Source organism: Oricola cellulosilytica, assembly GCF_019966575.1.
Taxonomy (GTDB): domain Bacteria; phylum Pseudomonadota; class Alphaproteobacteria; order Rhizobiales; family Rhizobiaceae; genus Oricola; species Oricola cellulosilytica.
In genome coordinates this window covers 201,681-259,351 of sequence record NZ_JAINFK010000004.1, presented here as the reverse complement: position 1 = coordinate 259,351, position 57,671 = coordinate 201,681, and the positions used below count along the sequence as shown (strand labels likewise).

The following is a 57,671-nucleotide window of genomic DNA, read 5'->3' as shown; positions in this document are numbered from 1 at the left end:
TGCCGGCGTCCACGTTGATGATGTTGCCGGTCGATTTCGCCGAGAAGTCCGAGGCAAGGAAATAGGCCGCCTCGGCAATGTCCTCAGGGTATACCGAGCGCTTGAGCATCGAGCGGTTACGGTACATTTCCTCCAACCCTTCCTTATCCGTGCCATAGGTCGAGGCACGTTGGTCGAGCCATTCTCCAGACCAGATCCTCGAGCCGCGCAGGACCGCGTCCGGATTCACGACGTTGACGCGGATACCGTGGGGGGCGCCTTCCAGCGCCAAGCAGCGGGCGAGGTGGATCTCAGACGCCTTGGCGGTGCAGTAGGCCGACGCGTTGGGCGAGGCGGCGAGCGAATTCTTCGATCCGATGAAGATAATCGACCCGCCAATGTCCTGGGTCTTCAGTATCCTGAACGCTTCACGTGCCACGAGGAAGTAGCCGGTCGACAGAATCGACATGTTGCGGTTCCACAGATCGAGGGTCGTCTCCTCCACCGGTGCGGAGGAGGCGATCCCTGCGTTCGAGATGACGATGTCCACACCGCCGAATTCCACGGCCATGTCGGAGTAGGCATCGCTGACCGCCGTTTCGTCGGTGACATTCATCAGGACGGCGCGGACGACATCCTTCGAGTGGCGGGTGGCGAGATTTTCTCGTGTCTTTTCGAGCGCGTTATCGTCGATGTCAGCAAGCACAACGCAGGCGCCTTCTGCCAAGAGGCGCTCGGCCGTGGCAGAGCCAATTCCGCCTGCGCCGCCGGTGACTACGGCGACGCGGCCAGCCAAGCTCTTAGGTTTCGGCATGCGCTGAAGCTTGGCTTCCTCGAGCAGCCAGTATTCGATATCGAACGCTTCCTGTTCCGGCAGACCGACATAGGTCGAGACCGTCGAGGCGCCGCGCATCACGTTGATCGCGTTGGCGTAGAACTCGCCGGAGATACGCGCCGTCGCCTTGTCCTTGGCAAAGGTGATCATGCCCACGCCGGGAACAAGATAGACCACGGCGTTGGGGTCGCGCATCGCGGGGCTGTCGTCGCGCTTGCAACGCTCGTAATAGGCGGCGTAGTCCTCCCGATACCTTTCGACACTGCCGGCAAGGCTGTTCAACGTGGTGCCGATGTCGGGAGTAGCAGGGTCAAAATCGACGACGAGCGGGCGGATCTTGGTGCGCAGGAAGTGATCCGGACAGCTCGTGCCGAGCGCGGCCAGTTTTTCCAAATCGCTGGAACAAACGAACTGCAGCACGGCGTCGGAATCGTCGAAGTGGCCAACCATGCGGACCTGCTTCGACACCATGCCGCGGATGACCGGCATCAGCGCGGCCGCAATTTTGCGGCGGTCGGCGGCCCCGAGGGCGGCATGTTTCTCGCCGCCGAAAACAGTTTTGCCGGCGGTTTCGGTCTCGAACCACTCGATGGCGCGGTTGATAACGTCGATCGTGGTGTCGTAGCACTCTTCGGCGGTATCGGCCCAGGTGAAGAGGCCATGACTTTCGAGCACCACGCCCTTTGCGCCGGGATTTCCGAGGCAGAACTTTTCGAGCCACAGGCCCAGTTCGTAGCCCGGCCGCTTCCAGGGCAGCCAGCCGATATCATCCCCGAAAATCTTCTGCGTCAGTTCCTTCGAGTTCTCAGATGCGGCGATCGCAATGATCGCGTCAGGATGCATGTGGTCGACATGTTTTTTCGGCACATAGGCGTGCAGTGGCGTATCGATGGACGCGGCGCGAGGATTGAGGTTGAACGTGCAGTGCGGCAGGTAGCCGACCATTTCATCCTCGAATTCTACGCCGCGGTAGAGGTCCTTCAGCGCATGGAGCTTGTCCATGTAGAGCGTGGCGAACCCGTCCATCTTGATGCTGGCGACATCGCCGCCGGATCCTTTAACCCAAAGCACTTCAACCATTTCACCGGTGAGCGGGTCCTTTTCCATCACCTTCGCGGACGTGTTGCCACCGCCATAGTTGGTCACGCGCTTGTCGGATCCAAGAAGATTGGAGCGATAAACCAGGAGCTCCGAATCGCGCATCCCCGCAGTCTTGTTCTTGTCCCACAGGTTCTGCAGCCGCGATCCGGTCTGTTTGTTCAGCATCACGCTCCTCCCATACGCATATCGGCGGCGAACTTTTTCAATGGTTGCGCCAGCGCCAAACGAAAGTCAATCATAAACAATCATATTCAATCATATTGCGTTGCAAAATGACATTTTATGATTGAACATGATTGACAGTGCGCGTTTTCAATGGGAGTGTTTTCACTGGAGGACGTCCATGCACGAAAAAGAACGCCATCGCATTATTCTATCCGCGGTTCAGGAGAAGCCTGTCGCAACCGTGCAGGAAATGGTCGAGTTGACCGATTCCTCTGAAGCGACCATCCGGCGGGACATTGCAACGCTGCATGTTCAGAAGAAGCTGCGCCGTGTGCGCGGCGGCGCGGAGTCCGTAAACCCCCCGCAATTCTTCGGACTGGCCGGACGGCCATTCAGCGTCAACGAAACGATCAATATCGCGCAGAAGCGCGCAATCGCGCTCAAGGCTGTGGAATTGTGCTGTGACGGTGACGCGGTCATCATCAATGGCGGCACAACGACGTTCCAGATGGTGCATCCGCTGGCGACAAAGCGCTGCCAGGTGTTCACCAACTCGTTTCCAATCGCCGAACACCTGCTGAAACATTCCAAGAATACGATCATGCTTTCGGGCGGCGCGATCTATCGCGAACAGAACATCATCTTGAGTCCGTTCGACAATGACGTGACGCGCAACTTCTACGCCAAGCGCATGTTCATGGGTGCTCAGGGGCTAGGCCATCTCGGCTTGATGGAAGCCGATCCGCTGTTGATCCAGGCTGAACAGAAACTGATCGACCAAGCCGATGAACTCGTCGTGCTGGTCGACTCATCGAAGTTCAAGAAGCGTTCCAGTCTCATTCTTTGTCCGCTGGAGCGCATCACGACGGTCATTACCGACAACGGAATTCGCGACGAGGACCGGCAGATGCTGGAAACGGCGGGAGTCGGCCTCATTGTCGCGGATAGAGCTGCAAGTGAGCAGTCCTCCTCCGCGGCCTGATGCCGCGCGGGAGATATTGAACGGGAGGAACCCAAAATGAAACTGTTGAAAACACTCGCATTGACCACCGCGGTTGCCGCGGCACTGTTTACGGCTCCGGCGATGTCGCAGGAGCGCATCGCGCTCGTCGTCAAATCGCTCGGTAACGGCTTCTTCGATGCCGCAGCAAAGGGCGCGGAGAAGGCCGCGCAGGAGATCGGCGGCATCGAGGTCATTTATACAGGGCCGACATCAGCAACAGCGGAAGGCCAGATCGAGATTGTCAATTCGCTGATCGCCCAGCAAGTCGAGGCAATTGCCATCTCGGCCAACGATCCGGATGCGCTTGTGCCGGCTCTCAAGAAGGCGATGGACCGCGGCATAAAGGTGTTGTCCTGGGATTCCGGCGTGGCGGAGGATGGCCGAATGCTGCACCTTAACCCGTCCGACACGGATCTCATCGGCGAGACGATCATCAAGCTCGCCGCCGATTACCTGCCGGAAGGCGGTGACGTTGCGATACTCTCTGCGTCCTCGACGGCGACGAACCAGAATGCATGGATCGAGGCCGCGAAGAAGGTGCTGCCCGAGAAGTTCCCGAACATTAATCTGGTCTCGGTGGTCTATGGCGACGACGACTCGGTCAAGAGCACCAACGAGGCCAAGGGCCTAATCTCGAGCTATCCCGACCTCGATGCGATCATCGCGCCGACCACCGTTGGCGTGGTCGCGGCCGCGCAGGTGGTTACCGACGAGAACCTGATCGGCAAGGTCAATGTGACGGGTCTCGCTCTTCCCTCGGAATTCAAGCAGTTTATCGACAATGGCGCATCGCAGGCCGTGGCGCTATGGAACCCGATCGATCTTGGCTACTCGGCGGTTTACCTTGCCCACCAACTGATCGAGGGTACGGAGGCGGCGCCGGGCGCGACCTTCTCTATCGGCGAGGTCGGCGAGATCACTCTCGACGATACGAACTCAGCCGCAATGGCGGCGCCGTTCCAGTTCGACAAGTCGAATATCGAAGAGTTTTCCAAGATCTACTAAACTCACCCAAGCTGGCTGGCCGCGCTTCTCCGCGGCCAGCCATAATCGGATGCGGCGACAAGGCCGCAAGCGCCGCCGGCGCGCCCGCCGTCCGCCGCACCCGGAAACAGACCCAAGCGCCGCTCTGATGACATTGCCCCTGCCAATACCCAAGATCACGCTTTCCGGAATCACGAAGACCTTTCCGGGCGTGCGGGCTCTGCACGAGGTCGGACTCGAGCTCTATCCCGGCGAGGTCACCGCGCTGATCGGTGAAAACGGTGCTGGCAAATCCACGCTGGTCAAGACCATGACGGGGATCTATCAGCCGGACGCGGGCGAAATCCGCATCGATAGCCTGCCGGTGGAACTGCCGTCGCCCCACGCTGCCTTCAGGCTCGGAATCACCGCCATCCATCAGGAGACTGTACTCTTCGACGAACTCAGCGTTGCTGAAAACATTTTTCTGGGTCACGCCCCCAAGACGCGCTTCAAGACCGTCGACTGGCGGGGCATGCGCGAAAGGGCCGGCAAGCTGCTCGGGGAGATCGGGGCAGGGCATATCGCGCCGGACGAGCGGCTGAAGGATTTGAGCATCGCCAACAAGCACCTCGTGGCCGTGGCGCGCGCGTTGTCGGTCGACGCGGACATCGTCATCATGGACGAACCGACTGCGGCGCTCTCATTCAAGGAAATCCAGGACCTGTTCGAACTGATCGAGATCCTGAAGAAAAACGGCAAAGCAATCCTGTTCATCTCGCACAAGTTCGATGAGATCTATCGCATTGCGGACCGCTACACGGTGTTTCGGGACGGCGCGATGGTCGGCAAGGGCCTCATCAAGGATACCAACCAGAACGAGGTCGTGCGCCTGATGGTCGGACGTTCGGTGGACCACGTCTTCCCGAAGAAAAGTGTAGAAATCGGCGAGGAAATCCTGACCGTCGCCGGTTACTGCCATCCGACCGAGTTCGCCGACATCAATTTCACACTTCACAAGGGCGAGATCCTTGGATTTTACGGTCTGGTCGGCGCCGGGCGCAGCGAACTCATGCAGGCTTTGTTCGGCATTACGAAGCCATCCAAGGGCGCGGTGAAGATTGCCGGCGAAATCGCTGTAATCCGCAGCCCGGCTGAAGCCGTCGAGAAGGGCATCGTCTACGTGCCTGAGGAACGCGGCAAGCAGGGCGTCATTGTCGATCTTCCAATCTTCCAGAACATCTCGCTGCCGTCGCTCGACAGGACGTCTCAGAATGGCTTTCTGAAGCTCGTCGAGGAGTTTGCCCTGGCACGGGAATATGCCGCGCGTCTAGATCTGCGCGCGGCCTCGCTCGATCAGAACGCCGGCACCTTGTCGGGCGGCAACCAGCAGAAGGTCGTGATCGCGAAATGGCTCGCAACGCAACCGCGTGTCATCATCCTCGACGAACCGACCAAGGGTATCGACATCGGGTCCAAGGCTGCCGTCCACGCATTCATGGGCGAATTGGCGGCAAACGGTCTAGCGGTGATCATGATCTCGTCAGAGCTTCCCGAAATTATGGGCATGAGCGACCGCATCGTGGTCATGCGCGAGGGGCGCATTGCCGCTGTTCTGGAAAACAATGAGGAATTGAAAGCGGAAGCCCTCGTTCGTGCAGCGGCCGGAATCGGGGAGGAAGCAGCATGAAGACACTGGTGCGATCCCGCGAGTTCTGGCTTGCCGTAATTATCGCAGTCATGATCGTCGCAACGAACTTCCGGTCGCCGGGATTTGCTTCACCCGGCAATCTGGCGAGCATTTTCAATGATACGGCGATCCTACTGATCCTGGCGCTCGGCCAGATGACCGTGATTTTGACCCGATCCATCGATCTTTCCATGGCGTCCAACCTGGCGCTGACGGGAATGATTGTCGCGCTGATCAACGCCGCATACCCGGCTATCCCGGTGCCAGCACTGATGGTGCTGGCGGCGTTCTGTGGCGTCGTGCTTGGTGCCTTCAACGGCGCGCTCGTCTGGCTGCTCGGGATTCCGGCCATCGTCGTCACGCTGGGCACCCTGACGATCTATCGCGGTCTGATCTTTCTGATTGCCGGAGGCCAGTGGGTTAACGCGGACGCGATGAGTTCAAGCTTCGTGCAACTGACGCGGACCGATCTTCTCGGTCTGCCGTTGCTTTCGTGGTATGCGATCGTCGTCGCCGCGGGTTTTTTCCTGCTGATGACCCGCACGTCCGTCGGTCGCTCGATCTATGCCATCGGTGTCAACCCGACCGCGTCGATCTATGCCGGCATCGATGTCGGCCGCACGAAGTTCGTCGCGTTTTGCCTCTCCGGCATGCTGTCGGGCTTTTGCGGCTATCTGTGGGTTTCGCGCTACGTGATAGGCTCCGTCGAAGTCGCCAAGGGCTATGAACTGACGATCGTTGCGGCCTGCGTGATCGGCGGCATCTCGATCGCCGGCGGGGTTGGCACGGTGGTGGGGGCGGTGCTCGGCGCGCTTTTCCTGGGCGTCATCAACAGCGCGCTGCCGGTCATCAACATCTCGCCGTTCTGGCAGATGGCGATCTCCGGCGCGGCCATCATTCTCGCGGTCGTGCTGAATGCTCGTGGCGAAAAGCGCGGCGGCCGGGTTATTCTTCGGCAAGCAGAGAGTGCATCATGACCGATACCACTCACGAAGCACGGCACATACCCGACCGGATCGACACGCCGCTGCGTGCCGCAATCTTCTCCTGGCCTGTGTTGCTGCTTGTGGTCGCCATCGCATTGTTCGTGCTGAACTCCTTCGCGTCCCCCTATTTTCTATCGCCGTGGTCGCTGTCCGATGCCACCTTCAATTTCACCGAGAAGGCGATTATCGCGCTGGCAATGGCGCTACTGATCATCTCCGGCGAAATCGATCTGTCGGTCGCCTCGATCATCGCGCTCGCCTCGACAATGATGGGCCTGGCGCTTCAACTTGGCGTCGGCACTCCGGGTCTTGTCGCCATAGGCATCGTGACCGGATTGTTTTGTGGCGTGTTCAACGGCTTTCTCGTCACGCGGCTCGGATTGCCGTCCATCGTCGTGACCATCGGCACGATGAGCTTCTTCCGCGGCATTTCGTTCATCGTGCTTGGCGACCAGGCCTTCAAGGGGTACCCGGCAAGCTTCGACTTCTTCGGTCAAGGCTATGTATGGTGGGTGGTTTCCTTCGAATTCGTTCTCTTCCTCGTCTGTGCTGTGATCTATTACGTGTTGCTGCATCGGACGAATTTCGGCCGTCACGTTTTCGTTATAGGCAATAATCCGATGGCGGCGCGTTTCTCCGGCGTCCGCGTTGAGCGTGTGAAATTCTTCCTATTCTGCCTGACCGGCCTGATGTCCGGTATCGCCGCGGTGTTGCTTACTTCCCGGCTGGCATCCACGCGACCGTCGATTGCTCTCGGTTGGGAGCTCGAGGTTGTGACGATGGTCGTTCTGGGTGGGGTCTCGATCCTCGGTGGTTCTGGCAGTATTCAGGGTGTTGTCCTGGCAGCCTTTATCATGGGGCTGGTGACCTTCGGCCTTGGCCTGCTGAACGTGCCCGGTATCGTGATGTCGATCTTCATCGGCACGCTGCTGATTTTCGTCATCGCGCTTCCGATCGTCTTCAGGATGCTCAGGGAGCGGCGGTCGTGAGCTCCGAGGGACTTGAAAAACACGCCTTCAGAATGACCCTCAATCCCGGCATGGCGGAGGAATACAAGCGTCGGCACGACGAGATCTGGCCGGAACTGGTGGACCTTCTGCATGATGCCGGCGTCAGCGACTACTCGATCTTTCTCGACGAGCACACAAACACGCTTTTCGGCGTTTTGTGGCGGCGCAAGGGTCACACGATGGCTTCGCTACCGGAGCACCCGGTGATGCAGAAATGGTGGGCCTGCATGGCCGACATCATGGGGACCAACGACAAGAACGAACCGCTTGCAGAAGACCTGCGGCTCGTCTTCCACATGGACTGACCGCATGACGGGCAAGCGGTACGTTGCCGTCATTGATATTGGCAAGACCAATGCGAAGCTGGCGCTGGTCGATCGGCGGGCATGGCGGGAAATCGCCGTGCGCACAATACCGAACCGCGTGCTCCCCGGCCCGCCCTATCCCCATTCGGATATCGAAGGCATCTGGCGGTTCCTTTGCGGCGCGTTGCGCGAACTAAATAGCCAGCATCCAGTCGGTGCTATTTCGATAACGACACATGGCGCGTCCGCTGTCTTGCTAGACGGCGATGGCGAACTGGCTTTGCCCATGCTTGATTACGAGCATGATGGTCCGGACCAACTGGCCAGAGATTACGACGCAGTGCGCCCGCCGTTTTCCGAAACTGGCTCGCCGCGCCTTGCGTCAGGACTCAATCTCGGCGCGCAGATCTTTTGGCAGTCGAGGTCATTTCCGCGGGAATTCGCCAAAGCGCGATCGATCGTCACCTTCCCGCAATACTGGGCGTATCGGCTGACTGGCATCGCGACGACAGAGATGACCTCGCTGGGATGCCACACCGACCTGTGGAATCCGTGGGATGGTTCGTTTTCGTCGATGGTGGAAAAACAAGGTTGGTCGAACCTGATTGCGCCGGTGCGCAAGGCAGGCGATGTTCTCGGAACGATCAAACCGGAGATTGCACGCGCGACCGGGCTGTCGGCGGATGTGTCGGTCCTCTGCGGAATCCACGATTCAAACGCCTCGCTTTATCCGCATTTGCTGACGCGCGCCGCGCCATTCAGCGTGGTTTCCTCCGGTACATGGGTGATCTGCATGGCAATCGGCGGCGAGGCAATCGCTCCGGATCCTGCGCGTGACACGCTCGTCAACGTTAACGCGTTCGGAAATCCCGTTCCTTCGGCGCGGTTTATGGGTGGACGCGAATTCGATCGACTGATGCAGGGCGGCCCGGCAAAGGCGTCGGCGGCGGAGGTTGCGCGTGTGCTGGACGAAGGCATCATGCATTTGCCCGCGATCGAAAACCGCTCTGGCCCGTTCCAGGGCAAAGATGCACGCTGGAATGGGAACGTTGCAGCTTTGAGTCCCGGCGAACGTTGCGCTGCGATTTCCTTTTATCTGGCCATGATGACGGCTGAATGCCTTTCCCTGACAGGCGCCAAGGGCCCGGTGATCGTTGAAGGTCCCTTCGCCAAGAATCGATTTTTTTTCGAGATGCTGTCAGTGGCAACCGGACGAAGCGCGATCGCTTCCGGCGCGAGTGCGACCGGGACGAGTGTGGGTGCTGCGATGCTTGCAGCGCGGGCTGTTTCGAGAGCTACCGATTCAATCCTTGAGGTTGATTGCGGGCCGCACGGAGCTATGGGGCGCTACGCAGATCGGTGGCGGAACCTCGTTTGATATCCCCCACGCGGAAGGGCGCTGGCAAGCAGCCGACCGAATGTTCGAAAGAATGGTGCTGCCGGAGAGATTTGAATTCTGGACGCTTAATGCTATATCCTTGATTTTATTGTAAAAAATACCTTTTGAGCAACCCGTTTTGTAACATTGTAACGTGTTCAAAAAAGTGTCCAGAGCACGCAAGAAAAACGAATGCGGCTTTCCTTAGTCCGGTCAATTAGCCTTGTGTGGGTTTGGAAACGATTCGCCATGCCATGACCGCCGGAGTGTCAACTTAGCGTAAACTTATGGGAAACATATCCGTTAAGTGGCTGTGATCAAAGTTGACGACTTAACGCCTGCGAAGCCGCTTTTTGAGCCGTTTGGGTGACATAAGTTTCCCATTTTTCGGCTGGAAGTTTACGTTTTTCCCGCACCGCAAGCGATCGGGCCGCGATAGAGGTAGTCCGAAACAGGCATCGCTCAGGCCGCAGAATGCATCCGGATGGGTCCACTCTAAGATTTCTAAGACTTCCAGTTGCACCGCTGCCCCTGAACCAATCGCGACTTTGAAGGGCACTCAGGAGGTCATGACTCTGACTGGTCCGCAGCTACCGTCCCAATAGGGCGGGGATCAGTGGTTTGCCCGGAAGTTATGCGACAGCGAAGAGGCGAGCGCTGCCAGGACTGAGTGATGGGGACTAAAATGGGCGACCGACATGGCTCTGCGATTTCGTCGTGATTCCGCCGGCAGAACTTGAGTATTGGGTTTCCCTGGCATGGAATTTTCTAGAGCGCATAATTCAACGGGCCGATTTTGCTCATCTCGTGCGGAGCAAGCGTCGACCGAAATCGTCAAAAATGCGCAATTTCGCCTCCTAGGCCCTTAAACTGAGTTGACGTTGCCTGCGGAAAGCGTTGCTGTTGCAATAAATATGGAGGGAACGATGGCAGAGGTGGAGGTCAGCTCACCCGATCAACTCTTCTGGGATGGATATATTGACTGGCACATTCACCTTCGTGAAGCAGAAAAGCCGGTCCGAAAGGCTAGCAAGCACCACGTTCCTGTGTTTCTGCGTTTGAAACAGGCGGGATATGAGAAATTCCGCGAGAACAATGATAGCGATTCCGTCGATCCGCGCCATTTAATGCGAATCCTTTTTGACACAAACGATGTCTCTCGCGAGAACGACTTTAAAAATCTGTTCCAATTTGAATCGCATGAACTGGTTTTTGGAAGCGTCGAAATATTACCAGAGCCTGATACCGTCGCTTGGCCCCATGAGTATTGCTTCTTTGTCTACATTGATGAAGCGAAATTGCGACACGATACGTTGCTCGGGAAGTTCATAGAGCGATTTTTCCATACGCTGGATGTAGGAATACCTGTTGTCCTCTCAAAAAGGCTTTCGGAACGGTCGGTTGCTCGGCCCAGCTCTCGAAGCTCAGGGCAGCTAATCGGGATCGTGGACGACGGAATTGGGTTTTTGAACGAACGGTTTACCCGAGTTGCCGAGGGGGGCGTCAATGCAGCCACGATACCGGGAAAGCGGCCTCTTCAAACGCGGTTCCATGCTCTCTGGATTCAGGCCCGCGAAAGACCGTCGCCGGGCTTGGTATCGCTCGGGAAGGAACTGAATTTCGAGCGGATCAACGAATATTTGAGCCGGACGGAGAGCGAGCCGGAACTTTATGCCGAAATTAATGCGGACGTGATGGAGCCAGATGTCAGGCGCGCCACCGAGTTCGGCTTCAGTCACGGGACACACGTTCTCGATATTGCTGCCGGGGCCGATCCCTATGCGCGCAATTCCGAGATAGATAAAAAAATGCGGGAGATTCCCATCTTGGGAGTGCAACTGCCATCCGACGCAGTGAGTGACACATCCGGCGCGCGGTTCGAGACGTATCTGGTAATGGGAGTGCGATGGATCTTGGCAATGGCGGAGCGACCGCTATTAGCCGTAGCCAGAACTTCGGGAGTGAATAAAACAGAGTCGATCCTAAGGGGACCTCCCGCGCAGGTTCTTATAAATATTTCTATGGGTGTTCTTGCCGGCCCAAAGAACGGAACGAAATTCGTCGAGCACCAAGTCTGCCGGGAGGTCGCGCGGAGGGTCAACGCTCTCGGCGAGGGCAAAATTCCAGACGTCCGCGTTACTTACGCCTATGGCAACAACTATCGATCCAATCTTGTTGCGGCTTTGAGCGTTTCCCCTGGCGGTTCTCAGAGTGCCGCGGGCAAGGCCGAGATCGAATGGAACGTGCAGCCAGATGACCTCACTTCAAGTCACATCGAAATCCACAGGATGAACGAGGACACCATCCCGAGCGAACTGCAAGTTGGTCTTGAGACGCCAGATGGCTCGGTTATTCCGCCGCGCTCGATACCGCCGGGTTCTTATGTTGCGCTTATTCAGAGCGGAAGAGAAATCGCGCGAATCTACCATGTCCCGTCTCGATTTTTGGACGAAATTGCGGGCCAGATCATTCCAACACGGGGCTATTATCACGTCGCTATCGCGCCAACGGCGTCATGGACACAAAATTCCGTTTTGGCGCCGGCGGGACGGTGGAAGTTTTCTTTTGGCAATGTAGGTAGTGAAGCAATCGAGTTGACCCTGCAGGTTCAGCGCGACGACACTGCGCCGGGCCACGTGCGGCTCGGAAGGCAGTCGCGGTTGGACCACGAACACGCATATGAATGGGACGATGTGACACGTGATTATACTCTCCCTAAAGGGCCAATTTCACGCAAGGGGACAAATTCGGCCCTTACAACGGTTCACCCTCTAGTGCCGGAAGAGATCCGAAAGAAGATCCACTTTGTCGGCGCCGTGTGGCGCAGGGAGGAAGATCGGGAAATCTCACCAGCTCATTATACTGCCCAAGGGGACGCATGGACTGGCTTCACTCCCACTGATAGTGGGGTATCGGAAACGGAAAGCGGGGGGCACGGAATCATCGCCAATGGAACGTATTCCGGTTCAACCCAAGCGCTGTCCGGAACGAGCGCAGCTGCACCGCAAGTAGTTCGAAGAATAGCGCTTTCGTCGATCCTTGGACAACCTCCTATACCCCAACCCACCGATGGACGAATTACCGATCCGTTTTATGATGTGGACGGAGGACGGCGTGTGAGAAAGAACTGATTGTCGCAGCTCAGTTAGTTCATTTCCCTTACGGCCGCTTTCCAAAGTTCGTTCAGTAGCTCAATTTTTCCAACCGGTTTCGGGTTCGGCTGGATTTCGGCTTTCTGAAGGAGGCGCGCAAGCGAGAAGTCGTCCCTCTCGATCTTGCCGTCATAGCGTCTCTTTGCCTTATCTATCGAGCCGCCGGAGAAGTATCCCACAAGCACGTCCCCAATCGATATTCCGAGAAGCGCGCCGGCATAGCTATCGGTCGGGAAATGGACGCCAGCGACAGTTCGGTTATCCGCAATCCGAGCCGCCAGCCTCAAGGCTGGGCTTGACTCCGTCCTTTCCGGTGCCTTGCCCTTGTGCGTAAGTGCGTCGAAAACCGTAGCTACAGCGAATGCTTCAGTGGCATGACCGCTCGGCCAGCTCCCATGGCCGGGTGTTTGGATGACCGGTTGAACCTGGAAAGCGAGGCTAGCGGGTCGCGCCACATCAAGCACATGTTTAAATTGCATGGCGATGTGCCTGGCCATCCGAAGCACCGCACGTAGCATGCCAAGCGCGTGTTCAGTTCGGTCCTCTTCAAGTGTCGCGAGGGCGCCGAAAAAAGAGAGAAAATCTGTTTGCTGAATGATTATCTCGGGCAGGCGATCGGAGCGAAGATCCGCAGCCTTTTTCACGCAGGATAACTGAAAGTCACCGATTTTTGGGTTCCCGGCTTCGAAATCCGGACGGATTAGCTCGAGCTCCAAGATGTCATTTGACGACTCGTGGAGTTTACAAAGGTCTTGTTGAAGGTCGAGTGTAAAGAGTCCGTGCAGATTATGGTCAAGGACGTAGGAACGAGCGTCCACTTCCATGGCTTCATAGGCTGCAAACGGATCCCTTGGCACATTAGAATAATCGGGCCGGGTGATGGTGGCGTCCCAATAGCCAACAAGCCCGTCACGGGTGGAGATCAGCGCGGTGCTAAGGAACTCACTAGACGGGCTTTCCGCGTGATCAAGAGTATATTCAGATTGCGCATCTCCCTTACCGCCCTTGCCACCCTTACCACCCTTACCGCCCTTGCCACCCTTGCCGCCTTTACCTCCCAACAGAGCCATCGCACGGTCCTCCTCGTCTTCGCGTTTCTGACAGGGTGGCCAAGTCGATGGCTACTAGTCAAACCATCAATAACGCAAGTCGCGCAGATTACGTTTTTTTTACGCCCTGTAGTGTGCAAGTGGTGCGGATCACGTTTTTTTTACGATTCAAGCCTCGCCATGTATAATGCTGGCGAAAGTCGGGAATCCGGGTAGGAGTCTCAATGTCTACCTATCGCGCCATGATTCAATTGCTTGGCCCGTTTACCATGACTGCGGATGACGGGACCGATCTGATTCCCAAGAGCGCCAAAGCGCGGGGACTGCTCGCTCTTTTGGCGACTTCACCACAGATGACTCGCCCTCGGCGGTGGCTGGAAGAAAAGCTCTGGAGCGATCGGGCCCAAGAACAGGCCGGAGCCAGCATGCGTCAAACGCTGAGCGAATTACGAAAAGTTTTCGCCGCCCATCCCTCTCTGCTGCGGATTGACCGAGAAAACGTTTCGCTTGCCGCCAGCAATATTACGATCGCGGACCACGACAGCGGTCTCGAAGGTTTTGAGGATCGAGATTTCCTGGAAGGTCTCGACGTGAAGGATCCTGAATTTGAGAACTGGCTTGCAGGGATGCGCGCGCGGCATTCACGCCAGGCAGTTCCATTACCCGAAAGCGGGCGAAGCCGAGCCGAACGTCCCTTGATCGTAGAGTGTCTGACACAAGTGCAGGGCGACCGGCTTGCCGAAGTTATTGCGGACTCTCTTTGTGTTCAGATCGGCGAGTCCATCGCCGGTCAGGTGCAATCGCGGTTGCGCGCACAAAAGCCGGGTCCGGACAGTGAAGCCGATGTGCAAATAAAATGCCAGGTCGTAGAAGTAGAAGGAGAAGCGGTCTATCACATTCGCGCAATGCATGTGCCGACTGGAGACATCCTTTACGCAAAGTCATCGACCATTTCGGAAACTTCTCTCAGCTTGTTCAGGAGTGATGGTCTTGCGCAGACCGCGTTTGAAGCGTCTGAATTGGTGATCGGACGCCTTGCATCAATAATCGATGCCGGTGCTACGCCCTTGTCGGAATCCAAGCTGATTTCCCGCGCCCTGCCGAAACTGTTTTCCTTCGAGCCTGACAAGATCCGGACTGCGGATTATCTGCTTGCGAAGGCCTATGAGGTCAACGGTAATCCCAGTTTCCTGGCTTGGCGGGCTTTAGCTCGAAACATACAGGCCATTGAGCTTCCTGATGATGATCCAGAACCGCTTAAGGCCGAGGCGTCTCAATTGATTGCTCGAGCGATTGCGGACGGACCAGATAATGCGCTCGTGTTGTCGCTCGCGTCACTGGTTCGCATTATGCTTCTCGATGACGCGCTTGGCGCCTTGGACCTCGCACGGCCCGCCGTGGAAGGAAACTCGAATAGCGCTTTTGCTCTCCAAGCTATTGCCATGGCCGACATGCTCACGGGCGACAAAGAGCAAGCCTACCACCTATCAAGACGCAGCCATCAGATTGCCGGAGCCTCGCGCTACGGCCATTGGTGGGATCTATTCCATAGTCTTGCGTGCATATCGAGCGGTCGTTATGAGGAAGCTGTGAGATTGGCTGAATCGGCCGTGCGACGCGCGCCGCAATTTCGACCACCACTTCGAAATTTGATCGCGCTTTATGCACATTTGGGCAAACCCGAAGAAGCACTTCGAGTTCGCAACCGACTGATGAAGATCGAAACCGGATTTTCGATCACGCGTTTTCTTGAAGACGACAAATATCCCAACCGCACGGTGCGCTTGGCGGGACTGCTTGATTTGTCGCGCGGATCAATGCGAACCCTGTCTTCGTGATCCTCCTGCAGATAGGATCCAAGGCCCTTTAATCACATACACTCATCTCGTGCTTGGTGCCCGTTTCGCCGACGTTCAGACTTCCGTAGTCGCTTACGATATGCGGACGTGCCTTGGGTGCAGGGTCAGCCACGAAAGAATTCACAAGCATATTTGCTTCTTTTTTACGTTTTTCCCGGCTCAGCGTGTGTGTGAATTCACGATGGACTGACGCTTGTCTGTGAACATGTGCTCATCAAGCGGGCGTCAGGTTCCCTGCCCACACCAGACGACGCCTCACTTGATTTCATGTCGCTGGTCTTGCCAGCGACAAACCAACACGAGGAGCACTACAATGAAACAGGCATTTGCATTTGCAACGATCATCACCGTGGCGGCGGCAGGTCAGGCCGCAGCAGATTCGTCGGCCTTGGACGTCTATCATCCCGTAAAGGATTCAGTCGCTATCGCGCGGATGGCACCAACGGTAACGGAGGAGGCAACCTCCTACGATTTCACCGCGACCGCGTCGATCAGGGAATGGAACGAGCCGATCGAGGTTCCCCGTCTGGGCGATGGCTCGCCCCGTTACAAGTAGGGTGGGTCTCAGGTTCGCCGGCTCAACAACCGGCGAACCTCACACCAGTGACCTGATTGGGGGATCACTTCGTGATTGTTCGACAAATTGTGAATTGATCGTTTCAGCCTACACCACAGCCGTTCGGTCGAGAATGAATTCTACGATCTCTGAGGTTCGCGATAAGGCAACGAGTTTTAATATAGATAGTAAGTAAGTTATGACTTACTATAAAAAAATCAACTTCTCTTCCATTGTTGTATATGATGCTTGGAATCAGTCGGAGTGTGATCGATATGAATTCAAGAAATTTTGTTGATTTGAACCTGAAAGTTCCACCTGAGGAACGAATCAGGATCAAGACTGAAGCGTGCGTGCGAGGTATATCCGTCAAGCAGTTCATACTGGAATCGGTGAGTTTTCGCCTTGCCGCCGAACCTGTGCTGGCGAGTTCCCTCCACCTGCACCCCTCGGAATTAACCGCCTCGGAAGATAGTGAATTGCGATCAGGCAGCGACGAAGATTGAGGTAGTCCAGTTCCAAAGAGTCGCCGGGCAACAGGCGACATGGGGACGGACGTTATCGATTTTTTCTAGGACTTCGCTCGCGGGCTCTTTCCGGATCATCTCGGCCAGATTTGGCTTAGCGCGGCAGGCTCTCGCTTGGTTTCAGGAGAGCTGCCAGGACTTTTTGCCGGGTTGCTGTCATTTTCGGATCGGAGTTCTTGGACGCCTTTCGGAGAAAATCGATCCATTCCAGCTCATTTGCAGACAATTCGGTCATTACAGCTCGAAGCGATCGAATTGTTTCCATGTTATAATGCTGCTCAAGTGCTGCGGAGAACAATTCCCCCACATCGCATTCAAGGGCCTTTGCCAATGCCGGCACGCGGTCCAACGGCAATTTGAGCACGTCGTTTTTGAGCATTGAGAGGACATTTGGCCTGCTAAACCCGGCTTGATCGGAGATATCTTTTTGGGACTTTCTACCAGTAAGTTTTGTTATCTGCTTTGATATTTTCCGGGCTGCTCTAGATTTGTTTTGCATGTTAATTCTTTCTATATGAACATGCATATTATATAGCAATCATTATTTGAAAATACATTTTGTAAACTAAGTTTTTACAGATTATATCTTGGAATTTTGTCAAGTGCGTTCTTCATTGCTCGCAAAGTCACGTCACCGTAGTGCTCGCTCGCTGTCCGGGGCGCATGACCCTGAATGGCATCCAGGATTCGACTATCGATGCCGACTTCACGTCCCAAGGTTTTGAACCTATGGCGCCATGCGTGGTTGGGCTGCATGTTTGAGGGAACGAGGTCGTTGCGATGTAGCCACTGCCGAAGCCTGATTTGAGCGGTGTCCACTGCGGTTCGCGGGGTCGCACCCGCTATTGTGTTAAGGAACAGCGGGCCTTCGGCCGCATCCAATACGAACTGGATGAATCCTTCGTCCACTATTTGATTGTGAAGCGGGACATTTCGATAGCCACCCGCCTTGACCGTTCCCGCTTCGGGAGTGATGCGGATGGCGTGTATTCCGTCCTGCTCAAAGATATCCTGGCGCCGAAGTTGCAGGATTTCTCCGACGCGGGCACCGGTATGTGCGCATATCAGAGGGACCCACCGCTTGGCATTCGCAAGCTTCTGGGTTTCGCGGCCTGTCCGCCTATAACTCTTTGACGCTCTAAGAATGGCGTTTGCCTCGTCCTCGCGAAATCCACGCTCTCGGGATGGAGGACTGCGATCGGCGCGTATGACCACTTCAGCGGCCGGGTTTTCTGCAATGCGATCGTTGCGCTTTGCCCAATTTAGAACAGCTTTCAACGCTGCGAGATGCACAGTCTTAATTGTGCGTGGTGCGAGGCCTGCTTCGAGGCAGGCCTCTTTCCACTTCACAATTTCGCCCTTCGTCAGCCTATTCGCGTCGTCATGGCTTGCGTGCTTTACCAAGCTTCGAATGGCTGGTGTCCAGCGCTTGCGGGCTGCACGCCCTTTGCCAGACGCTTCCAGTTCCTTCAAATAGTCGTCGAGAAGTTGCAAGATTGACACCGGCTCTGCCAGATCCTGGATTTCGATCGCGTCTGACAGGATCGAGTGGGCCGGCGTGCCAGCGAAATTGCCCTGATCACGTTCTCGGCTGCGGTCCATAGCCTCGATCTGTGCTGCTGCCAGAGACATTGCCAATGTGCGCCAATCACTAGAGCCGAGCGTCAAGTCATGATTTCCGCGCTCCCGGAAAGCGTCCAGCGCCCAACCGATGGTCGCATCCATCTTTTCGTTGTCAGCCAATCCGGCTGCCGTTTCAATTAGTGCTTGGCGGTATGCCTTTCGCGACCATGACATGTCTGCAATCATCTCTCGATCCGGGAAATGACGTTCTTGCATGTCCAGCTCGAGCTCGGTGAAGTAGTGCGCAATCGCCATCTCACGTCCGTTCAAAGGAGAGCCGGGCTTGGCGCCGCCGGCGCGAAGAGCGTCATCGCCCCGATGCCTCCGGCGAGCTTCCTCGATCCGAAAATTCCAGGTCGCCAAGACGGAGGGAAGTTTGGAGATCGCCACACGACGATCCGGCCCTAACGGTTTGCGCAGTTCGCGTTTGCCGTCGAAATAGACGCGCAGTTCTTCCGGGACCACGCGTCGGGCAAAATATCTCCCGTCGCGATTCAGCAAGTTTCGGATCTTCGCTGCCATCACTGCGCGCCTTTGTAACAAAAAATTGTAACGTCACAGTGGGCATAACCCATTGTCAGTCAAGCTGTTTCAGCGATCACAATGGCTTAGAGTGGTGCTGCCGGAGAGATTTGAACTCTCGGCCTCTCCCTTACCAAGGGAGTGCTCTACCCCTGAGCTACGGCAGCATGGTCCGGAAAACGTGAGCGGCTTCTGCCACAAGGCAATTGCGAGCGCAAGGCGTAAATCCAGTACGTCCGCGCGAGGCCGATTTGCATCCGGACGGACCCGAAAAGCCTTTCCCGGAGGCTGGATTTGCGCCATATCCGGGGCATGAATGACAAAACCGCCCCGAAGGCCGACGCGGATTCGCGAAAGGAGCGTCTCGCCGCTCAGTTACGCGCGAATCTGGCGCGGCGCAAGGCGCAGGCCCGCGCCAAGCGTGCTGGAGCGGCCGACGAACGGCCGGAAGGGCTGGCGCCATCGCCGGAGCGCACCACACCCAGGGAACCGAAACCGGACTACGACAGTTAGGGCACGGAGGCGATCAGCCTTGTGGCGGAGGGGGACCCCCGGCATGATCGGCAGGGGACTGGCTGCGCTTGAACCCGTCCCGTCGATAAGCTAAGGCCTCGCGACCGCCATAATCCGGCAACAGAGATGCCCGCTCGATCGACGCGGGACGCCTACGGGCCTTGGGGATAAAAGCATCATGGATCAAATCAGAGTCACGGGCGGAAACGCGCTCAGCGGCGTCATTCCGATTTCCGGCGCGAAGAACGCGAGTCTTCCGCTGATGATCGCGTCGCTTCTCACCGACGATACGCTGACGCTGGAAAACGTGCCGCATCTGGCCGATGTCGAATCCCTGATCCGCATTCTGGGCAATCACGGCGTCGACTATTCCGTGACAGGCCGCCGCCAGGCCGAAGATTCCAACTATGCGCGTACGGTCCATTTCACCGCACGCAACATCGTCGACACCACGGCGCCCTACGAGTTGGTCTCGAAGATGCGGGCAAGCTTCTGGGTAATCGGCCCGCTGCTTGCGCGCATGGGCGAGGCGCGGGTCTCGCTGCCCGGGGGCTGTGCAATCGGTACTCGGCCGGTAGACCTTTTCATTCAATCGCTTTCGGCCTTGGGCGCCGATATCGAGATTGAGAACGGCTATGTCCATGCGAGCGCCAAGGATGGATTGAAAGGTGCCCATTACCGTTTCCCGAAAGTCTCAGTCGGTGCGACGCATGTAATGCTGATGGCCGCTTCGCTCGCCAAGGGCGATACGATCATCGAAAATCCGGCGCGCGAGCCGGAGGTCGTCAATCTCGCTGACTGCCTCAATGCGATGGGCGCCAAGATCGAGGGCGCCGGAACCGACGAGATCCGCGTGACGGGCGTTACCTCGCTTGCCGGCGCGCGGCACCGAGTCATTCCGGACCGGATCGAAACCGGCACCTATGCGATGGCTGTCGGCATGACGGGTGGCGACGTATTGCTGAAAGGGGCGCGGGCAGACTTGCTCGACAGCGCTCTCGGCGTGTTACGCGAAGCGGGAATCGAAATAACCGACGTCGATGACGGCGTTCGCGTCTACCGCAACGGCAATGGCCTTATGCCGGTCGATGTGCGGACGGATCCCTATCCGGGATTTCCGACCGACCTGCAGGCGCAATTGATGGGCCTGATGACGCGCTCGACCGGAACGGCGCACATCACCGAGACGATTTTCGAGAACCGGTTCATGCATGTCCAGGAACTTGCCCGGCTCGGCGCGGACATTTCCCTGTCGGGACAGACTGCCACTGTGCGCGGCGTGCCGGTGCTCAAGGGGGCGCCCGTAATGGCCACCGACCTGCGCGCCTCTGTGTCGCTCGTCATAGCGGGGCTTGCCGCCGAGGGAGACACCACCGTCAACCGGGTCTACCATCTCGATCGCGGCTTCGAGCGGCTTGAAGCGAAGCTCCAAGCTTGCGGAGCCGATATCGAGCGCATTTCGGGGTGATACCTCGTATGGGTCGACACGACCCTTGGTTGCGTTGCAGCATGCAAAGTCCTATCAGCATTGCGGCATGCCCCGCTCGGGGCCACAGCATTCGGGGACGCACCATGGACCGGCTAAGACTGATGGCGCTCGACGCGGACGATCTCGCTGTTATCTCGGCGCAGATCCAAGACGCCATAACCAAGACCGAGGCTATTGATTTCCGGCCCCGCGAAAAGCGATTTACGGTGCTCATTAACCGGTTCGCATGGGACGCCGAAAACTCGGCAGCGCGGCGTGTGGACGGTCACGAACGAAGACAGACAGTCCTTTCGATTGCGCGGGTTCTGAAGGTACGAACCACACGCATTCGCCGTGACGATCCCGAGCAGGTGCTTTCGCTTCTTGCCCTGCGTTTTTCCGAGACGAACGCGCCTTCCGGAATCATCGAACTCGTTTTCGCCGACGGGCCAATGATCCATCTCGAGGTGGAATGCGTGGAGGCTCAGTTGGAGGATCTCGGCGCCGCGTGGGAGACGCCCTTCAAGCCATGGCATCCTTGAGTTCCAGCACAAACTCCGCCGGAGAGGTCCCTTGCCTGTCTTTCTCAATGCAGCCGATCCCGATTTCGAGCATCAGTTCCGCGCGTTTCTGACGACCAAGCGCGAGGTTTCGCCGGATGTCGACGCTGTTGCGCGCGATATTATCGACGACGTGCGCGCACGAGGCGACGCCGCGCTCGCGGCGTATTCACGCAGGTTCGATCAAATCGATTTCTCTACGACCCCCATGCGCGTCTCGATGCAGGAGATCGAAGCGGCCGCTGCGGAGGTCGATCCGGCGGTAATCGAGGCGCTCCAGCTGGCCCGCGACCGTATCAGGTCGCATCATCAGCGGCAGATGCCCGAGGACGACTTTTACACCGATCCGATTGGTGTTCGCCTTGGTTCCCGCTGGACAGCGATCGAGGCCGTCGGTCTCTACGTGCCGGGCGGAACCGCATCTTACCCCAGTTCGGTTTTGATGAACGCCGTCCCCGCCATTGTGGCTGGTGTGGAGCGCGTGGTGATGGTTGTTCCCGCGTTGAAGGGTGTGGTCAATCCACTGGTATTGGCCGCCGCGCATCTGGCAGGGGTCAGCGAAATCTACCGGATCGGTGGGGCGCAGGCCGTCGCGGCGCTTGCATACGGGACCGAGAGCATCGAACCGGTGTCAAAGATTGTCGGGCCGGGCAACGCATATGTTGCCGCGGCCAAGCGGCAGGTTTTTGGCGTCGTCGGCATCGACATGATCGCGGGACCGTCAGAAGTGCTCGTCATGGCCGATGGTGAAAACGATCCGGACTGGATCGCCGCGGACCTACTGGCGCAGGCCGAGCACGATGCCAACGCCCAATCGATCCTGATCACCGATGACGCGCAGTTCGGACAGGCCGTTGCCGATGCCGTCGAGCGCCAACTGAAGTTACTGCGGCGCGCAGACACGGCGGCGTCTAGCTGGCGCGACTTCGGGGCGGTGATCCTTGTTCCGGAAATTTCAGACGCACGGTCAGTCGATCTCGCGAACCGGATTGCGGCCGAACACTTGGAAATCGCCTGCGAGGGCGCCGAGGCGTTGTCAGGAAAGATCCGCAACGCCGGCGCGATCTTTGTCGGACGCCATACGCCCGAGGTGATTGGCGATTATGTGGGCGGATCGAACCACGTTCTTCCAACCGCCCGGTCAGCGCGATTTTCCTCCGGCCTATCGGTGCTGGACTTTGTCAAACGCACGTCATTGTTGCAACTTGGACCGGGCCAGCTACGTATGCTCGGGCCCGCAGCCATTCGCATAGCGGAGGCGGAAGGCCTGGATGCCCATGGCCGGTCCGTATCAATCCGGCTCAATCTCCAGGACTGAACAAGGCACCGATGTCGAAGGGTGAAATATTCGGACCCGATGCGCGCCTCGTCGATGTAATGCTGGACGAGACGATCGGCCGTTCGACGCCAGATGTCGAGCATGAGCGGGCGGTCGCCATCTTCGATCTTCTTGAGGAGAACAGGTTCCAGCCCGCTGGCGACGAAGAAGGCGGGCCATACAAGCTCGCCCTTTCAGTGGTCGAGGGGCGGCTGGTTTTCGATGTGAAGCGCGAGAACGGAGAGCAGGTGGCGACGCACATTCTGGCGCTCGGCCCGTTCCGGCGGATCATCAAGGATTACTACATGATCTGCGACAGTTATTTCGAAGCGATCAAAATGTCGACGCCGAGCCAGATCGAGACGATAGACATGGCGCGGCGCGGCGTTCACAATGACGGTTCACAGACGCTGATGGATCGACTGGAGGGAAAGCTGGCCATGGATTTCGATACCGCACGCCGGCTGTTCACGCTGGTTTGTGTTCTCCACTGGCGCGGCTGATCACGATCCCGCTTCGAGGGGCCAAATTGGGTGTTGTCCGCATCCGGCTGACACTATATGAACGAGACGACAGGCTGCGCCCCGGTGACAGCCTTTTTTGCATTGCATAAGAAAAGCGAACGAATGGCGAAAGAAGAAGTTCTTGAATTTCCCGGCGTGGTAACCGAGTTGCTGCCCAACGCGACCTTTCGCGTGAAGCTGGAAAACGAACACGAGATCATTGCTCATACCGCCGGAAAGATGCGGAAGAACCGAATTCGCGTTCTGGCCGGCGACAAGGTTCTTGTCGAGATGACTCCCTACGACCTGACCAAAGGCCGTATTACCTACCGTTTCAAATAAGCGCTGATCGGCTCCCGGTAAATTGCCCCGGGCTACCGAGAGCAAAGGCGGGTTCCCCATGAGCGTCTTCCAGAAACTCGTGCTCGCATCCGGATCGCCGCGGCGGATCGAGTTGCTTGGCCAGGCAGGCATTGAGCCCGACCGTCTCCTCCCCGCCCATGTTGACGAGACGCCGATGCGGTCGGAGCACCCCCGTTCGCTCGCCCGCCGCCTGAGCCGCAGTAAGGCCGAAAAGGCCCATACCGTCCTTCGCGACAAGAAGGAGCACGAGGGTGCCTTTGTGCTGGCCGCAGATACTGTCGTAGCGGTGGGGCGCCAGATAATGCCAAAGGCCGAGATGCTGGATGAGGCCTCACAGTGCCTGCGCATGCTATCCGGGCGTGCGCACCGCGTATTTACCGGCCTTTGCCTGATCACACCCGGCGATAACGTCCGGCAAAGGGTGGTGGAAACACGGGTACGCTTCAAGCGTATCTCCCCAGACGAAATGGAGGCCTATCTGGCGTCGGGCGAGTGGCGGGGCAAGGCCGGCGGCTACGCCATACAGGGTCTGGCGGGCACGTTCGTCGTGCGGCTTGTCGGGTCGTATCCGAATGTGGTCGGCTTGCCGCTCTACGAGACGGTTTCTCTGCTCACTGGGGAAGGCTTCAACGTTCACATAAACTGGCTTTCAGGTGGGGCAAGGCCGTGAAGACCGGAGCGAAGGTGGAACCGCTTCGTCCGAAACGCAAATGTCCAGAATGCGGCGGCGAAAGTCAGCGCGCGACCTATCCGTTTTGCTCGCAGCGATGCAAGGACATCGATCTTAACCGGTGGCTCTCCGGCAGCTACGCCATTCCAGTGACGGAAACTGACGAGAACCTGACGGACGAATGAGCGGCTTACGAGCGCCTGCGCCGTTCACCTCATTTTCAGGGCTTTCGATTAGCTAAGAGCGCGAAAGGAGCCCTTCATATGCACATCGCGCTCGTCGGTACCGGTTTCGTCGCCGATTACTACATGACGACCCTCGCCAATCATCGGGAGCTCTCCCTGGCGGGCGTCTGGGACAGGGACGCCGAGCAATTGCAACGGTTCGTGCGGTTTCATAGCGTTCCGGCGTACAACAGCCTGGATGCCCTGCTCGCGGACGACAGTGTCGAGACAGTAGTTAATCTAACGCATCCGCAGAGTCATTTTGCGGTCTCGGTGGCGGCGCTGGAGGCCGGAAAGCATGTTTACTCCGAGAAGCCGCTCGCGATGACGCTTGGCGAGGCGCGCGAACTTACGGCGCGTGCCCGTAAATCCGGGCGCATTTTCGCCAGCGCCCCCGCCAACCACCTCAGTGCGGCATTCCAGCTTACCGCTGCGACGCTTTCATCGGGCGCGATCGGATCGCCCCGCCTGGTCTACGCCGAGATGGAGGATGGCGCGGTCTTCAGGGAGAACTGGCAATCGTGGCGATCGAAATCGGGAGCCTCCTGGCCGGGTGCCCACGAATTCGAGATCGGCTGTACCCTGGAACACGCAGGTTATTGCCTTTCGTGGCTGATCGCACTGTTTGGCGGCATTTCCCGCATAATCGGCTATTCCGGCGTGATGTTTGCCGACAAGGGCGTGCCCCTCGCTAAAGAAGCTATGGGTGCGGACTTTTCGACCGCGGTTCTGGAATTCGAAAATGGCGTTGTCGCCCGCCTGACCAACGGGCTCGCCGCTCCCAGGGATCGTTCCCTGACCGTCATGGGGGATGCCGGCACTCTGACAGTCGAGGATTTATGGAATGACCGCTCGGCGGTTCGTATCGACAAAGCAGGCGACGTGCCTTCATTGCCGTCCAGATTGTTGCGCCGGATCGAACGAGCTGCCGGAAGCCGGCTTCCACTACAGCTAAATTCCGGCCACGCACTGCGCTACGGTCCGAACGTGCGGAGAAAGCGCCTTCCGGCGTATCCATCCCGCATCGATTTCGCGGCCGGCCTCAAAGCTGTCTCCGACTGCGCTGCCGGAAGCGGTAAAGGCCGAAACCGCCTGTCGAACGAGGCGCTTCATCTCACGGAGGCGGCGCTTGCGCTCGACCGGCTGGGCGAGCAGGACGGCCGTTACGAAATGACCACTTCGCTGGCGGACGATTAGCCTTCCTCGACTACGGTCTCCTCGTCCGGCTGGCTTTCGAGCGCTTCGCGAACCTGATCGATCTTGCCGTAGGACTCTTCGACGCCGAGAAGATCCTTCGCCCAATCCAGCATCTCGTCATCGACGTAGTCTTCCACGCCGTATTCGGCAACACGGTTATCGTTGGCCGCTTCGAGCAACGCTTCGGTGAGGGCTTCATCTGTGATCTGCCCTGCAAGTTCCTGCAAGCTCGCCTCGATCGATTCGGCTTCATCGGTTGCCGCTTGCAGCGACGCCGCCTGGTCGGTCGAGAGCGCCTGGTTGATGGCGTCGATCTCGGCCTGAACGGCCGCAGACTCGTCCGCCGTCAGCGCTGCCGGGTCAAGGCTTTCGAGGTCCGTGAGGCGGCTTTCAAGTCCGGCGATGTCGACATCGTCATATGAAAAGCCGTAATAGGATGTCAGTCCGTCAAACATGGACGCGACCGCTTCCGAGAACGCCGTCTCGGCGTCCTGCAGTGAGGCGAGCGCGGCTTCCAGATCTTCAGCTTCAATGTCGTACTCGGCCGAAGCCATGACATAGGACCGGACCGCCTGCATACGCGGATCGGCTGCATTCATATATGCGTGGTAATTGCGGTTCAGTGAGTTGAGGCCGGCGAGCTTGGCGCGGAAGTTCTTCTCCTTGGCGGCGGGCTTGGAATTCGGGACAGGGACCGACGCTACATCAGGCCTGTTCTTTGCCCGACCGGTCCCGGTCGTGCGCTTGCCCTTCGAGGCAGTTTTGCCGGATCCGCGATCCTTGCTATTCTGCTGGTTGCCGAACAGGCCGTCGAACAGCGACTTGCCACCCCGGCGTGAATCGCGCGATTTGCCGGTTATCGCGGACATCAAGCCGACCTTGTTCCCGCTCTGGCCGCGGGAGGCGCCTGCAGCGCTTTTTCCGCCGCCGTTGCCTCCGGCGTTGCCGCCGCCGCGTCCGCCGCCGTTTCCACCTCCGTTCCCGCCGCCATTTCCGTTTCCGGCGCTTGCCTCGGCAACAAATGAAAAGCCGGTACCGTGGGAAGCGGAATATTCGCCCACCGCCGATATTGCGAACAGGGTGCACGTGGCAGCGGCGAGTATCTTAGTGCGTTTCATGACGGACATCGATTGGGTGTCCCCGATTCTCCAGAGGCAGCAGGATGGAAGGAGGGTAGCAAGTTCGGTGGGATGTGAAGTAAATCCGAGCGCGAATCATTTACGTTTCGTGATAACGGGTTTTTCACCAATTCAGGCAGATTTGGCGAAATTGAGTCGACGCTGGCGCGACCTCGATTTCACTTTGCGGCGCGGGAAATGCCGCTCCGATTGCTGCCCCACCCGGCGCCGTCGTCGGAAAACCATTGCGTCCGGGGCCTCGGGAGCCTATGTCGATGCGACCAGCTGGCCGGGCGGCCGCGACTGTCACATGCCGAAAGGCGGCAGGCGAGGAAAGTCCGGGCTCCATGGAGACACGGTGCCGGATAACGTCCGGCGGGGGCGACCCTAGGGAAAGTGCCACAGAAAGCAAACCGCCCCGTCAGCCTTTTTCGCCGAAGCGCGGCGCAAACCTTGGCGGGGCAAGGGTGAAAGGGTGGGGTAAGAGCCCACCGCATGGCTGGCGACAGGCATGGCATGGCAAACCCCACCGGGAGCAAAACCGAATAGGGATGGCACAGGGCCGCTTGCGGTCCGGCTTTGTTTCCGAAGCGCCATCCGGGTAGGTCGCTAGAGGCGGGCAGCAATGTCCGTCCCAGACGAATGGCCGCCACGCCGGAGCTCGGGCCCCGGCCGTACAGAACCCGGCTTACAGGCCAGCTGGTTCTTTTATTCCTCCTGATTGAACCTTCGGCGTATTAGCGCCGCGTTGCTTTCAACCCTTCGTTAAGGTTAACGCGGCATAAACTGGGAAGCCGCGATGCATGCGAAAAACGGCCGCAGCATCGCAATCGTGTCCACGAACCCCATTGATTCCCATTGATTCCCATCCATGCCCATGGTATCCCATAAACAACAAAAACGTGCCGGGTATTTCTCCCCGCTCCTTCAGGAAGGGCAGGTTGTTCGCTTGTGGGTCATGAGGCCGAGGGCCTTAGGTCAGGCGGTGCTGCCACAGTTTCGCGACCAGCGCGGCGAGGAAGTTCTTGAGGTAGTTTCAACTTGCCCGGCGCGCTAACGGACAGTCTTCGGCGATGGCTTAGGGACGGGCCTTCATGGGGATGGAAACGGTGAGTGTGCGGCGTGGACCGGTTTCTGTCGAACGCAGTGAACAAGATCGATGCGAAGGGGCGGGTGTCGGTACCCGCGCTATTTCGCACCGTTCTGCAGAAGCGCGGTCTGGGCGAACTTTACGCGCTTCAGGCGATCGACATGGAGGCGATCGACGCGGGCGGGATGGATCTTCTCGAGCGTTACGAAGAAAGGTTGGCTCAGGACGATCCATTTCTTCGCTCTTCGGACGACATGTCCTTCTTCTGTCACGGGGATGGCGCGTTTTTCAAGCTCGACAGCGACGGGCGCCTGACGGTGAACGACTTTATTCGCGAGCACACGGGGATCACCAACGAGATCGCATTCATTGGCCGGGGGCATTTCTTTCAGATGTGGGAACCCAAACGCTTCCAAGCTTATCGCGAGGACGTTCGCGCCCGCTTGCGCGCGGCACGAGAGGCCACCGCGTGAGCGGACGTGTTTCCCATATTCCCGTTATGCTCGATGAGGTTGTGACGGCGTTGGCGCCTGCTGCGAGCGGCCATGTCGTGGATGGTACCTTTGGCGCCGGCGGTTATTCCCGTGCCATTCTCAGTGCTGGAGCGCGTGTCACCGGATTTGATCGCGATCCGGACACGATCCGCAGCGGGGCGGCAATGGTGGACGAATTCGACGGTCGGTTGGATCTCGTGCATGCGCCGTTTTCCGAAATGGAAAGACGGGTCAGTCCTTCAAGCGTAAACGGTGTCGTTCTGGATGTCGGTGTCTCCTCGATGCAGATCGACCAAGCCGAGCGAGGCTTCTCCTTCCAGAAGAACGGACCGCTCGACATGCGGATGGCGCAGTCGGGCATGAGTGCCGCCGAGGTAGTGAACACGTTTACGGTCTCGGACCTGACGCGGATCATCGGCATTCTGGGCGAAGAACGCCATGCAGCCCGTGTGGCCCGGGCGATCGAGAAGGAACGCAGCGCAGGAGCGATCGAAACGACCGGCCATTTGGCCCGGCTGGTCGAGAAGGCTGTTGGCCGGGGGGCGAAGGACCGCATTCATCCGGCAACGCGTACCTTCCAGGGGCTCCGAATATTCGTCAACGATGAGCTTCGTGAACTGGGCCGCGCGCTCTCTGGAGCAGAACGAATTCTCAAGCCAGGTGGACGTCTGGTTGTAGTGACATTCCATTCGCTCGAAGACCGGATCGTCAAGCGCTTCTTCCAGGATCGAACCGGCACGGCCGGCGGCTCACGGCACATGCCTGAAGTGGAGTTGAAGAGTGCCACGTTCCGTATTGAAGGCAAGGCGATGATCAAGGCATCCGACGAAGAGGCTGCTGCCAATCCGCGCGCGCGGTCAGCAAAACTGCGGGCCGGCACAAGGACCGACGCCGCTCCGCGCGAGACGGACATGACCTTGTTCGGATTTCCGAACCTTCCATGGCCGCATTTTTCATCGGTCGGAGGGAGGTCGTCTTGATACGCCTGTTCAATATCGTCCTCGTCCTTCTCATGCTTGGTGCCGCCACCTGGACGTATAACGTGAAGCACAGGGCCGAGCGCGATGTAGCGGAAATCCGCTCGCTGAAGCAGCGCATTGCCGTCGAGAACGATTCCATCAGCCTCTTGGAGGCGGATTGGGCCTATCTCAGCCAGCCTTCGAGACTTCAGAAGCTTTCCGATCTCTATGCCGAAGAACTGCAACTGCGACCGACCGAAGCGCAGCAACTCGTCTATCCGCGTGAGCTCCCCGCGCCGCCGGAAATGCCGATCGGCGATCCGGTCGCGGACATAATCGCCGGCGAGATAACCGACGCCCTCACGACCGGTAGTGTGGGGGGGAACTGACGTGTTGTTTCCACGCCTCCTTGCGCGTCATGGCGGTCCGATCGTGCAGGCACGGGACCGCAGTCCGGGGGGCGGGACGGCCTCCCAAGTGCGCTCGCGCATGGCCATTGCGATTGCATGTTTTGTCGCGGTTTACGGGGTCATCGGCGGGCGTCTTGTACAATACGGACTGTCCGAGATCGATTCCGGAAGCCGTTATTCTGCGGCTGACCGCAGCCTTGCCTCCCGCCCCGACATTGTGGATAGATCAGGTATTGTTCTCGCGACCGACATTCGCGTCGCCTCGCTGTTCGGCGAACCCCGCCGGATCGTCGATGTCGACGAGGCGGTCGAAGAACTTGCTTCCGTGCTACCCGATGTCGATTACAAGGAATGGCATCGCAAACTTTCATCCGGTGCGGGGTTTGTCTGGTTACGGCGGGAACTGACACCGCGCCAACAGGCAGATGTGCTCGCGCTCGGTATTCCGGGTATCGGCTTCCGGACCGAGAAGCGGCGATTTTACCCCGGCGGGCCGGTAGCCTCGCACATTCTTGGCCTCGTCAACATAGACAATGCGGGCATTGCCGGTATCGAGAAATATGTGGACGATCAGGGACTCGGGACGCTGCAGGACCTCGGCCTCGATGTCGACACAGAGCTGGCTCCGGTGAAGCTGTCGCTCGACGCACGCGTTCAGCATATCGTGCGGGACGTGCTTGTTGACGGAATGGAGCGTTACAAGGCAATCGCCGCGGGAGGCGTCGTGCTGGACGCGAAAACGGGCGAAGTCGTCGCAATGGTATCGTTGCCCGACTACGACCCGAACAATCCTTATAACGCGCTCGACAAGGATCGCCTCAACCGGATGTCGGCGGGTACGTTTGAAATGGGATCAACCTTCAAGGCGTTCACGACCGCGATGGCGCTGGACAGCGGCAAGGTCGACCTCAACGACAGTTTCGATGCTTCCCGCCCGATCCAGATAGCGCGGTTCACCATCAGTGATTTTCACGGTAAGAAGCGCGTCCTGAGCGTGCCGGAAATTTTTATCTACTCTTCGAACATCGGCACGGCCAAGATGGCTGACGTTGTCGGAATCGAGCAGCACCGGGAGTTCCTTACGCGTATCGGACTGCTGACCCGGATGGAGACCGAGCTTCCCGAAGTAGCCAAGCCGACCCAGCCGGACGAGTGGAAAAAGCTGAATTCGATTACGATCTCATTCGGGCATGGCGTATCGACAACGCCTCTGCAAACCGCTGTTGCGGCGGCAGCGCTCGTCAATGGCGGCACCCTTCTGAAGCCAACCTTTCTGGCCCGCGGTGCGGACCATGCCAAAGTTCTCGGGAAAAAGGTGCTTGATCCCGCCACCTCGGACGCGATGCGGTATCTTTTTCGTCTGAATGTCGAGAAAGGCTCGGGGCGCCGTGCCGAGGTAGAAGGCTTCGTTGTGGGCGGCAAGACCGGGACCGCGGAAAAAGTTGTAAATGGCCGGTATTCCAGCGAAAAGCGCTTCAATGCCTTTCTCGCCGCGTTTCCGATGGACGATCCGCAATATGTCGTATTGGCGATCATCGACGAGCCGAAACCGGAAGAGGGCAAGAGTGGCGCGACGGCTGGTATGAACGCAGCCCCGATGGTTCGCGAGATCGTTGCCCGCAGCGCTCCACTCCTTGGGCTTATGCCCCGGTTCGGCGAGGATGAAGATGCCTTGCTCGTGTCGTATTGACGGGTAAACAGGTTCCAGAATTACGAATCAGGAAAATCCGGACCAACATATGCGTTTGCAAGACCTTGAAGAACTCGCGATCGCAAACGCATACCAGCTTCCGCGAGGGCTGGAATTCTGCGGTGTTACAGCCGACTCCCGCAATGTTGCCAAAGGCGATGTGTTCGTGGCGCTGGCGGGCTCTAAAACGGACGGTGCGCGCTATGCCGCCGACGCCGAGACCGCCGGTGCGGTCGCTGTGCTTTGCGGCGAAAACGCCGAAATGGGAACCATAACGATCCCGATCGTTCGCCTGCGCGATCCGCGGCGCGCACTGGCGTTGATGGCGGCCCGCCTTCATGCGCCACAGCCGGACACCGTCGTGGCCGTGACCGGCACTGCCGGCAAGACATCGGTCGCCTCGTTCACGCGCCAGGTCTATGCCCATGCCGGTATGGATGCCGCAAGCATAGGGACGACCGGCGTGGCGTCGCCGAGCATAACCATCGAGGGATCACTTACCACGCCGGACCCGGTGGTCCTACACCAGCTGTTGCGCGACCTCGCCAGCGCCGGGACGACCCATGTGGCAATGGAGGCCTCGAGCCATGGTCTTGATCAGCGCCGCCTCGACGGCGTCAAGCTTGCTGCGGGGGCATTTACCAATCTCGGTCGCGACCATATGGACTACCATCCGACGGTGGACGATTATCTTGCCGCCAAACTACGGCTCTTTGACACGCTTCTCGGCAAGGGGCAGCCCGCCGTCATTTTCGCGGACGACACATTTTCCGCCGCCGCTGAAGCGGCCAGCCGTGAGGCGGGCCTCGATGTGAGAACAGTCGGGCGGAAGGGCGCTTTCATCGCGCTTAAGCGTGTGGAACACGAACGGCATCGCCAGATTGCCGAGGTCGCGTGTGGCGGCGAGACCTATCGGGTCGAACTGCCCCTCGCCGGCGATTTCCAGATCGCGAATGCGCTGGTTTCCGCCGGTCTCGCGATTTCGACCGGCGTGGAAGCTGAGACAGCCTTCGCTGCGCTGGAACATCTCAAAGGCGCGCCGGGACGTCTCGACCTCGTGGGGCAAACACCTAACGGTGCGCTGGTCTACGTTGATTACGCGCATAAGCCGGATGCTTTGGAGCAGGTTCTGCTCTCGGTCCGGCCCTTCACTACCGGCAAGGTGTCGGTTGTGTTCGGCGCAGGTGGCGACCGCGATCCGGGTAAGCGTCCGATCATGGGAGAAGTGGCCGCTCGCCTGGCGGATCGTGTGATCGTGACCGACGATAATCCTCGCTCCGAGGATCCGGAATGCATCCGGGCCGCAATCATGAAAACCGTGCCGGGCGCAGCGGAGATCGGAGACCGGCGCGAAGCCATCCGCGAAGCCGTGTGCAGACTCGAGCGCGGCGACACATTGATCATCGCGGGAAAGGGTCATGAAACGGGGCAGACTGCGCATGGCGTTACGCGGCATTTCTCCGATCACGAGGAAGCCCGCGCGGCAATCGAGGAGTTGAGGCCTTGAACGATCCCGCGACTGACTCCGTGTCGGACATTGCTCCGCTTTGGATCGGGCAGGATATGGTCGACGCGATGAACGCGCGGCCGGTAAATGGCGTGCCTGCAAACGTCACCGGCGTCTCGATCGACAGCCGCACACTCAAGCCGGGAGAGGCGTTCTTCGCCATCAAGGGTGACAAGTTTGATGGCCACGACTATGCGACGGCGGCAGCCGCCGCCGGAGCGTCCGTACTGGTGATCGCCGAGAACAAATTACCGGCGCTCGGCCGGCTGACGGTTCCGATGATGGTGGTGTCCGATGTGCTTGACGCGCTTTGGCGGCTGGGCGCGGCGGCACGCGCGCGTAGCAAGGCGAGGATCATCGCGGTCACCGGCTCGGCGGGAAAGACAACGACGAAGGATGCCCTGCGGCACGTGCTGGCACATGTGGGACCGGTTCACGCGTCGGTTGCTTCCTTTAACAATCACTGGGGCGTGCCGCTAACACTGGCGCGGATGCCGGAACGCACGAAGTTTGGCATTTTCGAGATCGGGATGAACCATCCCGGCGAGATCACGCCTCTGGTGAAGCTCGTGCGGCCCCATATTGCGATCATCACGCTTGTTGCCGCGGCGCATCTCGGGCATTTCAAGGACCTGAATGAAATCGCCCACGCCAAGGCTGAGATATTCGAGGGGCTGGTTTCCGGCGGATGGGCGCTGATCAATCGCGACGACGCGAAGTACGCGCTACTGGAAAAACTGGCCAGGAAAGCGGGCGTCGAGAACGTGGCCGGATTTGGCGCGCACGAGCGCGCAAAGGTGCGTCTCACCAACGCGAAATATCTCGATGAATGCTCAACCATCACGGCGAGCGTCTTCGGCGAAGAAATCGCCGCGAAGATCGGGCTTCCGGGGAGGCATATCGTTCAAAACGTTCTCGCGATCCTCGGCGCGGCGCATCTGGCGGGGGCGGACATGGCGAAGGTTTGTCACGCCTTGGCCAGCATCGAAGCCGAAAGGGGGCGCGGGCAGCGGCATACGCTGCGGGCGGGCAAGGGCACGTTCACGCTGATCGATGAGAGTTACAACGCCAATCCGGCCTCGATGGAAGCTGCATTGGAGCTCCTTTCATCGGCTCAGGTGGGCGGGCGCGGACGACGAATCGCGGTTCTCGGTGACATGCTCGAACTCGGCCGGCATTCGGCCGAGCTCCACTCGGGGCTGGCCGGACCGATAGCAAATGCGGGTATCGACAGGCTTTACCTAGCGGGTCCGGAGATCAAGGTTCTGGCCGACGCAGTTCCCAATGATATCTATTGTGAGTACGAGAGATCGGTGGATGACCTGATCGATTCGCTTATGGCAACACCACAGCCTGGCGATGTCATCATGATAAAGTCCTCGAACGGGATTGGCTTCTCGCGGATCGTCAGAGCGATGCTCGACAGATATTCGAGAGCGGAAGCCTGATCGGGGCCACGATTTACCGGCCGTTGTGCCGGAAGAGGGATTGACGATATGCTCTATTGGCTGACGGAGTTCTCCGATCAAATTCAGCTTTTCAACATCTTCCGTTACATTACATTCCGAACCGGCGCCGCGCTGATCACGTCGGCCTTCATTGTATTCCTGCTTGGTCCGTTGGTGATCGCGGCGCTGCGCTTCAGGCAAGGCAAGGGACAGCCAATTCGTGCCGATGGACCGCAGACCCACTTCAAGAAGGCGGGCACGCCGACGATGGGCGGACTGATGATCCTGCTGGGCATTATCGGGTCGACGCTTCTCTGGGGCAATCTGACAAGCATCTATGTCTGGGTCGTCATTCTGGTCACGGTCGGCTTCGGGCTGATCGGCCTCTATGACGACTATCTTAAGGTCACCAAGCAGTCCGACAAGGGGTTCTCGGGGCGCGCCCGGCTTGGCGCCGAGTTCGTGATCGCGGGATTCGCGGCATTCGTCATCATGCGCGCCGGAAACGAGCCCTTTTCATCGAGCCTGACCTTCCCGTTCCTGAAGGACTGGATCGTTAATCTCGGCTGGTTTTTCATTCCGTTCGCAGCGTTCGTCATCGTTGGAGCGGGCAATGCCGTCAACCTTACCGATGGCCTTGACGGCTTGGCAATCGTCCCGATCATGATCGCTGCCTCGTCTTTCGGCGTTATCGCCTATCTTTCCGGAAACGCGATCTTTGCCGAGTATCTGCAGATTCATTTCGTACCAGGAACTGGTGAATTGGCCGTCGTGCTGGGATCGGTGATCGGCGCCGGGCTGGGTTTCCTTTGGTTCAATGCCCCTCCCGCCGCCATCTTCATGGGCGACACTGGATCACTCGCAATGGGTGGATTGATCGGAACTGTCTCCGTGGCGGCCAAGCACGAGATCGTTCTTGCGATTGTTGGCGGGTTGTTCGTTGCCGAAGCTTTGTCGGTGATCATCCAAGTGGGCTATTTCAAGGCGACCGGCCGTCGCGTCTTTCTGATGGCGCCGATTCATCACCATTTCGAGAAGAAGGGTTGGACCGAAAGCCAGGTGGTGATCCGCTTCTGGATCATCGCCGTCATTCTCGCGCTTATCGGCCTGTCCACGCTCAAGCTCAGATGATCCCGGTCAGCGTAGGCGAAGGCAAACATATCGCCCTGTTCGGGCTCGGCGAGTCCGGACTTGCCACCGCCCGCGCACTCGTCGCCGGTGGGGCGGACGTTACGTGCTGGGACGATAATCCCGAAAGCGTGGCCGTGGCGGCGCGCGAAGGACTGGCTACGCGCGACCTACGCGAACTAAACTGGCGGATGATCGACAGCCTGATCCTCGCCCCTGGCGTTCCCTTGACCCATCCGCGCCCGCACTGGTCAGTGGAGCTTGCACACGCCGCGGGTGTCGAAACGATCGGCGACATCGAACTGTTTTGCCGCGAGCGCCGCGCGACGTGTGCCGTCGCGCCGCTGATTGCCATCACCGGTACCAACGGCAAATCGACGACTACTGCGCTGATCGCGCACATCCTACGGGAGGCAGGCCGCGATGTTCAACTCGGCGGAAATATCGGAACGCCGATTCTTGCGCTGGACCCGCCATCCCCCAGCCGGGTGCATGTGATCGAATGCTCGTCATATCAGATCGATCTGGCGCCTTCGCTCGACCCTTCGATCGGGGTGCTCCTGAATCTTTCGCCGGATCACCTGGACCGTCATGGGACTATGGAGAATTACGCCGCCATAAAGGCCCGATTACTGGAGGGCAGCGACGTCGCGATATGCGGCGTGGACGATTCACCCTCCCGCGCGATCGGCGAGAGGCTAAAGGCGAACGGCAGACGGGTCGTGACAATAAGCATTCGCGACCGGGGTGGCCCCGATCTGTCCGAGGCGCCCGCCCTGCGCGGCGATCACAACCGGCAAAATGCGTTGGCGGCTTTCGCTGCATGTCGTGCGACGGGATTGAGCGACGAGGAAATCGCATCCGGTCTGCGAAGCTTCCCCGGTCTGGCCCACCGCATGCAAATTATCGGGAGGCTGGGCAATACGGTTTTCGTCAATGATTCCAAAGCGACGAACGCCGATGCAGCAGACAAGTCGATGGCAAGTTTCGAGCCGATCTATTGGATCGCCGGAGGCTTGCCGAAGGAGGGAGGAATTGCCGCGCTCGCGCCGCGCTTCAATCGGGTCGCAAAGGCCTATCTGATCGGCGAGGCAGCTCCCTATTTTGCCGCGACCCTTGGGGATGCGGTGCCGTATGAGATATCCGGCACACTCGATGTGGCGGTCCGCCATGCGGCGCACGATGCGGCTCGCTCAACAGCGGCCGAACCGGTGGTCTTGTTGGCGCCTGCCGCCGCAAGCTTTGACCAATTCCGGAACTTCGAGAAACGTGGTGAAGCGTTTGTTAATGAGGTCATGGCATTGAAGGGGGTCGAGAATGCGTTCGCCTGAGTACAAAGGGGCTGCCGACAATGTATACACGCAGTGATCGAAGCGCGATGGCGGAATGGTGGCGAACCATTGACAGGTGGTTCCTTGCTGCATTTCTCGCATTGATCGCATTCGGGGTGGTGTTGTCGTTTGCGGCCAGCCCTGCCGTCGCGGAGAGGATCGGGCTCGACACGTACCACTTCGTCGAGCGTCATGGCCTGTTTCTCGTTCCTGCGATCGGCGTCATGATCGCCGTATCCTTTCTCGATGCCAGACAGATCAGGCGGCTTGCGCTGATCACGCTTGTGATCTCCGTCGCACTGATGATCGCCGCCCTGTTTTTTGGCGTGGAAGTCAAGGGCTCGCGCCGCTGGGTGCGGCTCTTTGGCCTCTCGCTCCAGCCATCCGAGTTCATGAAGCCGGCCTTCGTGATTCTTTGTGCCTGGCTGTTCGCAGAGCAACAGCGAAGGCCCGAGATTCCAGGAAGTCTGATCGCGATGATCCTCTTCATTGCAATGGCGGCGCTTCTCGTGGCGCAACCCGACCTGGGCCAAACGATCCTGCTCGCGGGAATATGGGGTGCGATGTTCTTTATCGCCGGCCTCTCCTGGTTGTGGATCGGCCTCCTCGGCGTTTCAGCGGGCATGGGACTGATGGCGGCGTATTTCGCTTTCCCGCACGTGGCAGACCGCGTGAACAGGTTCTTGACCGGCGAGGGCGATACCTACCAGGTCGACACGGGGCGGGAAGCGATCGTGCGTGGCGGCTGGTTCGGGCAAGGGCCCGGCGAGGGGACTGTGAAACGCATCCTCCCGGACAGCCATACGGACTTCATTTTCTCTGTCCTCGCCGAGGAATTCGGGATCATATTGTGCGCGGTGCTTGTCTCGATCTTCGCCTTCATCGTTCTGCGGGGCTTCTGGCGCGCGACCCGCGACCACGACGCGTTTCAACGATTTGCCGTGGCGGGCCTCGTGACACTGATCGGCTTCCAGTCGACCATCAACATTGCGGTGAACCTGCAACTGATGCCGGCAAAGGGAATGACGTTGCCGTTCGTTTCCTACGGGGGATCCTCAATGATCGCCGTCGCGCTCACTGCCGGAATGATCCTGGCGTTGACACGCCGCCGTCCTGAGAGCCGCGCGGGCCGGGTTCAATTCCACTCGGTTTCGCGTTTCCAGCCGGCATCCTAGAGTCCATCAATGACACAGACCAAAGGCACAATCCTCCTCTCCGCCGGGGGGACAGGAGGCCATCTCTTCCCCGCTGAGGCTTTGGCACACGAACTCTCTTCGCGCGGATGGGAGGTTCCGCTGGCGACCGACTCCCGGGCAGGCAAGTATGCCAGCCGCTTTCCTAGTAGCGCGATGCATGTCATCGCCTCCGCGACGCCATCGGCGAAAAATCCGCTGACGCTGCTCGCGGCAGGATTCACGCTGCTGAAGGGCATGCGCCAGTCGCGGGTCCTGCTTCAGAAACTGAAGCCAAAGGCCGTGGTCGGTTTCGGCGGATATCCGACAGTGCCGCCACTCTTCACGGCAGCCGGCACGTTTCCAACGGTCATTCACGAGCAGAATGCCGTGATGGGGCGAGCCAACAAGATGTTGTCAGGCCGGGTGACGGCGGTTGCCGGAGGGTTTCTGAAGGCCGACGGCCCCTTGGCACATAAGATTGTCGAGACCGGGAACCCGGTACGGCCGGATGTAATCGCCGCGGCTGGACGACAATTCACACCCCCTGCCTCTGACGGCCCACTCCGTCTCGTGGTGTTCGGAGGTAGCCAAGGCGCGCGTTTCTTCTCGGACGCCGTCCCGGAGGCGGTATCCTTGCTCGCAGACGATCTGCGCGCGCGCCTACACGTCACCCAGCAAGCCCGACCGGAAGACGAACAGCGCGTGAAGGATCGTTATGAGGGGATCGGCGTTGACGCTGAAGTGTCGTCCTTCTTCGGCGATCTGCCGTCGCATATCGCGGATGCGCATCTGGTAATCTCACGTTCCGGGGCTTCGACGGTGTCAGAGGTGGCGGCCATCGGACGCCCCGCAATCTTCGTTCCCTATCCTCACGCGCTGGATCACGATCAGGCGGCTAATGCCAACGCGATGGAAGCTGCAGGTGGCGCGATCGTGAAGCGCGAGAGCGACCTCAATCCGGAGATCATCGCACGATTGATCGGTGAGCTTATCGGCGATCCGGACCGCCTGCAAACCATGGCCGCGGCGGCGAAGCAGGCGGGCAAGCCGGAAGCCACCGCCTTGCTAGCCGATCTAGTAGAGGCTATTGCCTCTGGCCGAACCGTGGCCGCCTTCAAGGCTGGCTGACACGCCGGGACAGGAAAATTCGACCATGAAGATGCCGCAGAACATTGGCTTGGTGCATTTCGTCGGAATCGGCGGAATCGGCATGAGCGGCATCGCCGAAGTGCTGCATAATCTGGGTTATTCGGTTCAAGGATCCGATCAGGCCGACAACGCCAACACCCAGCGGCTGCGAGCGAAAGGTATTGCGGTTTTCGTCGGGCACTCGGCCGACAATCTCGGCGATGCCGAGGTGGTCGTGGTCTCGACTGCGATCAAGGGCAACAATCCTGAACTGATCGCAGCGCGGGAAAGATTGCTGCCAATTGTTCGCCGAGCAGAGATGCTTGCCGAAATCATGCGTTTCCGCAACGCCGTCGCCATCGGCGGTACCCATGGAAAGACAACGACCACGTCGATGATCGCGACCTTGCTGGATGCTGGCGGTCTTGATCCCACAGTGATCAACGGCGGCATCATCAATGCCTACGGAACCAACGCGCGTATGGGCGAGGGCGAATGGATGGTCGTTGAAGCAGATGAGAGCGACGGAACATTTCTGCGGCTACCAGCCGATGTCGCCGTCGTGACCAACATCGATCCGGAGCATCTCGATCATTACGGGACGTTCGACAATGTGCGCGAGGCGTTCCGACAGTTCGTCGAGAACGTGCCGTTCTACGGGTTTGGAGTGATGTGCATAGACCATCCCGAGGTACAGACGCTCGTCTCGCGGATTTCGGATCGGCGCATTGTAACTTACGGCGAGAATCCTCAGGCCGACGTCAGGTTCTCGAACCATCGCATGGACGGCGCGACGTCGATCTTCGACCTTACAATCGGGGACCGCAAGTCAGGCCAAATTATCGAAATTGCCGACCTGCGGTTGCCGATGCCGGGTCGGCACAATGTCGCCAATGCGACGGCGGCGATCGCAGTGGCATACGAACTCGGCATGGATGCCGAAGGGATCAAGCGGGGGCTGTCGGCGTTCGGCGGAGTGAAGCGACGTTTCACGCCCACAGGCACATGGAACGGAGTCAAGATTTTCGACGATTACGCGCACCACCCGGTGGAGATCAAAGCGGTCCTCCATGCCGCGCGTGACGCTGCCGGCGAAGGGCGCGTCATCGCGGTTATGCAGCCGCACCGTTATACGCGCTTGCAGGCCCTGTTCGACGACTTCGCATCCTGCTTCAACGACGCGGCAACGGTGATGGTTGCTCCGGTCTATCCGGCCGGCGAACAGCCTATCGAGGGAATTGGCTCAGAGGAGCTGGTTTCGCGGATTCGCGCCGGTGGACACCGCGACGCGCGCCTTATTAATGGTGCTGATGCCGTGGCTTGCGCAGTCCGGGAAATCGCAGGGCCCGGTGACCTGGTCATCTTTCTCGGGGCAGGCAGCGTTTCGCAGTGGGCCTATGCGCTGCCGGAGGAGCTGGGCGGAGAAGTCGCCGCATGACGGGTATTGATGGCGAGGCGCTGATGCAGCGTCTGTCGATGGCTACGGGCGACGTCCGCGGCCGCCTGACACCGAACGCGCCGATGGACCAAATTACATGGTTTCGCACCGGGGGTCCCGCGGAGCTGCTTTTCCAGCCAACCGACGAAGACGACCTGAAAAACTTCCTGCAGGCGTTGCCGGCGGACATTCCAGTGAAGGTTGTCGGGATTGGCTCAAATCTTCTTGTCCGTGACGGAGGGATCCCGGGCATCGTGATCCGGCTTTCTGCGAAAGGCTTCGGCCAGGCCGACGCCATTTCGGACACGCGCATCAAGGCAGGCGCAGCAATTCCGGACAAGCGGCTGGCGGCGGTCGCGCTCGATGCCGGCATCGGCGGGTTCCATTTCTATCATGGCATCCCCGGCGCAATGGGGGGGGCGCTGCGGATGAACGCCGGGGCGAACGGCGTCGAAACGCGTGAGCGGGTCGTCGAGGTCTACGCAATCGACCGCGATGGACGGAAGCATACACTGACGGAAAATGAGATGGGCTACGCCTACCGCCACTCCGCTGCGTCGCAGGACTTGATCTTCACTGGGGCGCTGCTTGAGGGTTACGCCGAGGACCGCAAGACGATCGAGGCCAGTATGGACGCCGTCCAAACTCATCGCGAGACTGTTCAGCCGATCAGGGAAAAGACTGGCGGTTCCACCTTCAGAAACCCGGATGGCACGTCAGCGTGGAAAGAGGTCGACAAAGCCGGCTGCAGGGGGTTGATGATCGGTGGGGCGCAAATGAGCCCTATGCACTGCAACTTCATGATCAATACAGGTGCGGCGACGAGTCATGATCTGGAAACGCTTGGTGAGACGGTGCGTGCGCGTGTGCTCGAGGCGTCCGGTCTCCGGCTGGAATGGGAAATCAAGCGTGTAGGCATTTTCAAGCCGGGATACGAAGTGCAAGAGTTCATCGGCCGGATGCTGTAGCCGGGACGAGTGGCTCTCAAGGAGCGAGCATCAAATGCAAGAAGGCGGTGACCTGGGTCGCCGCCTCCCTGCATCAGGCCAGAATTACCGATCAATATCGCCGGCCCGAAGGCTGACGGCATCCACCGACGTTCTGATCGATGTTTGTCCCTCCAACTCGCGATTAAGCTCTTGGGCCCGCCTCCTCGAAACCTGAAAGCTTCTCGGCAGCGTTGGCGTTACGGTACGATCCGCCGTTCGCCACTCTATCGGCTGCGTCGGTCCATCCGAAGATGTTTCCGATGCTCCCTGCGATCCACCCATCGGACAGCCCTTGCAGGTTGCCGAGAGTTTCAGGCATCGGCTACAGCTTGATCCGGTCGGATGTCACTGCAGGACAGTAATTCCTTCTCCGGGCTGCAACACAAACAGTGTCTGCCTGAATGGATGTCCTGTCGAGCCCTTAACGTCTCTTATCCCCGGTGTCCCCGATTTTCACAGCTATGACCACTCGCGCCGCAATTGGCACAGTTTCTGACGCTCCGGGAAATCGACTTTCCAGCCGTTCGCGCGAAATCTCACGCAGAGTGGAGGATGGTCGATGGAAGCCCCACAGCCCTTTACCAGCTCGAACCGCAAGATCGATCCGGCACGGCGCAGGGCAAGGCAATTGTTCAAGCCGGACGGCTCACCGGCCGATCCGAACCGCATCGAGATCGGACCGACGGATCTCGCCTTTCGCGAGTGGGCGGAACGGGGCATCCCCGCGCCCGATCTTGACCGGATGCGGCAAACGCGACTCCAGCGAACGGTCACCGAACTGAACAAACGCGATCTCGGCGGCATCCTTTTGTTCGACCCGCTGAATATTCGCTACGCGTCCGATTCATCGAACATGCATTTGTGGATCGCTCACAACCCGGCGCGCGCGGTGTTCGTCGCCGCCGATGGCTACATGGTGATCTGGGATTACAAGCGCTGTGAGCATCTGTCGTCCTACCTCCCGCTGATCAGGGAAACCCGGTCTGGTGCGGGGATGTTCTATTTCGTGGCGGGTGACAAGGAAGACGATATCGCCGCTACATTTGCCACGGAGGTCGATGACCTGATGTGTGGGCATGCTGGAAGGAACCGTCGGCTGGCCGTGGACAAGATGGAACTACACGGGGCGTTCGCGCTCCAGAGGCTCGGCCTTGAAATCAGCAGCGGTCAGTCGGTGATGGAACATGCGCGGCTGATCAAGAGTGAGGACGAAATCAACGCCATGCGCTGCGCCATCGCGACTTGCGAGATCGCCATGGCCGAAATGGAAAAGGAATGCCGGCCGGGCATCGCTGAAACCGAGCTTTGGGCGATCCTGCACGCCGAGAACATCAAGCGCGGTGGTGAGTGGATCGAGACGCGCATTCTCTCGTCGGGGCCGCGTACCAATCCATGGTTCCAGGAGGCTGGGCCGCGCAGGTTAGAGGCTGGCGATCTGCTGGCCTTCGACACGGATCTCATCGGACCTTATGGCATGTGCTGCGACATGTCGCGGACATGGTTTGTCGGCGATGGCGAACCGACGCCCGAGCAGAAGCGAATCTATCGCGACGCCCATGATCACATTATGTCCAACATGCAACTTCTGGAACCCGGCATATCATTCAGCGAACTTACCTATCTGGCGAAGCCGCTGCCGGAAGAATACAGGTGGCAGCGTTACGGCGTGCTGGCGCACGGTGTGGGACTGTGTGACGAATTCCCTTCGATCTACTATCCGGAAGACTTTATCGAGGGCGCATACGATTATCTGCTCGAACCCGGCATGACACTCTGCGTGGAGGTTTATGCTGGTGTCGTTGGCGGCCGTGACGGGGTGAAGCTGGAGGACCAGGTTCTGGTCACCGAGACCGGCTTCGAGAACCTGTCATCCTATCCCTTCGACGACCGGTTGCTTTGTTAGCCTTTCATCGAACTGACGCTTTACGGAGTCATGGCTGCGATTCCCCAGTGGAACATCTCCTTCCTTCGCTCACAATCCGCTCCAATCCTCAGGATCGACGAAGAGCCCGAACCAAACCGCCCATATCCCGAGCAGGACAAAGACCGATCCGGTGATCCACCGGCGGGCCCGCAGCCGGTCGGCCAGTCGCTGGACCCGATCCGCCAACCGCGGAACTACCGGCAGGGTGTGAGCGGAAGCGCAGAAGCCGAAGATGGTTCCCACATGCGCTGAAATCGCTGGCGTGCCATCGCCGAAACGGGATAAGGCGGGGCATGGCCAGAATTCAGGATTTGAGGCAAGCCGGACGGGCCGAGCGGAAGCAGGCCGACCAGTCCGCAATGGGTTGGGCCGGCCACATCCGCGCAACCCTTGCGCTGGGTGTTCCACTGGTCGGGTCTAATCTCGGGCTGATGCTGATGAACACGACCGATACGGTCATGCTCGGCTGGTACGGGGTTGAGGAACTCGCCGCCAGCGTGCTCGCGACGCAATTCTACTTCATTGTGATGATCTTCGGCGCTGGCTTCAGCCAGGCGGTCATGCCGATGGCGGCTCAGGCGGAAGGCGAGGGCGACGAGCGCGGCGTTCGCCGCTCGGTGCGGATGGGGCTGTGGATGGCGCTACTCTACAGCATGCTCGCCATGCCGGTGTTCTGGAACACTGAACGGATCCTGCTGTTTCTCGGACAACAACCCCGAATCGCGGCGCTGGCCGGCGAATACATGCAAATCGCCATGTGGGCGCTTTTCCCGACCTTGCTCTCTCATGCCTTCAGGGCGTTCTTGTCGGCGATCGAACGCACCAAGATCATCTTCTTCTCAACCCTTGCCGCCACTCTGCTAAACGTTCTTGTCAACTGGCTGCTGATCTTCGGAAACCTGGGCGCGCCTGAACTAGGGATACAGGGTGCCGCCTATGCGACCCTCGTCGTCAACCTGCTCATGTTCGCGGCGATGGCGCTCTATTCCGCCCGCCACCCTGACGCGGCGCGTTTCAGCCTCTTCATTCGTTTCTGGCGGGCGGACTGGCCCGCCTTCGCAGACGTGCTGCGCCTCGGACTGCCGGTGTCGATCACCATTCTCGCGGAGGCCGGAATGTTCATTTCGTCTTCGATCTTCATGGGGTGGGTCGGTGTGGTGGCTCTGGCCGCACACGGCATCGCCATGCAACTAGCCTCGCTCGCATTCATGGTTCCCATGGGAATGGCGCAGGCGGCCACGGTCAGGGTAGGGCGCGCTTACGGCCGGCGGGACGCACTGGCGCTGAATCGGGCGGCGGCGGCGACGATGGCCGTGTCCCTTTCAATCTCCGCCTTCGGGGGGCTTCTTTTCTGGCTCTTACCGATACCGCTCATCTCCCTGTTTCTGGATAACAGCAAACCCGAAGCGCCGGAGGTCGTGGTCTACGCGGTTCCGCTGCTGCTCGTCGCCGCCGCATTTCAGCTTTTCGATAGTGCACAGGCAGTGGGCGCCGGGCTGTTGCGTGGTTTGAAAGACACCGGCGTGCCGATGATCATGGCCCTGTTCAGCTACTGGATCGCCGGGTTGCCTATCGCCTACCTGCTTGGATTCGTGCTCGATCTTGGCGGCGTGGGCGTGTGGGCAGGGCTGGCGCTCGGTCTGGCGATTGCCGCTGTCGCGATGAATTCACGCTTTGTGATTCTGCGCCCTGTTTCATAAGCTGGCAGGTCGGCACTGCTCCAGACCTTCCGGACTGTCCTGTTTTTGGTGCGCCGGACTTGCCAGAGAAACAAAGCTCTGATTCTTATTGAGACTATCTTCAGAAGGCCGATTCGGGCGCTGTATGCGTCCATATTGTTCGCGTATCCGGGTGCGCGAGCGGACTCGGACTCAACCGACAGAGGGGATCGGATGAAAGTGCGGGAGCGTAAGCATGTCGTAGTGTTGATGGGCGGGTTCTCGTCGGAACGGCCAGTCAGCCTGATGACCGGAAAGCCGTGTGCGGCCGAGCTCGAGCGCTGCGGATATCAGGTGACGCGCTTGGATGTCGGGCGCGATGTCGCCGCCCGCCTCGCCGAAATCCAGCCGGATGTCGCATTCAATGCACTGCACGGCCCTTACGGCGAGGACGGCACGATCCAAGGCATCTTGGAATACATGCAGATCCCGTACACGCACTCGGGGGTGCTTGCTTCGGCCGTTACGATGGACAAGGAGATCGCGAAACGGGTCGCGAAGACGCACGGGATTCCGGTGGCGGAGTCGAAGGTTATGGACCGGCACGAGATCAGCTCAAGCCATCCGATGTCGCCACCCTATGTCGTTAAGCCGGTCGCAGAAGGGTCAAGTTTCGGGGTGGTGATCGTCAAGGAGGATCAGCCTCATCCCCCCCAAGCGATCACAGCGCCCGACTGGAAATATGGGGACCGGGTAATGGTGGAACGGTTCGTTCACGGGCGCGAACTGACGTGCGCCGTGATGGGTGACGTAGCGCTCGGCGTAACGGAAATCGTCCCGCAGGGTCACCAGTTTTACGATTATGATTCCAAGTACGTTGCCGGTGGATCAAATCATGTGTGTCCGGCGGAAATTTCACCAAATATTTACCAAACAATAACGAAACTGGCGCTCAAAGCACACAAGGCATTCGGGTGCCGGGGCGTGACACGTTCCGATTTTCGATACGATGATCGTTTCTCCGAAAATGGCGAGGTCATTTGGTTGGAAATCAACACACAGCCGGGAATGACAGCCACCTCGCTGGTCCCGGAATTGGCGGAACATGCGGGGCACTCCTTCGGCGAGTTGTTGAGTTGGATGGTGGAGGACGCATCGTGTTTGCGTTGAAGGCCAGTACTGTAGAAAGAGTCCGCGTCGTGGCTATGGGCCGTGATGGCGAGGACCGTTTCGTGCTGCCCAGACTTCTGCGCCGCCCGGTCCGCCTGTTCGAAAAAATCTTCGCTGGCGAGATCGTTATCCCACGTCATATCGAACGCTACGGGCTCGCCGCGATCTTCGGTTCAACTGCGCTTTATGGCTCCCTCGTTGGCGGCCAGATCGGTGGGGCGGTGGCCGAGGTCACGGCCGCGTTCGGATTCAAGGTCAGCGAAGTCGAAATCACCGGACACGACCATACCTCCGAGGTGGCCGTTTTCGAAGCACTCGGCCTTACCGGCATGACCTCCTTGGTGACGATGAACGCGAAGCAGGCACAGGACGCGCTGCGGCAACTGCCCTGGGTGGAGACCGTCTCAGTGCGCAAGGTCTATCCTGACACGCTGGCCGTCAACCTCCAGGAAAAGCGAGCCTTCGCGATTTGGCAGACGGGGACGACATTGTCCCTGATCGAGGCGGATGGAACGGTGATCGGGGCATATACGGGAAGCGGTTTCAATTCGCTGCCGCTGGTCGTCGGGCCAGGTGCTGCGTCGTCGGCGTCCGTTTTCATGGAAATGATAGCGGGCTATCCGGAATTGGCGACCAGGGTGAAAGCGCTGATTCATGTCGGTGAACGGCGCTGGGATGTGCGGCTGGCCAACGGAGTGACCGTCAAGCTGCCGGCTGGCGCGCCCGAACGGGCGATTGAGCGGCTACTTGCGATGGACGCGGAAACCGAAGTTCTGTCGCGCGACATCGCATCGATCGATCTGCGGCTCGAAGACCGGACCACGGTTGCGTTAACGGAGAATGCCGCGATGCGTCGCGAAGCCGCGCTTGACGCCCGGGAAAAGGCGCTCAGGGCAAAAGCGCGGAGCAGCATCTGATGCCTGTCAAGAGACGCGGCTCCGATTCCAGGAAAAATCGCCGCACCGGCATTTTGACCGTGCTTGACCTGGGCAGCACCAAGACTGTCTGCATGATCGCACGCATGGTACCGAACCAAGGCGGTCTGTATCTGCAAGGGCGCTCGCACGATACGGAAGTAATCGGCATCGGGCACACCAGATCGCACGGTGTGAAGTCGGGTCTAATCAACGATCTCGATGCTGCCGAGCAATCGATCCGCCATGCGGTGGACGCAGCGGAGCGCATGGCCAACCTGACCGTTGACTCGATGATCGTCAATATCAGTTCAGGCCGGCTCGCCAGCCAGATGTCGAGCGCGTCCATACAACTCGACGACCGGCCGATCACAGCCGACGACATTCAGAAGGTGCTGAAAGCGGGGATCGAGCGGGCGGCCCACGTCGACCGCACCGTGCTCCATATGCTTCCGGTCGACCACGTTCTCGACGGCGAGCGCGGTATTGTCGATCCGCGCGGAATGATTGGCACCGAGCTTGCCCTCAACATGCACGTGATGACAGCCGACGCGGCTCCGTTACGCAACATCGAGATGTGCGTGAACCGGGCGCACCTTAGTGTCGAAGCGATGGTGGCGACGCCGTACGCCAGCGGCCTCGCAGCGCTTGTCGGCGACGAACTGGACCTCGGGTGCGCCTGTGTCGACATGGGGGGCGGAACGACTTCAGTTGCGATCTTTGCGGATCGGGCTCTCATCCACGCGGACAGCCTTCCGGTCGGCGGCCACCATGTCACGATGGACATCGCCCGCGGCTTCTCATGCCGATTGGAGGACGCGGAGCGACTAAAGGTGATGCAGGGGTCGGCGCTTGCCACGGTTGCCGACGAGCGCGATGTAATCCAGATCCCTGGAATCGGTGACGATGACTACGAAGGCGCGACCCAAGTTCCACGCAGCCTACTCAATCGCATTATTGCAGCAAGAGTGGAAGAAACGCTGGAGATGCTGCGCGAGCGGATCAACAAGTCTGGCTATTCGAGTGTGGTCGGGAAACGGGTCGTTCTCACGGGCGGGGCGGCACAGCTGACAGGCCTTCAGGAGACGGCCCGGCGCATTCTTGGCCGGAATGTCAGGATCGGACGTCCCCTCGGGGTCAGCGGCCTTCCGGCCTCGGCCAAGGGTCCCGCCTTCGCGGCGGCCGCCGGCCTCACGATTTACCCACAGGTCGCGGACAACGACCAAAGCAGCATGAAGTTTCGAAATTCATTCCGGACCGCGGGTACCGGTACGGATGGACCGCTGGGACGGGTGACCCAGTGGATACGAGAGAGTTTCTAGGGAAACGCGGATACGGGTGTGACAGCGGCGCATCCGGCATCAGAAAAGGATGAAAAAATGACTATCAATCTTCAAAAGCCGGATATCACCGAACTCAAGCCGCGAATCACGGTGTTTGGGGTCGGCGGCGGCGGTGGCAACGCGGTCAACAATATGATCAATGCCGGCCTTGAGGGCGTCGACTTCGTGGTCGCCAATACCGATGCGCAGGCCCTGACCATGAACAAGTCCGAACGCATCATCCAGCTGGGCCTCGGCGTGACCGAGGGACTTGGCGCGGGCTCACAGCCGGATGTCGGCCGATCAGCCGCTGAAGAGTGTATCGATGAGATCAACGACCACTTGAACGGTACGCACATGTGCTTCGTGACGGCGGGTATGGGCGGCGGCACTGGGACGGGCGCGGCGCCCGTGGTGGCCCGTGCGGCCCGCGAGCGCGGCATCCTCACTGTGGGCGTCGTGACCAAGCCGTTCCATTTCGAAGGTCAGCGGCGCATGCGTACCGCCGATGCAGGCATCGAGGAGCTGCAGCAGAACGTCGATACGCTGATCGTCATCCCGAACCAGAATCTCTTCCGGATCGCCAACGACAAGACAACGTTTGCCGATGCGTTCGGCATGGCCGATCAGGTCCTTTATTCCGGTGTCGCCTGCATCACCGATCTGATGGTGAAGGAGGGGCTTATCAATCTCGACTTTGCCGACGTTCGCTCGGTCATGCGCGAAATGGGTAAGGCCATGATGGGTACCGGCGAGGCTTCCGGCGAGGGCCGTGCGATAACCGCCGCAGAGGCGGCGATCGCAAATCCGCTGCTCGACGAAACCTCGATGCGCGGTGCGCGGGGCCTTTTGATCTCGATCACCGGCGGGCGTGACATGACGCTATTCGAAGTGGATGAAGCGGCAACGCGCATCCGCGAAGAAGTTGATCAGGACGCCAACATCATACTTGGCGCCACCTTCGACGAATCGCTCGAAGGAATAATCCGGGTTTCAGTCGTGGCGACCGGGATTGAAACGGACGCGGGCGTGACGGAGAACGACCTTCTCGCGCAACCGCGCGCCACTACTGCAACCGCCGCGCGCGTGGCTGTGACGGCCCAAGCGCCGGTTTCAAAGCTTGGCATCAACCCGTCGCCCGCTCCGAAAGTCTCCGGTGACGAGGCTCTTACCAAGGAACTGATGGAAGAAACCGAACGGGATACGGAGAACTACGAAAGTCGTCTGCAAACCCGCCCGGCGGCTGCTGCGGAAGACATCGCCTTTCGACCTCAGAGCCGGCTGTTCCAGCAATCGGCCCAACAGCCCATGGCCGCCCAACCCTCGACATCTCCAGTTCAGCCGGAGGCTCACGCCGAACCGGCTCCGGTGACGGAAAAGCCACGTTTGCCCCGTGTCGAGGACTTTCCGCCGGTCGTCCAGGCAGAACTCGAATCGAACGATCAGCGCAGTTCCGTGGAAGCAGAAGACGATCGCGGGCCGCTGGGGCTGCTCAAGCGCTTGACCCACGGCCTGTCGCGTCCCGAGGAGCGGCCGGGATCGTCCGAGGGGCCGCAGAAAGCGCAGGGAGGGGATGAGAGTTCTGCTGCCAGTCCGCGCCGGCCCCTCTCACGCGATGCTCAGCTTTACGCACCGCGCAAGGGTCAGCTGGACGATCAGGGACGTACCGTCAAGGACACGAATCATGCCTCCGACGATGACCAATTGGAGATTCCGGCGTTTCTGCGCAGGCAGGCCAATTGAGGCCGGTGGTTTGTAACTGTCGAAATAGAAAGGCCGCGGACAGCGGCCTTTTACTCATGTTTAACTTGTTGTTTTAATTCACTCTTTATACTCGTTAGGCAGGGAAAGCTCCCGTAACAGGCGGTAAGGAAGCGTGATTTGGTCTACCCGCCGAGGAACGGATAATGTCGCGCCATACGGGGAGGGCGACCTTGATGGATTGTTCAGGGTCGGTATGCGGACACTTGCCAGCCAAGCGGCGCTTTGGACAGCGGCCGGAAATTGGAAGGGCCGATGGGGACAGAATTGTTAGGTTATCAAGCGACGCTTTGCGACAAAGCTGAATTATCGGGGATTGGCGTTCACAGCGGTGAACAAGTCTCTATCTGTCTCCTACCTGCTGCACCCAACACTGGTGTTAAATTCCGGCGAATTTATGAAGATGGCACGATAGCTGATCTGACCGCCGTTGCGGGGCAGGTCGGCGCGACCGACCTGTGCACAATGCTGGGTGATCCGGCAGGGGTGCATGTCGCCACAGTCGAACATCTGATGGCGGCTTTCTGGGCCACCGGTCTGGACAATGTCGTGGTCGAGATCGACGGTGACGAGGTGCCCGTCATGGATGGAAGCTCGCGCGTCTTTATCGATGCAATCGACGAAGCCGGCATCACACACCATGCCGTGAAGCGACGCTATGTTCGTGTGAAGAAGACAGTTCGTGTCGAGATTGGCGGATCATGGGCTGAATTTCGGCCACACCAGGGGACGCGATTTGAAGTTGTTATCGATTTCGACACGCCACTGATCGGTCGCCAGGAATTCAAATCCGAAGTCGATGGCAATGTCTTCCGCGCCGAACTCGCGAATGCACGTACTTTCGGTTTCATGAAGGATGTGGAGCGCCTGTGGGCATCGGGCCATGCACTCGGCTCGTCCCTCGAGAACTCCGTCGTGATTAGCGACGACAACAAGGTGATCAACCGCGAGGGTCTGCGCTTCCGCGACGAATTCGTGCGCCACAAGACCCTCGATGCCGTTGGCGATCTCGCCCTAGCGGGAGCGCAGTTCATCGGTTGCTACGCATCCTATCGCGGCGGGCATCGGCTGAATGCCGCCGCACTCAAGGCTCTTCTCACGGATCGTACGGCCTATGAAGTGGTCGAGACGCCGGAAAAGCGCGAGCGCGTCTACTCCGGCGATTTCGTAGCCGTTGCGGCGGTTCAAGCTCACGCCCCCTGGGTCCTTTGATCGCCCGACCGACGCGGGTCGACGTCAGAAAGAAGGGGTCGCTGCTCCGGCCTTCGGGATAAACCTGTCAATTGACCCGGCGCCACAAAATCGCGACATTCCGGGCCCACCGCATTGCCGCTGAGGCGAGGTCGCGGTATTGACCGGCCACGTGCAGTGTGCGCCGCACGCGATCAAGGGAAACTGACATGAGTATGGTGTCCATTAGAAATGTCACGGGCAAGGGCCAGATCGTTCTGCGCGCGGCGCTGCTAGCGGCATGCGCGGCCGTTATCGCGTCCTGCTCGTCGACCGACGAGTCAATCGATTTGCAAAGCTATGTCGATACGATCGAACCGGCGGACGCGCTCTATAACCAGGGCCTCGCAAATCTGAATAGCGGCCGGCTCAAGGAGGCGGCAAAGAAATTCGAGGCGGTCGACCGGCAGCATCCCTATTCTGAGTTTGCGCGCAAGGCTAATGTCATGGCCGCGTTTACCTCCTACAAGCTCGGAAATTATGACCAAGCCGTTCAGGCCGCGCGGCGCTTCGTTAATCTGTATCCGACCGACGAAGATGCCCCATACGCACAGTACATCATCGGACTGTCGTATTTTAACCAGATGCCCGAGGTGACGCGCGATCAGCGCGATACTCGGCTTGCTATCCAGAATTTCAATGAGCTTCTGGAGCGTTATCCCGGCTCGATCTACGAAGACGACGCCCAGGCGAAAATCCGCGCCGCGCGCGATCAACTTGCCGGCAAGGAAATGCAGGTCGGCCGCTACTACCTCGAACGGCGCGAGTATCCTGGTGCAATCAACCGCTTCCGCGCCGTCGTGGAGGAGTATTCCAATACGCGTCACGTCGAAGAGGCATTGGCGCGTCTGGCGGAGACTTATTACGCGATGGGGCTGGTAAGCGAAGCCCAGACCGCTGCGGCAGTGCTGGGGCACAATTTCCCCGACAGCCAGTGGTATGCCGATTCGTACGCGCTGCTGCAGACCGGCGGTCTCGAGCCGCGCGAAAATACCGGTTCCTGGATATCGCGGGTCGGCAGCAAAATCATCGGCGGCTGAGGCGGCGTCGGAATCTTTTCACCATGCTTTCACAGCTCTCGATCCGGGATATCGTTCTGATCGAGGCGCTCGATATCGATTTTTCCCATGGACTTTCGGTTCTCACCGGGGAGACCGGCGCCGGGAAGTCGATCCTTCTCGATGCGCTTTCGATGGCGCTCGGCGCGCGCGGCGACGCCTCGCTTGTGCGCCACGGCGCGGTGCAGGGCCAAGTGATCGCGCTTTTCGATCTGGGTGGCAGCCACCCTGTGCGAGACATGCTCCGGGAAAGCGGCATCGAGGCCGATCCGAGCGAGCCACTGATTCTGCGGCGCGTTCAGACCCAGGATGGCCGCACGCGCGGTTTCGTCAACAACCAGCCCGCAAGCGCCGGGCTGCTTCGCATGATCGGACGCGACCTAGTGGAGATCCACGGACAGCACGACGACCGCGCGCTGGTCGACACTGGCATCCACCGGGAATTACTGGATGCGTTCGGTGGTTTGAAGTCGCAGGTTCTAGATGTCGAGGCCCTCCATGGGGCATGGCGCGGGGCGGAGCGTGTTCTCACCGATCATCGCAAGCGTGTCGAGGATGCAGCGCGCGAGGCCGACTATCTTCATGCCGCGAATGGGGAGCTTGTCGCGCTCGCGCCTGAGCCTGGTGAAGAAGCCGATTTAGCCGAGAAACGTGCGGTGATGATGCGCGCGGAGAAGATCGCGGGGGATCTGTCGGATGCCCATGAGGTGCTGTCCGGGCAGGCCTCGCCGGTGCCGCAGATCGCCGGCCTGCTGCGGCGGCTGGAGCGCAAGGCCGCCGAAGCGCCCGGCCTGCTGGAGGAGGTGAACGAGGCGCTCGGCCACGCGCTCGACCATCTGGCCGACGCGCAGGGGCTGATAGAGACCGCCGTGAACACCGGCGAATTCGATCCGCGCCAGCTCGAAGCGATCGAGGAGCGGCTGTTCGCGCTGCGCGCCGCCTCACGCAAGTTCAATGTCGCGGTGGACGACCTTCCCGCCCTTGCCGTCGATTTCGCCGACCAGCTTGCCGAACTGGACGCCGGGCAAAGCAGGCTCGCGGAGCTGGAAAAGGGCGTCGACGAGGCGCGCGCCGCCTATGACCGCGCGGCGGAGGACCTGTCGCAGGCGCGGCAGGCGGCGAAGGACGATCTGGTGGCGGCGGTGATGCGCGAACTGCCGGATCTCAAGCTGGAGCGCGCCGAATTCATCGTGCAGATGGAGACGGACGCTGCGCGGCGCGGCGAGCACGGCATCGACGATATCGAGTTCTGGGTGCGGACCAACCCGGGAACGCGCGCCGGGCCGATGATGAAGGTCGCCTCCGGGGGCGAGCTTTCGCGTTTCCTGCTGGCGCTGAAGGTGGCGCTGGCGGACCGCGGCTCGGCGCCGACCCTCGTGTTCGACGAGATCGACACCGGCGTCGGCGGGGCGGTGGCCGACGCGATCGGATCGCGGCTGAGGCGGCTGGCCGAGACCGTGCAGGTGCTTTCGGTGACCCACGCGCCGCAGGTCGCCGCGCGCGCCGCCGAGCACTTCCTGATCGCCAAGAAACCGGCGGGCGGGGAAACGCTCGCCACCTCCGTGCACGCGATGGGCGCGGAACAGCGGCGCGAGGAAATCGCCCGAATGCTCGCCGGCGCGACCATCACAGACGAGGCGCGCGCGGCAGCCGCGCAACTGCTGAAGGCAAGCTGAGCGGAAAGCGGGGCACGGCGGCAGACAGCAGCTTGTGACCGGACGATTTCCCGCTATTTTCGCGCCTGAACACGCAACGGGTGCGCCATGCCGGAAGACGTCCAGTCCATCGCCGCCGAATCCCTGACGGAACAACAGGCCGAGGCCGAACTCGCGCGTCTGGCGGCCGAGATCGCCGAGCACGATGCGCGCTATCACCGCGAGGACGCACCGACGATCTCGGACGCGGAATACGATGCGCTGAAGCAGCGCAACCTCGCGATCGAGGCGCGCTTTCCGCATCTCAAGCGCGCCGATTCGCCGAGCGAGGCGGTGGGCGCCACGGTGTCCGAGAAGTTCGAGAAGGTGCGTCACCGCGTTCCGATGCTGTCGCTCGACAACGCGTTCTCGGACGAGGACGTGCGCGATTTCGCGGCGCGCGTGCGGCGGTTCCTGAAGCTGCCCGAGGACGCGCCGCTGAGGCTGACGGCGGAACCGAAGATCGACGGGCTTTCGCTGTCGCTGCGCTACGAGAACGGGGCGCTGGTCCATGCGGCGACGCGGGGAGACGGGGCCGTCGGCGAGAACGTGACCGCCAATGCGCGGACGATCGGGGACATCCCGGAACGGCTGAAGGGAGACGTGCCGGAGGTGATGGAGGTGCGCGGCGAAGTCTACATGACGAAGGACGATTTTGCCGCGCTGAACGCGCGGCAGACGGAAGCCGGCAAGCAGACCTACGTCAATCCGCGCAACACGGCGGCTGGATCGCTGCGCCAGCTCGACGCGTCGATCACCAAGGAGCGGCCGCTGCGCTTCTTCGCCTATGCCTGGGGCGAGGTCAGCGCCCTTCCGGCGGCGACGCAGAGCGCCATGGTGGACGCCTTGGGAAAGTTCGGCTTTCAGACCAATCCGCTGATGGAGACGTTCGAGGACATCGACGCGCTGATCGAGCATTATCACCGGATCGAGACCGAGCGCGGCGCGCTGCCCTACGATATCGACGGCGTCGTCTACAAGGTGGACGATCTGGCGCTGCAGGAGCGGCTCGGCTTCGTGTCGCGCTCGCCGCGCTGGGCGATCGCGCACAAGTTCCCCGCGGAAAAGGCGATGACGACGCTGAACGCGATCGACATCCAGGTCGGACGGACCGGCGCGGTGACGCCCGTCGCGCGTCTCGAACCGGTGACGGTGGGCGGCGTGGTCGTCGAGAACGCGACATTGCACAATGCCGAGGAGATCGAGCGGCTGGGCGTGCGGATCGGCGACACGGTGATCGTGCAGCGGGCAGGGGACGTGATCCCGCAGGTGCTCGGGTTCGTGCCGGAAAAGCGGCCACCCGACGCGCAGCCCTACCGGTTCCCGGAGACCTGTCCGTGCCCGCTGAAGACGCCGCTGGTGCGCGAGACGACCGCCAGCGGAGAGGAAAGCGTGGTGCGGCGCTGCTCCGGCGAGTTCGCGTGCCCGTTCCAGCGCAAGGAGCATCTGAAGCATTTCGTGTCGCGCCGCGCGTTCGACATCGAGGGGCTCGGCGAGAAACAGATCGAGTATTTCTACGACGACGAGGGCGGGCTGGAAATCAGGACGCCGGCGGACATCTTTACACTGTCAAAACGCGATGAGACGGCGCTAACCAAGCTGAAGAACCGCGACGGCTATGGCGAGACATCCGCGCAGAAGCTGTTCGCCGCGATCGAGGTGCGCCGGACGATCCCGCTGGAGCGGCTGATCTATGCGCTCGGCATCCGGCATGTCGGCGAAGCGACCGCCAAGACCCTGGCGCGCGCCTATGGCGACTGGCCGTCCTTCGAGCAGGCCGCGCTGGCGATTGCCGGAGGCGACACGGCCGTCAGCGAGGAGATGGATGCGCTGGAAGATATCGGCGGGGCGGTGATCGAATCCGTCGCCCGCTATTTTTCCGAGCCGCACAACCGCGACATGGTCGAGAAGCTGGTCGAAAAGCTTACCATCGAGGAGGCCGAGAAGCCCGCTTCGGACTCGGCGTTCTCCGGCAAGACCATCGTTTTCACCGGCTCGCTCGAACGCATGTCGCGCGACGAGGCAAAGGCCATGGCCGAAAGGCTCGGCGCGAAGTCGTCCGGGTCGGTGTCGAAGAAGACCGATCTGGTGGTGGCCGGCCCCGGCGCGGGCTCCAAACTCGCCAAGGCGAAGGAACTCGGCGTCGAGGTGATCGACGAGGACGAATGGTTCCGCCGGGTCGAGGGGCTCTGAGCGAGGACGTTCATTCGCCGCTTCTACACCTCTGAAGCTTTTTTTCGCGCATGCCTAGCAATTTTAATTTTTGATAGGCATATAATGCCAAGCAAAAACTGAAAGTGATGGGCATGACTCCGCTCAGCAGCATTGCGATGAGCGCGTATACCGATCTGGTACGGCTCCTGAAGGACGATGCAGTGTCCGGCGTAGAGGGCAAACCGACCCTAAAACAGCGCGGCGACAAGGCTTATTGGTACGCTGCGCGCCGAGTCGGATCAGCGATGCGCTTCTTCTACATCGGCGAAAACACCGACGAAACGCGCGCGCGCATCGACCGCATCGAGGCAATGCACGCGACCGCGAAGGAGCGGCAGGCCGAGCGGTCGCGGCTGGTGCGTCTGCTGCGGGCCGAGGGCATGACACCGACCGACCGGCCGACGGGCTCCATCCTATCTGCCATGGCTGACGCGGGAACGTTTCGGCTAGGGGGCACCATCGTCGGTACGGATGCGTTTCGCCTGTACGAAGGTGAGCTTGGCATCCGCCTGCCCCTGGGGGGAATGGCAAACACCGGCGACATCGACATCGCCCAATTCGAGAAGCTCAGCGTCGCTCTGGAGGATCAGGTCGACCCGGGCCTGGCCGAGACCTTCTCGACGCTGAAGTTCAACCCCCTGCCGGGGCCCGGCCCGGGTCGCACGTGGCGCTGGGCACAGGGCGGCAGTGGCCAGTTGGTCGAGTTCCTCACGCCAGCGTTCGGCGAGGAAACCATCCGAAACCTGCCCGCACTCGGCGTCAACGCGCAGGCGCTGAACTACCTCAATTTCCTGATCGCCGAACCGATCCACGCAGCCGCCATCTACAGATCCGGCGTTCTGGTGCAGGTGCCTCGTCCCGAAAGGTACGCGATCCACAAGCTGATCATTTCCGATCGGCGGCGCGATGGTGCGGGCAGCCTGAAAGCGTCGAAGGACCGGGAGCAGGCGGCGTTTCTAATCGAGGCGATGGCCGAGGACCGACCCGACGATCTGCGCCGTGCCTATGACACCGCCATGGACGCAGGCCCTCGATGGCGCGAACACATCATGAACTCGCTGAAGCGGATGCATGACACGATGAACATCCTGAACAGTATTTCATAATGATCGTCATGATGCTGATGTTCGCACTGATTTGCCAGCCATGCGGCGTTATTCCCGTATTGACAGAAGTACCGCGGCAGGACGAGGCGAAGGCCAAAGGCCCGGCGCGGGCTCGAAACTCGCCAAGGCGAAGGAACTCGGCGTCGAGGTGATCGACGAGGACGAATGGTTCCGCCGGGTCGAGGGGCTCTGAGCG

50 protein-coding genes, 1 tRNA gene and 1 other RNA gene (1 of these 52 only partly in view) are annotated in these 57,671 nt (G+C 59.8%); 45 read left to right on the top strand and 7 right to left on the bottom strand.

Features of this window, described 5'->3' with window-relative positions; all coding sequences use genetic code 11:
* Window positions 1-2,080, bottom strand: partial view of a bifunctional rhamnulose-1-phosphate aldolase/short-chain dehydrogenase gene (locus tag LC298_RS11270; protein ID WP_131567206.1) — the 5' portion only. 23 nt of this gene lie to the left of the window's left edge; the window shows 2,080 of its 2,103 coding nt (coding positions 1-2,080); it begins with the start codon at window positions 2,078-2,080; its stop codon lies beyond the left edge, outside the window.
* 178 nt (window positions 2,081-2,258) lie between these two features.
* Between LC298_RS11270 and LC298_RS11265 the strand changes: the two genes are divergently transcribed.
* The 8 genes from LC298_RS11265 (at window position 2,259) to LC298_RS11230 (ending at window position 12,546) form a co-directional block, all read left to right on the top strand.
* Window positions 2,259-3,062: a DeoR/GlpR family DNA-binding transcription regulator gene (locus tag LC298_RS11265; RefSeq protein ID WP_131567204.1), complete on the top strand. Its 804-nt coding sequence runs from the start codon at window positions 2,259-2,261 to the stop codon at window positions 3,060-3,062.
* Window positions 3,063-3,098: 36 nt separating this feature from the next.
* A complete protein-coding gene (gene rhaS / locus LC298_RS11260; RefSeq protein ID WP_131567201.1) occupies window positions 3,099-4,088 on the top strand; it encodes a rhamnose ABC transporter substrate-binding protein in 990 nt (329 codons plus the stop codon).
* Between the two features lie 127 nt (window positions 4,089-4,215).
* The gene (locus tag LC298_RS11255) at window positions 4,216-5,736 is read left to right on the top strand and encodes a sugar ABC transporter ATP-binding protein (RefSeq protein WP_131567198.1); all 1,521 of its coding nucleotides are present in this window, start codon (window positions 4,216-4,218) and stop codon (window positions 5,734-5,736) included.
* Window positions 5,733-6,713 carry an ABC transporter permease gene (locus tag LC298_RS11250; protein ID WP_131567195.1) on the top strand — a complete coding sequence of 327 codons (981 nt, stop codon included), beginning with the start codon at window positions 5,733-5,735 and terminating at the stop codon, window positions 6,711-6,713. Before LC298_RS11255 ends, LC298_RS11250 begins: the two co-directional genes overlap by 4 nt.
* Entirely contained in the window at window positions 6,710-7,711 is a 1,002-nt protein-coding gene (locus LC298_RS11245; RefSeq protein ID WP_131567192.1) for an ABC transporter permease, read from the top strand. Before LC298_RS11250 ends, LC298_RS11245 begins: the two co-directional genes overlap by 4 nt.
* Window positions 7,708-8,037, top strand: coding sequence for an L-rhamnose mutarotase (gene rhaM, locus LC298_RS11240; RefSeq protein WP_342212365.1), 330 nt, complete (start codon window positions 7,708-7,710; stop codon window positions 8,035-8,037). The genes LC298_RS11245 and rhaM overlap by 4 nt, the downstream gene beginning before the upstream one ends.
* Window positions 8,038-8,041: 4 nt before the next feature.
* Window positions 8,042-9,415, top strand: a complete 1,374-nt coding sequence (locus LC298_RS11235; protein WP_131567189.1) for an FGGY-family carbohydrate kinase — start codon at window positions 8,042-8,044, stop codon at window positions 9,413-9,415.
* 926 nt (window positions 9,416-10,341) lie between these two features.
* Window positions 10,342-12,546: a S8/S53 family peptidase gene (locus tag LC298_RS11230; protein ID WP_131567187.1), complete on the top strand. Its 2,205-nt coding sequence runs from the start codon at window positions 10,342-10,344 to the stop codon at window positions 12,544-12,546.
* A 14-nt stretch (window positions 12,547-12,560) separates the two neighbouring features.
* Here the strand turns inward: LC298_RS11230 and LC298_RS11225 are convergent, their stop codons facing one another.
* Window positions 12,561-13,637, bottom strand: a complete 1,077-nt coding sequence (locus LC298_RS11225) for a phosphatase PAP2 family protein (RefSeq protein ID WP_158284720.1) — start codon at window positions 13,635-13,637, stop codon at window positions 12,561-12,563.
* Between the two features lie 203 nt (window positions 13,638-13,840).
* Here LC298_RS11225 and LC298_RS11220 point away from each other — a divergent pair, with 203 nt between their 5' ends.
* From LC298_RS11220 to LC298_RS11210, 3 genes are all read left to right on the top strand, one after another.
* Complete coding sequence (locus LC298_RS11220) at window positions 13,841-15,454, top strand: AfsR/SARP family transcriptional regulator (RefSeq protein ID WP_131567181.1); 1,614 nt, start codon at window positions 13,841-13,843, stop codon at window positions 15,452-15,454.
* Between the two features lie 334 nt (window positions 15,455-15,788).
* Entirely contained in the window at window positions 15,789-16,031 is a 243-nt protein-coding gene (locus LC298_RS11215) for a hypothetical protein (protein WP_131567179.1), read from the top strand.
* Between the two features lie 266 nt (window positions 16,032-16,297).
* Window positions 16,298-16,537, top strand: coding sequence for a hypothetical protein (locus LC298_RS11210; protein ID WP_131567176.1), 240 nt, complete (start codon window positions 16,298-16,300; stop codon window positions 16,535-16,537).
* 115 nt (window positions 16,538-16,652) lie between these two features.
* Here LC298_RS11210 and LC298_RS11205 read toward each other — a convergent pair whose 3' ends face one another.
* From LC298_RS11205 to LC298_RS11195, 3 genes are all read right to left on the bottom strand, one after another.
* A complete protein-coding gene (locus LC298_RS11205) occupies window positions 16,653-17,057 on the bottom strand; it encodes a helix-turn-helix domain-containing protein (RefSeq protein WP_158284719.1) in 405 nt (134 codons plus the stop codon).
* Window positions 17,058-17,131: 74 nt separating this feature from the next.
* Entirely contained in the window at window positions 17,132-18,703 is a 1,572-nt protein-coding gene (locus tag LC298_RS11200; protein ID WP_131567171.1) for a tyrosine-type recombinase/integrase, read from the bottom strand.
* Between the two features lie 92 nt (window positions 18,704-18,795).
* A tRNA-Thr gene (locus tag LC298_RS11195) sits at window positions 18,796-18,870 on the bottom strand.
* A gap of 145 nt (window positions 18,871-19,015) precedes the next feature.
* Here LC298_RS11195 and LC298_RS11190 point away from each other — a divergent pair.
* From LC298_RS11190 to LC298_RS11150, 9 genes are all read left to right on the top strand, one after another.
* Window positions 19,016-19,216: a hypothetical protein gene (locus LC298_RS11190; protein WP_131567168.1), complete on the top strand. Its 201-nt coding sequence runs from the start codon at window positions 19,016-19,018 to the stop codon at window positions 19,214-19,216.
* A 178-nt stretch (window positions 19,217-19,394) separates the two neighbouring features.
* Window positions 19,395-20,684 (top strand): UDP-N-acetylglucosamine 1-carboxyvinyltransferase, encoded by a 1,290-nt coding sequence (murA, locus tag LC298_RS11185; RefSeq protein WP_131567166.1) that lies wholly within the window; start codon window positions 19,395-19,397, stop codon window positions 20,682-20,684.
* A gap of 104 nt (window positions 20,685-20,788) precedes the next feature.
* The gene (locus LC298_RS11180) at window positions 20,789-21,226 is read left to right on the top strand and encodes a DUF2948 family protein (RefSeq protein WP_131567163.1); all 438 of its coding nucleotides are present in this window, start codon (window positions 20,789-20,791) and stop codon (window positions 21,224-21,226) included.
* A 31-nt stretch (window positions 21,227-21,257) separates the two neighbouring features.
* Window positions 21,258-22,562 (top strand): histidinol dehydrogenase, encoded by a 1,305-nt coding sequence (gene hisD, locus LC298_RS11175; RefSeq protein WP_131567160.1) that lies wholly within the window; start codon window positions 21,258-21,260, stop codon window positions 22,560-22,562.
* Between the two features lie 11 nt (window positions 22,563-22,573).
* Window positions 22,574-23,065, top strand: a complete 492-nt coding sequence (locus LC298_RS11170) for a UPF0262 family protein (RefSeq protein ID WP_131567157.1) — start codon at window positions 22,574-22,576, stop codon at window positions 23,063-23,065.
* Window positions 23,066-23,188: 123 nt separating this feature from the next.
* Window positions 23,189-23,407 carry a translation initiation factor IF-1 gene (infA, locus tag LC298_RS11165; RefSeq protein WP_131567658.1) on the top strand — a complete coding sequence of 73 codons (219 nt, stop codon included), beginning with the start codon at window positions 23,189-23,191 and terminating at the stop codon, window positions 23,405-23,407.
* Between the two features lie 58 nt (window positions 23,408-23,465).
* Complete coding sequence (locus LC298_RS11160; protein WP_131567154.1) at window positions 23,466-24,098, top strand: Maf-like protein; 633 nt, start codon at window positions 23,466-23,468, stop codon at window positions 24,096-24,098.
* Window positions 24,099-24,112: 14 nt separating this feature from the next.
* Window positions 24,113-24,283 (top strand): DNA gyrase inhibitor YacG, encoded by a 171-nt coding sequence (yacG, locus tag LC298_RS11155; protein WP_244596553.1) that lies wholly within the window; start codon window positions 24,113-24,115, stop codon window positions 24,281-24,283.
* A 78-nt stretch (window positions 24,284-24,361) separates the two neighbouring features.
* The gene (locus LC298_RS11150) at window positions 24,362-25,519 is read left to right on the top strand and encodes a Gfo/Idh/MocA family protein (RefSeq protein ID WP_131567148.1); all 1,158 of its coding nucleotides are present in this window, start codon (window positions 24,362-24,364) and stop codon (window positions 25,517-25,519) included.
* Here LC298_RS11150 and LC298_RS11145 read toward each other — a convergent pair.
* A complete protein-coding gene (locus LC298_RS11145; protein WP_131567145.1) occupies window positions 25,516-26,637 on the bottom strand; it encodes a hypothetical protein in 1,122 nt (373 codons plus the stop codon). The two genes, LC298_RS11150 and LC298_RS11145, sit on opposite strands and share 4 nt — an antisense overlap.
* A gap of 281 nt (window positions 26,638-26,918) precedes the next feature.
* Between LC298_RS11145 and rnpB the strand changes: the two genes are divergently transcribed.
* The 13 genes from rnpB (at window position 26,919) to murB (ending at window position 41,403) form a co-directional block, all read left to right on the top strand.
* An RNA gene (gene rnpB / locus LC298_RS11140) (RNase P RNA component class A) lies at window positions 26,919-27,344 on the top strand.
* A gap of 415 nt (window positions 27,345-27,759) precedes the next feature.
* Window positions 27,760-28,200 carry a division/cell wall cluster transcriptional repressor MraZ gene (gene mraZ / locus LC298_RS11135; RefSeq protein ID WP_199223240.1) on the top strand — a complete coding sequence of 147 codons (441 nt, stop codon included), beginning with the start codon at window positions 27,760-27,762 and terminating at the stop codon, window positions 28,198-28,200.
* Window positions 28,197-29,201, top strand: a complete 1,005-nt coding sequence (rsmH, locus tag LC298_RS11130) for a 16S rRNA (cytosine(1402)-N(4))-methyltransferase RsmH (RefSeq protein ID WP_223385636.1) — start codon at window positions 28,197-28,199, stop codon at window positions 29,199-29,201. Before mraZ ends, rsmH begins: the two co-directional genes overlap by 4 nt.
* Window positions 29,198-29,569 (top strand): cell division protein FtsL, encoded by a 372-nt coding sequence (gene ftsL / locus LC298_RS11125; protein ID WP_131567142.1) that lies wholly within the window; start codon window positions 29,198-29,200, stop codon window positions 29,567-29,569. The genes rsmH and ftsL overlap by 4 nt, the downstream gene beginning before the upstream one ends.
* A gap of 43 nt (window positions 29,570-29,612) precedes the next feature.
* On the top strand, window positions 29,613-31,280 hold the full coding sequence (locus LC298_RS11120; RefSeq protein WP_223385644.1) for a peptidoglycan D,D-transpeptidase FtsI family protein: 1,668 nt from the start codon (window positions 29,613-29,615) through the stop codon (window positions 31,278-31,280).
* A 49-nt stretch (window positions 31,281-31,329) separates the two neighbouring features.
* Entirely contained in the window at window positions 31,330-32,787 is a 1,458-nt protein-coding gene (locus LC298_RS11115; RefSeq protein WP_131567140.1) for a UDP-N-acetylmuramoyl-L-alanyl-D-glutamate--2,6-diaminopimelate ligase, read from the top strand.
* A gap of 29 nt (window positions 32,788-32,816) precedes the next feature.
* Entirely contained in the window at window positions 32,817-34,235 is a 1,419-nt protein-coding gene (locus LC298_RS11110; RefSeq protein WP_131567652.1) for a UDP-N-acetylmuramoylalanyl-D-glutamyl-2,6-diaminopimelate--D-alanyl-D-alanine ligase, read from the top strand.
* A 48-nt stretch (window positions 34,236-34,283) separates the two neighbouring features.
* On the top strand, window positions 34,284-35,366 hold the full coding sequence (mraY, locus tag LC298_RS11105; protein WP_131567137.1) for a phospho-N-acetylmuramoyl-pentapeptide-transferase: 1,083 nt from the start codon (window positions 34,284-34,286) through the stop codon (window positions 35,364-35,366).
* The gene (murD, locus tag LC298_RS11100) at window positions 35,363-36,694 is read left to right on the top strand and encodes a UDP-N-acetylmuramoyl-L-alanine--D-glutamate ligase (RefSeq protein WP_131567134.1); all 1,332 of its coding nucleotides are present in this window, start codon (window positions 35,363-35,365) and stop codon (window positions 36,692-36,694) included. Before mraY ends, murD begins: the two co-directional genes overlap by 4 nt.
* 20 nt (window positions 36,695-36,714) lie before the next feature.
* Window positions 36,715-37,869 carry a putative lipid II flippase FtsW gene (gene ftsW / locus LC298_RS11095; protein ID WP_131567131.1) on the top strand — a complete coding sequence of 385 codons (1,155 nt, stop codon included), beginning with the start codon at window positions 36,715-36,717 and terminating at the stop codon, window positions 37,867-37,869.
* A 9-nt stretch (window positions 37,870-37,878) separates the two neighbouring features.
* Entirely contained in the window at window positions 37,879-38,997 is a 1,119-nt protein-coding gene (gene murG, locus LC298_RS11090; protein WP_131567128.1) for an undecaprenyldiphospho-muramoylpentapeptide beta-N-acetylglucosaminyltransferase, read from the top strand.
* 25 nt (window positions 38,998-39,022) lie between these two features.
* Window positions 39,023-40,435, top strand: a complete 1,413-nt coding sequence (gene murC, locus LC298_RS11085) for a UDP-N-acetylmuramate--L-alanine ligase (protein WP_131567126.1) — start codon at window positions 39,023-39,025, stop codon at window positions 40,433-40,435.
* On the top strand, window positions 40,432-41,403 hold the full coding sequence (gene murB, locus LC298_RS11080; RefSeq protein WP_131567122.1) for a UDP-N-acetylmuramate dehydrogenase: 972 nt from the start codon (window positions 40,432-40,434) through the stop codon (window positions 41,401-41,403). Before murC ends, murB begins: the two co-directional genes overlap by 4 nt.
* Before the next feature lie 163 nt (window positions 41,404-41,566).
* On the opposite strand, the gene LC298_RS11075 is transcribed toward murB, so the two are convergent.
* On the bottom strand, window positions 41,567-41,743 hold the full coding sequence (locus tag LC298_RS11075; protein WP_158284718.1) for a hypothetical protein: 177 nt from the start codon (window positions 41,741-41,743) through the stop codon (window positions 41,567-41,569).
* A gap of 240 nt (window positions 41,744-41,983) precedes the next feature.
* On the opposite strand from LC298_RS11075, the gene dddP reads away from it, so the two are divergent.
* From dddP to LC298_RS11015, 12 genes are all read left to right on the top strand, one after another.
* Complete coding sequence (dddP, locus tag LC298_RS11070) at window positions 41,984-43,327, top strand: dimethylsulfonioproprionate lyase DddP (RefSeq protein ID WP_131567120.1); 1,344 nt, start codon at window positions 41,984-41,986, stop codon at window positions 43,325-43,327.
* A gap of 314 nt (window positions 43,328-43,641) precedes the next feature.
* Complete coding sequence (locus LC298_RS11065) at window positions 43,642-45,048, top strand: MATE family efflux transporter (RefSeq protein ID WP_428977535.1); 1,407 nt, start codon at window positions 43,642-43,644, stop codon at window positions 45,046-45,048.
* A 192-nt stretch (window positions 45,049-45,240) separates the two neighbouring features.
* Complete coding sequence (locus LC298_RS11060) at window positions 45,241-46,176, top strand: D-alanine--D-alanine ligase (RefSeq protein WP_131567117.1); 936 nt, start codon at window positions 45,241-45,243, stop codon at window positions 46,174-46,176.
* Between the two features lie 35 nt (window positions 46,177-46,211).
* Window positions 46,212-47,093 (top strand): cell division protein FtsQ/DivIB, encoded by an 882-nt coding sequence (locus LC298_RS11055; RefSeq protein ID WP_223385643.1) that lies wholly within the window; start codon window positions 46,212-46,214, stop codon window positions 47,091-47,093.
* Complete coding sequence (gene ftsA, locus LC298_RS11050) at window positions 47,093-48,412, top strand: cell division protein FtsA (protein WP_131567111.1); 1,320 nt, start codon at window positions 47,093-47,095, stop codon at window positions 48,410-48,412. The genes LC298_RS11055 and ftsA overlap by 1 nt, the downstream gene beginning before the upstream one ends.
* 57 nt (window positions 48,413-48,469) lie before the next feature.
* Window positions 48,470-50,155 (top strand): cell division protein FtsZ, encoded by a 1,686-nt coding sequence (ftsZ, locus tag LC298_RS11045; protein WP_131567108.1) that lies wholly within the window; start codon window positions 48,470-48,472, stop codon window positions 50,153-50,155.
* Between the two features lie 273 nt (window positions 50,156-50,428).
* Window positions 50,429-51,385 carry a UDP-3-O-acyl-N-acetylglucosamine deacetylase gene (lpxC, locus tag LC298_RS11040; RefSeq protein ID WP_131567649.1) on the top strand — a complete coding sequence of 319 codons (957 nt, stop codon included), beginning with the start codon at window positions 50,429-50,431 and terminating at the stop codon, window positions 51,383-51,385.
* A gap of 188 nt (window positions 51,386-51,573) precedes the next feature.
* The gene (locus LC298_RS11035; protein ID WP_131567105.1) at window positions 51,574-52,443 is read left to right on the top strand and encodes an outer membrane protein assembly factor BamD; all 870 of its coding nucleotides are present in this window, start codon (window positions 51,574-51,576) and stop codon (window positions 52,441-52,443) included.
* 23 nt (window positions 52,444-52,466) lie between these two features.
* The gene (gene recN, locus LC298_RS11030; protein ID WP_131567102.1) at window positions 52,467-54,137 is read left to right on the top strand and encodes a DNA repair protein RecN; all 1,671 of its coding nucleotides are present in this window, start codon (window positions 52,467-52,469) and stop codon (window positions 54,135-54,137) included.
* A gap of 87 nt (window positions 54,138-54,224) precedes the next feature.
* Window positions 54,225-56,348 (top strand): NAD-dependent DNA ligase LigA, encoded by a 2,124-nt coding sequence (gene ligA, locus LC298_RS11025; protein WP_131567099.1) that lies wholly within the window; start codon window positions 54,225-54,227, stop codon window positions 56,346-56,348.
* A 113-nt stretch (window positions 56,349-56,461) separates the two neighbouring features.
* Entirely contained in the window at window positions 56,462-57,475 is a 1,014-nt protein-coding gene (locus LC298_RS11020; protein WP_199223225.1) for a nucleotidyltransferase family protein, read from the top strand.
* Window positions 57,476-57,515: 40 nt separating this feature from the next.
* Window positions 57,516-57,668: a hypothetical protein gene (locus LC298_RS11015; protein WP_158284717.1), complete on the top strand. Its 153-nt coding sequence runs from the start codon at window positions 57,516-57,518 to the stop codon at window positions 57,666-57,668.
* Window positions 57,669-57,671: the final 3 nt, after the last annotated feature.

Excerpts from the sequence above, each read along its gene's own strand:
- ftsZ (WP_131567108.1), top strand. The coding sequence starts at position 48,470 with ATGACTATCAATCTTCAAAAGCCGGATATCACCGAACTCAAGCCGCGA.
- LC298_RS11075 (WP_158284718.1), bottom strand. The coding sequence starts at position 41,743 with ATGCCTGAAACTCTCGGCAACCTGCAAGGGCTGTCCGATGGGTGGATC.
- LC298_RS11265 (WP_131567204.1), top strand. The coding sequence starts at position 2,259 with ATGCACGAAAAAGAACGCCATCGCATTATTCTATCCGCGGTTCAGGAG.
- LC298_RS11060 (WP_131567117.1), top strand. The coding sequence starts at position 45,241 with ATGAAAGTGCGGGAGCGTAAGCATGTCGTAGTGTTGATGGGCGGGTTC.
- dddP (WP_131567120.1), top strand. The coding sequence starts at position 41,984 with ATGGAAGCCCCACAGCCCTTTACCAGCTCGAACCGCAAGATCGATCCG.
- LC298_RS11245 (WP_131567192.1), top strand. The coding sequence starts at position 6,710 with ATGACCGATACCACTCACGAAGCACGGCACATACCCGACCGGATCGAC.
- murA (WP_131567166.1), top strand. The coding sequence starts at position 19,395 with ATGGATCAAATCAGAGTCACGGGCGGAAACGCGCTCAGCGGCGTCATT.
- ftsW (WP_131567131.1), top strand. The coding sequence starts at position 36,715 with ATGTATACACGCAGTGATCGAAGCGCGATGGCGGAATGGTGGCGAACC.
- LC298_RS11160 (WP_131567154.1), top strand. The coding sequence starts at position 23,466 with ATGAGCGTCTTCCAGAAACTCGTGCTCGCATCCGGATCGCCGCGGCGG.
- murC (WP_131567126.1), top strand. The coding sequence starts at position 39,023 with ATGAAGATGCCGCAGAACATTGGCTTGGTGCATTTCGTCGGAATCGGC.
- recN (WP_131567102.1), top strand. The coding sequence starts at position 52,467 with ATGCTTTCACAGCTCTCGATCCGGGATATCGTTCTGATCGAGGCGCTC.
- LC298_RS11250 (WP_131567195.1), top strand. The coding sequence starts at position 5,733 with ATGAAGACACTGGTGCGATCCCGCGAGTTCTGGCTTGCCGTAATTATC.
- LC298_RS11190 (WP_131567168.1), top strand. The coding sequence starts at position 19,016 with ATGAATGACAAAACCGCCCCGAAGGCCGACGCGGATTCGCGAAAGGAG.
- mraY (WP_131567137.1), top strand. The coding sequence starts at position 34,284 with ATGCTCTATTGGCTGACGGAGTTCTCCGATCAAATTCAGCTTTTCAAC.
- rhaS (WP_131567201.1), top strand. The coding sequence starts at position 3,099 with ATGAAACTGTTGAAAACACTCGCATTGACCACCGCGGTTGCCGCGGCA.
- infA (WP_131567658.1), top strand. The coding sequence starts at position 23,189 with ATGGCGAAAGAAGAAGTTCTTGAATTTCCCGGCGTGGTAACCGAGTTG.
- LC298_RS11255 (WP_131567198.1), top strand. The coding sequence starts at position 4,216 with ATGACATTGCCCCTGCCAATACCCAAGATCACGCTTTCCGGAATCACG.
- LC298_RS11150 (WP_131567148.1), top strand. The coding sequence starts at position 24,362 with ATGCACATCGCGCTCGTCGGTACCGGTTTCGTCGCCGATTACTACATG.
- LC298_RS11020 (WP_199223225.1), top strand. The coding sequence starts at position 56,462 with ATGACTCCGCTCAGCAGCATTGCGATGAGCGCGTATACCGATCTGGTA.
- LC298_RS11205 (WP_158284719.1), bottom strand. The coding sequence starts at position 17,057 with ATGCAAAACAAATCTAGAGCAGCCCGGAAAATATCAAAGCAGATAACA.
- LC298_RS11055 (WP_223385643.1), top strand. The coding sequence starts at position 46,212 with ATGGGCCGTGATGGCGAGGACCGTTTCGTGCTGCCCAGACTTCTGCGC.
- LC298_RS11200 (WP_131567171.1), bottom strand. The coding sequence starts at position 18,703 with ATGGCAGCGAAGATCCGAAACTTGCTGAATCGCGACGGGAGATATTTT.
- LC298_RS11220 (WP_131567181.1), top strand. The coding sequence starts at position 13,841 with ATGTCTACCTATCGCGCCATGATTCAATTGCTTGGCCCGTTTACCATG.
- LC298_RS11065 (WP_428977535.1), top strand. The coding sequence starts at position 43,642 with ATGGCCAGAATTCAGGATTTGAGGCAAGCCGGACGGGCCGAGCGGAAG.
- murB (WP_131567122.1), top strand. The coding sequence starts at position 40,432 with ATGACGGGTATTGATGGCGAGGCGCTGATGCAGCGTCTGTCGATGGCT.
- LC298_RS11180 (WP_131567163.1), top strand. The coding sequence starts at position 20,789 with ATGGACCGGCTAAGACTGATGGCGCTCGACGCGGACGATCTCGCTGTT.
- LC298_RS11230 (WP_131567187.1), top strand. The coding sequence starts at position 10,342 with ATGGCAGAGGTGGAGGTCAGCTCACCCGATCAACTCTTCTGGGATGGA.
- LC298_RS11035 (WP_131567105.1), top strand. The coding sequence starts at position 51,574 with ATGAGTATGGTGTCCATTAGAAATGTCACGGGCAAGGGCCAGATCGTT.
- murG (WP_131567128.1), top strand. The coding sequence starts at position 37,879 with ATGACACAGACCAAAGGCACAATCCTCCTCTCCGCCGGGGGGACAGGA.
- LC298_RS11145 (WP_131567145.1), bottom strand. The coding sequence starts at position 26,637 with ATGAAACGCACTAAGATACTCGCCGCTGCCACGTGCACCCTGTTCGCA.
- LC298_RS11170 (WP_131567157.1), top strand. The coding sequence starts at position 22,574 with ATGTCGAAGGGTGAAATATTCGGACCCGATGCGCGCCTCGTCGATGTA.
- LC298_RS11235 (WP_131567189.1), top strand. The coding sequence starts at position 8,042 with ATGACGGGCAAGCGGTACGTTGCCGTCATTGATATTGGCAAGACCAAT.
- lpxC (WP_131567649.1), top strand. The coding sequence starts at position 50,429 with ATGGGGACAGAATTGTTAGGTTATCAAGCGACGCTTTGCGACAAAGCT.
- ftsA (WP_131567111.1), top strand. The coding sequence starts at position 47,093 with ATGCCTGTCAAGAGACGCGGCTCCGATTCCAGGAAAAATCGCCGCACC.
- murD (WP_131567134.1), top strand. The coding sequence starts at position 35,363 with ATGATCCCGGTCAGCGTAGGCGAAGGCAAACATATCGCCCTGTTCGGG.
- LC298_RS11215 (WP_131567179.1), top strand. The coding sequence starts at position 15,789 with ATGAAACAGGCATTTGCATTTGCAACGATCATCACCGTGGCGGCGGCA.
- LC298_RS11015 (WP_158284717.1), top strand. The coding sequence starts at position 57,516 with ATGCGGCGTTATTCCCGTATTGACAGAAGTACCGCGGCAGGACGAGGC.
- ligA (WP_131567099.1), top strand. The coding sequence starts at position 54,225 with ATGCCGGAAGACGTCCAGTCCATCGCCGCCGAATCCCTGACGGAACAA.
- LC298_RS11115 (WP_131567140.1), top strand. The coding sequence starts at position 31,330 with ATGCGTTTGCAAGACCTTGAAGAACTCGCGATCGCAAACGCATACCAG.
- LC298_RS11225 (WP_158284720.1), bottom strand. The coding sequence starts at position 13,637 with ATGGCTCTGTTGGGAGGTAAAGGCGGCAAGGGTGGCAAGGGCGGTAAG.